We start from the raw sequence: 57671 nt of genomic DNA on the forward strand, positions 1-57671 counted from the left end.
CGCGAGTTCCGGCTTCAATCACGCGAAAGCCTTCCGCCGGGTGGGCGGTGTGGGCTTACCATCGAGGTATGGACGGCGCCGACGGCGTCCTCGCGAACCTGATCCTCTTTGCCGTGGTCTGCCTCGCACCCACGGTCCTGTTCTGGTGCGCGCTGCGCGTGCCCAAGCTGCTCGGCCGGCTCCGGGAGAGACGCGCGAAGCCGCAACCGCAAGGTCCGCCGATCGAACGCGTCGCCGCGGACCTGCGCCGGGTGCACCGGCTGCTCGCCGGCTACCCCTCCGGGACGCCGGCCGCGCGCCGGTTCGGCACCCGGCAGGCCTACGACGAGCTCCTCGTCCAGGCCTGCCGGCAGATCGGCGTGCCGCACCGGCTCGGGGAACTGCCCGAAGGGATGGACCGGGAGATCGAACGCCTGCGCGTCGAGCAGTCGCTGCGGGATCGCGGACTGGCCGTGCCCTGAGCCGGCCGGCCGTGCGTCACAGCACGAGCTCGGCGAGGCGGGCGATGTCGTCCAGATCGTCGGTGCCGGGGTTGAAGATCAGTTCGTCCGCCCCGAGGTCGCCGAACGCCTGCACGGCTTCGCGTACCGCATCGGGGGTGGTGCGCACGCCGGACGAGATGAAGCCGGCCGAGTCGTCGCCCAAGTAGCTGTAGTAGTCGTGGACGTTCCCCCGGCCGGTGTCGGGCTCGCCGAGCGCGAAGTACGTGATCGCGACGAGCCGCGGCTCGCCTTCGCGGCCGGCTTCCCGCCAGGCGGCACGGGCCTGGTCGAACGCCCCGGCGACCATCTCCGGCGGCACCGAACCGCCGACGTAGCCCTCGCCCCACTTCGCCATCCGAGCCAGTGCCTTCGGCGCGAACCCACCGAACAGCAGGGGAACCTGGCGGGTGCCGGGCGGCACGGCGGGGTTGGTGCCGCCGCCGACGGGCTTGCCGCCCCAGACGTCGCGGTAGACCTCGAGGTCGGCGTCGATCCGCTTGCCGAGCCCCTTCGGGCCGAGCCCGTCGGCGACGAAGTCGTCCTCGCGCCCGCCGATCCCGATACCGAGGGTGAGCCGGCCGCCGGAGACGCCGTCGATCCCGGCGATCTCCTTCGCCAGCAGCACGGGCGGCCACACGGTGCCGAGCAGGACGTTGCTGATCAGCCCGATCCGGCTGGTGGCGCCGGCCGCGGCGGCGAGCGCGACGGTGTCCGTCACGCCGGGATAAGCGATCCGGCCGACCGTGCCGAGCGTCGAGAACCCGGCCTCCTCGGCCTTCGCCGCCCAGGTCGGGATGACGTCCGGACGCATGCCGCGGACCTGGTTCGGCAGGCCGATACCGATCTTCATGAGGACCCTTTCGGAAGTGGTTGAGCTCTCCACCAAAGATCCCCGAAAAGGGAAAACCCCGCCACCACGGTGACGGGGTTTTCCCTTTCGTACCAAGAAATCAGTCCAGGTAGTCCCGCAGGACCTGTGACCGGGACGGGTGGCGCAGCTTCGACATCGTCTTCGACTCGATCTGCCGGATGCGTTCGCGGGTCACCCCGTACACCTGGCCGATCTCGTCGAGCGTGCGCGGCTGGCCGTCCGTGAGACCGAAGCGCAGCCGGACCACGCCCGCCTCGCGCTCGGACAGCGTCTGCAGCACCGACTGGAGCTGGTCCTGCAGCAGCGTGAACGACACCGCGTCGACCGCGACGACCGCCTCGGAGTCCTCGATGAAGTCACCGAGCTGCGAGTCGCCCTCGTCGCCGATCGTCTGGTCCAGCGAGATCGGCTCGCGCGCGTACTGCTGGATCTCCAGGACCTTCTCCGGGGAGATGTCCATCTCCTTGGCGAGCTCTTCCGGGGTCGGCTCGCGGCCGAGGTCCTGGAGCAGCTCACGCTGGATGCGGCCCAGCTTGTTGATGACCTCGACCATGTGCACCGGGATGCGGATGGTGCGCGCCTGGTCGGCCATCGCGCGGGTGATCGCCTGACGGATCCACCACGTGGCGTACGTCGAGAACTTGTAGCCCTTGGTGTAGTCGAACTTCTCCACCGCGCGGATCAGGCCGAGGTTGCCCTCCTGGATCAGGTCCAGGAACGCCATGCCGCGGCCGGTGTAGCGCTTGGCCAGCGACACCACGAGCCGGAGGTTCGCCTCCAGCAGGTGGTTCTTGGCGCGCTCGCCGTCACGCACGATCCACTTGAGATCGCGGCGCATCTGGGTGACGAGCTTCTCGCCCTCCTCCTCGGCGGTGCGCACGCGCTCGGCGGCGTAGAGCCCGGCCTCGATCCGCTTGGCCAGCTCCACCTCCTCCTCCGCGTTCAGCAGCGCGACCTTGCCGATCTGCTTGAGGTAGGCACGCACGGAGTCGGCGGACGCGGTGAGCTCGGCGTCCTTGCGCGCCTGACGCAGCGCCTCGGACTCCTCTTCGTCCCAGACGAAGTCCGGGTTGTCGCTCTTGGCCGCGGCCTTGTCGGCGGCCACGCCGCGACGGCGCTGCGCCGGGGTCTCCTCGTCGGATTCCTCGTCGTCATCGTCGTCGTCGGCCGAGTCGGCGTCCGGCTCGTCGGCGACCGTTTCGACGTCGACCTCGACCTCTTCGAGCTCCGACAGGTCGGGCGTGTCGAGTTCGGCCTCGTCGAGTTCGACGGGACCGTCCGGCTCGCCGTCCTCGCCCTTCGGCCCCTTGGTCGCGGCCTTCTTCGCCGGCGCGGGCTTCTTGGCCGGCGCCTTCTTGGCGGTGGTGGTCTTGCGCGCCGCTGGCTTCGCCGTCCCGGTGGCTGCCTCTTCGGCCGGCTCGCCGGCTGCGGTCGCTGTCTTCGTCCCGCCTCGGGTTGCGGTTCTTGCGGCTGCCACTTACGCCCTTTCGCAGCGGTCGATCATGACGAGCAACGGCCTCGCGGCCACTGCTGCCTCACATTCGGGGGATCACGCCTCGGCCTGCGGTTTTGCCCTCCGCAGCCGTGGGCCGTGTTCCATTGTAACGACGGTACGCGCATGCGGTGCGAAGCGATCACCCTCCGGCCGCTTCACACGCCCGATCCGCGTCGCGATCGTGGCCGGATCAGTACTGGTCAGTACCGGTCAGTACCCTCTCCGGCGCCGGATCAGTGCTGGATGCCCTCGGCCGCGGCGGCCGCGGCACCCACGATGCCGGCGTTGTTCTGCAGGCTCGCCACCAGCACCGGAGTGCGGATGTCCAGCAGCGGCACCCATTTCTCGGCCTTCTTGCTGACGCCGCCGCCGACGATGAACAGGTCGGGCCAGATGAGGTTCTCCAGCACGGTCAGGTAACGGTGCACGCGCTTGGCCCATTCGGGGTAGGAGAGCCCCTCGTTGTCCTTCACCGAAGCGGCCGCGCGCTTCTCGGCGTCGTGGCCGTCGATCTCCAGGTGGCCGAATTCGGTGTTGGGGACGAGCTTGCCGTCCTGGAACACCGCGCTCCCGATCCCGGTGCCGAAGGTGAGCAGCGCGGTGACGCCCGTGCGCGCGACCGGGTCGCCGAAGCGGATCTCCGCCATGCCTGCCGCGTCGGCGTCGTTGAGCATCGCGACCTGGTCGACGCTGCGGCCGAGCCGCTTGGCGAACAGCGCGTCGGCGTCGGTGCCGATCCACTGCTTGTCGATGTTGGCCGCGGTGTGCGCGACGCCCTTCTTGACGACCGCCGGGAGCGTCACGCCGACCGGGCCGTCCCAGCCCGCCTGCGTGACGACGTCGTGCACGACGTCCGCCACCGCCGACGGGGTGGACGGCTTCGGCGTCTCGATCCGGATCCGGTCGCCGATGAGCTGTCCCTTGTCCAGGTCGACCAAGGCCCCCTTGATCCCGCTGCCGCCGATGTCGATGCCGAAACCTCGGCGGGTCGCCTCCACCACGGACGTGGTCCCTTCTCGCACGATTCAGAAGCCTGCCTCGGAGACTTTAACCGGGTGTGGTGACATGTCGGACGTGGGAGTTGACGAGTCGTTGCTGAAAAGCGTCGCGGTGCAGGTCGCGACGGACGCCGCCGAGCTGGTCCGCGAGGCCTGGGAGGGGATGGCCGGTGGCCGCTCGGTGGCCGTGGGCACCAAGTCCGGGGACACCGACGTGGTGACCGCCGTCGACCACGAGTCGGAACGCCTGGTGCGCGCGCGGCTGGCTTCGCTGCGGCCGGGCGAGCCGGTGCTGGGCGAGGAAGGCGGGGGTGCCGCGGGTGACGGCGTCACGTGGGTGGTCGACCCGATCGACGGGACGGTCAACTTCCTCTACGGGCTGCCGTGGTTCGCGGTGTCGGTGGCCGCGCAGGTCGGCGGGGTGTCGGTGGCCGGGGCGGTGGTGGAGCCGGCGAGCGGCCGCGTGTGGTCGGCCGCCCGAGGCCACGGCGCGTTCCTGAACGGCCGCCGGCTGGCGGTGTCGGCGCCGTCGCGGCTGGAGCTGACGCTGGTCGGAACCGGTTTCGCGTATTCGCCGGAGCGGCGGACGCGGCAGTCGCGCTTCGCGGCGGAGCTGCTGGGGCGGGTGCGGGACATCCGCCGCAACGGGGCGGCGTCGCTGGACCTGTGCGCGGTGGCGGCGGGCTGGCTGGACGCCTACGTGGAGCACGGCCTCCACCGCTGGGACTGGGCGGCGGGGGCGCTGGTCGCCGCCGAGGCGGGCGCGGAGGTGTCCCTCCCGGGCACGGCGCCGGACCTGGGCGCGGACGCGACGTACGCGGCGGCTCCGTCGATCGCCGGCCCGCTGCGGAAGGCACTGGCGCACTGCGGCGCGGCCGACGTCTGAGCGACTCCCGCCGATCGGTTCGGTCCTGGGGCGGTCGGCACGACTTGCTCGCGCCGTGTCGTCCCGCCGGGTACGCCTGAGAGGGTGGTCAGCACTCCACGTTGCGGGCCGAGGCCAGGAGGGTCTGGTCGACGACCGGGGCCTTCGCGCCCGCGGACTGCTCGTTGCCGCCGCCGCCCTGGTGGCTCTTGGACCAGTCGGCGAGCTGGGTGATGATCTGACGGGCTTCGGCGCGGGGCCGGAGGTCGCCGAACAGCGTGCCCGTCACCACGTCGACGCTCGCGTCCTTGCGGTTGTCCTGGACCAGCTCGGCGCAGGGGACCACGAGGCTGAGCGTCCGGGCCGCGGTGACGCCGTTCTCCCCGAACCGGAGCTGGCCGCGGCACTTGGCATCGCGGCCTTCGTAGGCCGGGTCGTTGGCCGGGTCGGCGGCACTGGTGAACCCGAGTTCGCGCAGCGCGGTCGTGGTGATGCCGCCCTGGCCGCGGGAGCCCGAGGCGTTGAGGACCCGGTAGGCGACCTTGTCCGGCGGGACGGGGCTGCGGTCGTCGAGCGCGTTGTGCGGCAGCGTGCTGAACGTGACGCCCGGTGGCGGGCTCGCGGGCGGGTCGCACTTGACGGCCTCGTCGACGTCGCCCTTGCCGACGGCCGCGTTCACCCAGACGATGATCGCGCCGAGAGCGAGCACGCCGATGACGATCAGCGCCGGCAGCGGCTTGTGCTTGCGATACGGCCGCGCCCCACGGTCCCCGATGCCGTTCCCCGACGCCACCTGCCCGTCCCTTCCCGAACACCGAAACCGACCGTGCGTACCGGGCACCGTCGTGGCGGATCAGCCTAGGCGCCGTGCCCGGCGTGCCTCGTTCCGGGGCACCCCGCCGGAACGTCCGATCCCCGTGCAGCGATCGCACCACGGCGGGGACGACCGGGGCAAGCGGACACGGGCCGCGCGTGAAGTTCTCCACCCGGGGGCAACCCGAACGGACGACAACGCGTCTTACCTGCGGGTTCCCCCTGTCGGGTGACGATTTCCCGGCAATGTCTGACTCGTTGCAGAACCCGGACAGCGGTGAGCTACCCTTCCCGGGCTCCGGCCGCAGGAAGAGGCGCAGAAAGAAGAGACCTCGGTCACTTCGGCCGTCGGGCACAAACGAGGGCCCTGGAACGTTGACCAGCGGCACGGCGGACTCACGGGCGTAACCGCGGGTCCGGGTAAACGACTACACAAGCTGATCGCAGGGGTGAGGGACACATGGCTACCGACTACGACGCTCCGCGCCGCAGCGAAGCCGACGAGCTGGCCGAAGACTCGTTGGAGGAGCTCAAGGCCCGGCGGAACGAGAACCAGTCCGGCGTCGTCGACGTCGACGAGGACGCAACCGCCGAGAACTTCGAGCTGCCGGGCGCCGACCTTTCCGGGCTTTCCGGTGAGGACATGACCGTGAAGGTGGTGCCGAAGCAGGCGGACGAGTTCACCTGCTCCGTCTGCTTCCTGGTGCACCACCGCAGCAGGCTGGCCGAGGACAACGGTGGACGCCTGATCTGCCGCGACTGCGCCTGACAGCGCGAAGGGGTTCTCGGACACAGGGACGAACAGACGCGACGGAGAGCCTCGAGGGAACGGGGGAGGCTCGAAGCGCGCTGGGGACAAGGGGGCCGGCCGGCAGGCCGGCCCCCTTCCACATCCGGGTCCGGGCGCCGGGGTTCAGCCGGCTTTGAGCAGCTCGGCGACCCGCTCGGGGTGCCGGGTGCTGAACAGCCAGTACGGCGTCGGATCGCCGGCGTCGGTGAGGTGGACCTTCACGACCGGCCCCACCCAGCCGCGGTGCAGCACGTAGGCGGCGGGATCGCCGTCGCGCCCGAGCGCCTTGCGCTTGGCGTCCTTGTCGAAGATTTCGACCACGCCCGCGTAGCGCAGCGGCAGGTGTGCGTCGCCCACCCACAGTTCCGGCTCGTCACCGCCGGTGATCCGGACCTTCGACCGGCCCAGCGACAGCAGCAGCGCCACGACGACCGGCAGCGCGATCACGTACGGCAGCCACGCCCGGATCCCCGGGTACCCGAGGTCGATCTCGGCCGCCAGCAGGATCGCGCCCAGCACCGGCAGCGGCCAGCCCCACCACGGGACGTAGAGCCGCTCGGAATGCCGGACCGCGGTGTTCGCGGCCGTCTTCGCTGATTCACCCACGAGTAGAGAGTAATCTCGCCGCCCGTGTCCAGCGTTCAGGTACTCCTCTCCCGGCTCGATCCGGATGTCCCGCTGCCCGCCTACGCCCGACCGGGCGACGCGGGCGCCGATCTCGTCACCACCTCGGATATCGTGCTGAAACCCGGGGAACGCGGCGTCGTCGGCACCGGCGTCGCGATCGCGCTCCCCACCGGGTACGCGGGGTTCGTCCACCCGCGGTCCGGCCTGGCCGCCCGGGTCGGTCTTTCGGTGGTGAACACCCCGGGCACGATCGACGCGGGCTACCGCGGGGAGATCAAGATCTGCCTGATCAACCACGACCCGGTGCACCCGGTGAAGCTGACGCGCGGCGACCGCATCGCCCAGCTGGTCGTGCAGCGGGTCGAGCACGCGGAGTTCGTCGAGGTCGCCGAGCTCGACGCGACCGAGCGGGGCGACGGAGGCTACGGCTCCACGGGTGGACACGCCACACTGGGAGCACCGGCGCTCGCCGCGAGCGCCGCCACGGGGGAAGGAACGGAGAAGTAGTGGGGATTTTCGGACGCAAGCGGCGGACCGAGGGCGGGTCCGCCGGACGGCACGCCGCGCCCGAGGCCGACGACACTTTCGAGGACGAGACGTACGACGACGAGGACGGGGAGCTTTCGGACGTTTCCGACGGCCCGTTCGACGTGGCCGACTTCGACGACGACGGCATCCCGCGGATCGACCTCGGTTCGGTGAAGGTGCCGGTGCCGGACGGTTCCCAGGTCCAGGTCGAAATGGACCCGGAGGCCGGGGGCGTGCGCGCCGTGCACGTCGTCACCGAGCAGGGCCAGATCACGGTCAGCGCGTACGCCGCGCCGCGCTCGGGCGGGCTGTGGCGGGAGGTCAGCACCGAGCTGGCCGACCAGCTCCGGGCCGACGGCGCCAAGGTCACCATCGGCCGCGGCGTGTGGGGCCTGGAGATCTCGGCCATCATCGGCGACGTCGCCCTGCGCTTCGTCGGCGTCGACCGGCCCCGCTGGATGCTGCGCGGCGTCATCGCCGGCCCCCAGTCGGAGGCCGCCGGAGCCGTCGAGGTGCTGCGCGAGATCGTGCGCCGCACCATCGTCGACCGCGGCGACGCTCCCATGCCGGTCCGGACCCCGCTGACCATCACGCTGCCGGAGGCGGTCGCGGAGCACATCGCGGCCCAGCAGCAGCAGGGCTGAAGCCACCTCGGAAGTCCGTGAAGGCCACCGCGAGGAACTCGTCCTTCCTCACGGTGGCCTTCACGGCTTTTTCAGGGCCTTCAGGAACGCCAGGACGGTTGCCCGGCCGAGGGACTCGCGGTCCGCGCCGAGCGCTGTGAGCGTCGTCTCGCCGACGGCGGCGCGGGGGAGTGCGCTCGCCCACTCCGACGCGACTTTCGTCGGGTGCACCGGGTCGTCCGTGCACGTCCCGATCCCGGCCGGGACGGCCAGCGCCGCCAGCTCCCCGAGCGTCGGCGCCGGCCGGGCCGCCGCGACGCGCAGGCCCGCCGCCAGGCCGTCGCCGTGCCGCCGCCACGCCCGGTCCAGTTCCGCCCGCAGCCAGTCCGGGCTGCCGTCGGTCTGCGCCAGTGCCGCGTCGACCCCGGAACGGGCCACCAGATCCGCTGTCAGCGTCGCGGCCAGCGATGCGGGCGCCGGGCCCGGGACGCCGTTCCAGGCCGGGAGCGCGGCCAGCAGGCCCCCGCAACGGCCCGGATTGCGGACCGCCCACTCCGCGGCGAGGTGGGCGCCGAACGAAATGCCGCCCACGAGCAGTTCGCCGTGTTCGTCCGCCAGCGCGTCCAGCGTCGCCAGGGAGCCCTCGGCGAGCGCCGCGCCCGCAGGCGGGGGCGGGGTGAGGAGCGGGACACCGAGGGCACGCAGCGGCCGTTCGAAGACCGCCCGGACGAACACCTCGTCCGAGCCGGTGCCGGGCAGCAGCACCGCGACGGGAACTCTGATCGTGGACGTCACGTTGCGATCTTTGCGCAAAGGCGTTTCCCTGACGGGGACCGCAGTACGCTGGATTCGCACGGGCCGTTCACACCAAGCAGGGGGCCCCGGAGCACAGGAGCACCTATGTCCGCCAAAGACGGCGGCTACTTCAGCCGGTTGGTTCGCAAGCTGACCAGCGACGTCGAGGAACTCGACGCCGACGAGATGTCGATGAGGTCGGGCGCCGAGGGAGCGCAGCGGGCGTGTGACTGCCGCTCGGGCGAAGAGGCCACCGTCATGGGGCGGCTCCGCAGCGTGGAGCTCTGTCCGACCAGCGAGGCCGCCACGCTGGAAGCCGAGCTGTTCGACGGGACACAGGGCGTGACGCTAATCTGGCTCGGCCGCCGCCGGATCCCGGGCATCGAGCCTGGCCGGACGATCAAGGTGCGCGGCCGGATGGCCGAGCGTGACGGCCAGAAGGTGCTGTACAACCCCTATTACGAGCTCCAGAGCCCAGTGAGTTGATCACCGATCGTGACTGAACCTGCCCCGAGCGAGAAGAAGACCGACGAGGAAGAGCCGCAGCCGACCCTGCTCGAGCAGATGGGCGGCGTGTCCGGCCTGATCTACTCCTCGCTGCCGGTGATCGTCTTCGTGCTGGCGAACTCGTTCTTCGGCCTGACCGCGGCCATCTGGACGTCCGTGGGCAGCGCGGTGGCCATCACCGTGCTGCGGCTGGTCCGCAAGGAGCCGCTGCAGCCGGCGATCTCCGGCTTCTTCGGCGTCGCGATCGCGGCGTTCATCGCCTACCGCACCGGGTCCGCGAAGGGGTTCTTCCTCTTCGGGATCTACGCGAGCCTGGTCTACTGCGGCATCTTCGTGGTGTCGGTGGTGGTGCGCTGGCCGATCGCGGGCGTCGTCTGGAACCTGCTCAACGGCACCGGCCAGGCCTGGCGCAAGGACAAGCCGTCCCGCTACGGCTACGACGTCGCCACGCTGGCCATGGCGGCGATCTTCGCCGCCCGGTTCATCGTGCAGCGGTGGCTCTACCAGGAGGACTACACCGGCTGGCTGGCCTTCGCGAAGATCGCCATGGGCTACCCGCTCTACGCGCTGGGCCTGCTGGTGGTCGTGTGGGCGGTCCGGCGGTCGGACAAGCGCCTCAAGGCCCTCGCCGAGGACGAGCCGGCGCCGGAGACCGACGCCCAGGTCGAAGCCCGGCTGCGCGAAAAGTACGCAACTCCCGAAGCCTGATCCGCTTTCGGTCCTGCCGGACCACGCAGAGTCCCGAAGCCGCCACTCGCGCGTGGGGGCGCCCCCCGATTTCCACGCTACCGCCGGGCACCGACAGTTCCGGGCCGCCCGGCACGGGAAAGGCCCCCGACGCTCGGTCGGGGGCCTTTCTCGCGGACTCAGTACCCGAGCGCCGTCCGGATCTCCGGCTCGACGTCCGCGGTGGCGACGAACAGCAGCTCGTCGCCCGGTTCCAGCGGGTCCTCCGGCTGCGGCACGATCACGCGGTCGCCGCGCAGGATGGTCACCAAGGCCGCGTCGCGCGGGAGCGTCAGCTCGCTCACCGGCTTGCCGGCCAGCGGCGTCTCCGCCGGCAGGGTGAGCTCGACGAGGTTCGCGTTGCTCTGCCGGAACGTCATCAGCCGGACCAGGTCACCGACGCTGACCGCCTCCTCGACCATCGCCGCGAGCATCCGGGGGGTCGACACCGCGACGTCGACGCCCCAGGCGTCGGTGAACAGCCACTCGTTGGCCGGGTTGTTCACCCGCGCCACCACGCGCCGCACCGCGAACTCCGTCTTGGCCAGCAACGACACCACCAGGTTCGCCTTGTCGTCGCCGGTCGCCGCGATGACGACGTCGCACTGCTCGATCCCGGACTCCTCCAGGATCGAGACCTCGCAGGCGTCGCCGAGCACCCAGTCGGCCTGCTCCACGGCGTGCGGCTCGAACTGGTCGGCCTCCCGCTCGATGAGCATCACCTGGTGCCTGCCGTCGATCAGCTCGGCGGCGATGGAGCGGCCGACCGCCCCCGCGCCCGCAATCGCGACCCTCATGCCTCGTCCTCCGGTTCGCGCTGCGCCACGCTCGTGACGTCGGTGACCGTGCCCGAACGCGCGGCCACCCACACGACGTCGTCGGCCTGCAGCACGGTCTTGGTGTCGGGCAGCAGCCCGGTGCCGAAGCGCATGATGAACGCCACCCGCGCACCGGTCGCCTCCTGCAGCGCCTTCACGGAATGCCCGACCCAGCCCTCGTGCAACGGCAGCTGCAGCAGCGCGACGTTGCCCGATGGGTCCCGCCACGCCGACGCGACGCCGTCCGGCAGGAGGCTGCGCAGGAACCGGTCGGTCGTCCACGGCACGGTCGCGACCGTCGGGATGCCCAGCCGCTCGTACACGGCCGCGCGCTTGTGGTCGTAGATCCGCGCCACGACGTGTTCGATGCCGAAGTTCTCGCGGGCGACCCTGGCCGAAATGATGTTCGAGTTGTCGCCGCTGGACACCGCGGCGAACGCGCCGGCCCGCTCGATACCGGCCTCGATCAGCACCCGGCGGTCGAACCCGACGCCGACGACCTGCTGGCCGTGGAAGTCGCTGCCGAGCCGCCGGAACGCCTGCTGGCTCTTGTCGATGACGGCCACCTCGTGGCCGAGCCGCTCCAGCGCAGCGGCCAGGGACGCGCCGACCCGGCCGCATCCCATGATCACCACGTGCACGCCCTGCCTCCTCGTTCGGCGGTTGCCCGTCCGTTGCTACCCCGACATGCCAGCGCCGAACCTACCGTGCCGGGGGAACGTCAGCTCGACCGTCCTCCCCGCCACCGCCCTCAACGGAGTCGCTGCGCTCCGCTGTACCTCCACCGTCCTCCCCACCACCGCCCTCAACGGAGTCGCTGCGCTCCGCTGTACATTCCGGAGGTGTCGAAGTTCCCGACCGTGCTGAAACGCCTGGTCCTCGGACGTCCGTTCCGCAGTGACAGGCTCGCTCACACGCTCCTGCCCAAGCGCATCGCGCTGCCGATCTTTGCGTCGGACGCGCTCTCGAGCGTGGCCTACGCCCCGGAAGAGATCTTCCTGACGCTGAGCGTCGCCGGTCTGTCCGCCTACGCGCTGGCGCCGTGGATCGGCATCATGGTCGCGCTCGTCATGCTCGTCGTCGTCGCCTCCTACCGCCAGAACGTGCACGCCTACCCGAGCGGCGGCGGTGACTACGAGGTCGCCAACACGAACCTGGGCGGCAAGTTCGGGCTGATGGTGGCCAGCGCGCTGCTCGTCGACTACGTGCTCACCGTCGCGGTGTCCACTTCGTCCGGTGTGGCCAACATCGGGTCGGCCGTCCCGTGGGTCGCGCAGCACAAGGTGCTGGCCTCGATCGTCATCGTCGTCGTGTTGACGTCGCTGAACCTCCGGGGCATCCGCGAGTCGGGAAAGGCCTTCGCGATCCCGACATACGGGTTCATCCTGGGCATCCTCGTCATGGTCGCGTGGGGACTGTTCGAGGCGGCCACCGGCACCGAGATGAAGGCCGAGAGCGCCGGCTTCACGCTGAGCTCCGAGGGCACGTTCGCGGGAGTCGCGTACGCGTTCCTGGTGCTGCGGGCGTTCTCCTCCGGCGCGGCGGCGCTGACCGGGGTCGAGGCGATCAGCAACGGCGTCCCGGCGTTCCAGAAGCCCAAGTCGAAGAACGCCGCCACCACGCTGCTGATGATGGGCGTGCTCGCGGTCACGATGCTGGTCGGCATCATCACGCTGGCCACGATCACCGACGTGAAGTTCGCCGAAGACCCGGCGCGGCAGCTCGCCGGGGCGCCCGCCGGCTACGAGCAGAAGACGATCGTCGCGCAGATCGCCCACGCGGTGTTCGCCGACTTCCCGCCCGCGTTCTACTACATCTCGTTCTCCACCGGCATCATCCTGCTGCTGGCCGCGAACACCGCGTTCAACGGCTTCCCGGTGCTGGGCTCGATCCTGGCCCAGGACCGTTACCTCCCGCGGCAGCTGCACACCCGCGGCGACCGGCTGGCGTTCTCCAACGGGATCCTGTTCCTGGCGGCCTTCGCGCTGGTGCTGATCATCGCCTTCGACGCCGAGGTGACGCGGCTCATCCAGCTCTACATCGTAGGTGTGTTCGTGTCGTTCACCGTGAGCCAGGCCGGCATGATCCGGCACTGGAACCGGTTGCTGGCCAAGCAAACCGACCCGGGCGTCCGGCGGCGGATGCGGCGCTCCCAGACCGTCAACGCGGTCGGTCTCACCTGCACCGCCACCGTGCTGGTGATCGTGCTCATCACGAAGTTCCTGCTCGGCGCGTGGATCGCGATCGCCGCGATGGTGGCGATCTTCGTGCTGATGACCGCGATCCGGAAGCACTACGACCGGGTCGCCGAAGAGCTGAAGGACCTCGGCGACACCCCGACCGTGCTGCCCTCGCGCAACCACGCCATCGTCCTGGTGTCCAAACTGCACCGGCCGACGCTGCGGGCGCTGGCCTACGCCAAGGCGATGCGCCCGGACGTCCTCGAAGCCGTGACGGTCAACGTGGACGACACGGACACCCGCCGGTTGACCGCCGAGTGGGACGCGCACAACTTCAAGGTGCCGCTGAAGGTGGTCGAGTCGCCGTACCGCGAAATCACGAAACCCGTTCTCGACTACGTGAAGCGCGTGCGCGGCGACAACCCGCGCAACGTCGTCACGGTGTTCATCCCGGAGTACGTGGTCGGGCACTGGTGGGAACAGGTGCTGCACAACCAGAGCGCGCTGCGGCTCAAGGGCCGTCTGCTGTTCCAGTCCGGCGTGATCGTGGCGAGCGTGCCGTGGCAGCTGGAGTCGTCGGCGAAGGCGGCCGCCCGGGTCCGGAACGAGTGGCCCGCGGCCGGTGACGTCCGCCGCGGGTTCTCGCCCGACGCGAAGCCCGCCGGCACCCCCGCACCGAAACCCAAGGAGCCTGCCGAATGACGACCAGCTGGCTGGGCCGGGTGCTCGAGGTGGAGGTCGGTGCGGTGGCGCACGGCGGCCACTGCGTGGCGCGCGCGGAAGGGCGGGTCGTGTTCGTCCGGCACGCGCTGCCGGGCGAACAGGTCCGCGTCGAGATCACCGAGGACAACGGCGGCTCGTTCTGCCGCGGCGACGCCGTCGAGGTGCTCACCCCGTCGCCGCACCGGGTTCCGCCGCCGTGCCCGCTGGCCGTTCCCGGCGGCTGTGGCGGCTGCGACTGGCAGCACGCTTCGCCGGACCACCAGCGCGAGCTGAAGGCCGCGGTCGTGGCCGAGCAGCTGCAGCGGCTGGCCGGGATCGAGCGGGACGTCGTCGTGGAGGCCCTCGACGGCGGGCCGCTCGACTGGCGCAGCCGCGTCCGGCTGGTCGCCGGGCACGACGGGCGCGCCGGGCTGCGCGCCCACCACAGCCACCGGGTGGTGGCCCTCGAGGACTGCCCGATCGCCGTCCCGGGCGAGCTCGACGACGTCCTGGCGCGGCGCTGGCGGCCGGGCAGCGAGCTGGAGGTCACCCAGGACGCCGACGGCGGGGTCCACGTGCGGGAGCTGTCGACGGTGCGCGGGAAGGTGCGGGCGCGGCAGCTGTCGGGCGGGATCGCGGTCCAGCACGCGGCGGGCCGCGACTGGCGCCTCGACGCGCACGGCTTCTGGCAGGTCCACCCGGCGGCGGCGTCGACGCTGGCCGCGGTCGTGGCGGAGTGGGCGGAGGCGCCGGTGGGTGGCTCGGCCTGGGACCTCTACGCCGGGGTCGGGCTGTTCGCGTCGGTGCTGGCTTCCCAGGTCGGCACTTCGGGCCGCGTGCTGGCGGTCGAGTCCGGCCGGCGCGCCGTCGCCGACGGGGAAAGCAACCTCGCCGACCTGCCGCAGGTTTCGTGGCAGGCCGGGCGCGTGGAGCACGTGCTGGCGTCGGCGGCCACCCCGGTCGACGTGGTGGTGCTGGACCCGCCCCGCAAGGGCGCGGGCAAGGCGGTCGTGGAGTCGATCGTGGCGGGCGCCCCCGACCGGATCGTGTACGTGGCCTGCGACCCGGCGGCGCTCGCTCGCGATGTGGCGACCTTCGCGTCCCACGGGTATTCGCTGACGGACCTGCGCGCGTTCGACGCCTTCCCGATGACCCACCACGTGGAGTGCGTGGCGCTGCTGTCCTGAATTGTCGGTGGTGGTGGTCACACTGGCGGGCATGACTGCTCTCGACGACTTCGACCGAGCCGCTTCGACCGTGACCGCCCTGGTCACGGCGATCGGTGCCGACCAGTGGCCGCTGCCGACGGCATGCGCGGACTGGGACGTGCGCGCGGTGGTCAACCACCTGGCGCACGGAAACGCGAAGGTGCCGTTCTGGGCGGGCACACGGGCCCACCGGCCCCGGACGGCGACCACCTGGGCGGCGCACCGGCGGAGGCGTTCGCCGCCTCGGTGGCGGCGGCCCGGGAGGTGCTGGCCGCGCCGGGCCTGTTCGCCCGGACGGTGACGACCCCGCTGGGCGAGGTGCCGGGCGTGTTCCTGGTGCACATGCGCGTGAACGAGTACCTGGCCCACGGCTGGGACATCGCGGACGCGACCGGGCAGCCGACGGATCTGCTGCCGGACCTGGCCACGGAGGCCTTGGTGCAGTGGCGCTCCCGGTTCGGGTCGACGCCGCGGCAACCGGGCGGCCCGTTCGGCCCGGAGGTGGAGCCGCCCCCGTCAGCAACGGCGGCGGACCGGCTCGTGGCCTTCCTGGGGCGGAAGGCGGTGAACGGCTGAGGGGTGGCGGGCTGGATCGGCCTGGTCGGTGGCTCGGGCTTGCGGCTGCTTTGGCCGGTGTGCCGGTGCTTGGATCGGTCGGTGGTGGATGCTCTGGCGTTGCCCGGATTCGGGCGGGCCGCCGCGCCGCAACGCGCCGCCGCCGCGGCCCAGCGGGCCCGGCCCGCAAAGCGCCGCTGCGGCTCAGCTGGCTCCGCCGGTGATCACCAGGCCCGGCAGGCAGGCCATCGCCAGGGGCTCGTCGCGCTTGCGGGCCAGCGTCAGGTACGCCAGCGTGCCGGCCACCAGCACCGCCGCGGCGCGCGGCCACGATCACCGCGCGCGGGCCCCGTCGCCGGTTCCACGGTCGCTGCTGCTCCACTCCGGCCTCCCTGCGTCGCGGCTGGGCGCAGCATAGGCGCGAACTCGGGCGGACTCAGCCCGCGAACCAGTGCTGCGGTGCCGGCCGCAGGTTCTGGTAGATGTGCTTGACCTCGGTGTACTCGGCCAGCCCGGTCGGGCCCAGTTCGCGGCCGAAGCCGGACTGCTTGTAGCCGCCCCACTCGGCCTGCGGCAGGTACGGGTGGAAGTCGTTGATCCACACCGTGCCGTGGCGCAGCCGGCCGGCCACGCGCTGCGCCCGCGAAGCGTCGTTCGTGAACACCGCCCCGGCCAGGCCGTAGTGCGTGTCGTTGGCGATGCGGACGGCGTCGTCCTCGTCGGTGAACGTCTCGACCGTCAGCACCGGGCCGAACGACTCGTCGACCACCGCCGAAGACCCCTGTTTCACCTGGTCGAGGATGGTCGGCAGGTAGTAGAAACCGTCCTTCAGCGCCGGGTCGTCCGGGCGGCGGCCACCGGTCCGCAGCACCGCGCCCTCGGCCAGCGCGGCGGCCACGTAACGCTCGATCTTCTCGCGGTGCGCCGCCGAGATCAGCGGGCCCGTCTCGGCACGGTCGTCGAACGGGCCGCCCAGCCGGATCCGCTCTGCTCGGCGCACCAGCTCGTCGACGAACTCGTCGTGCCACTCCCGCTGCACGATGAGCCGCGCGCCCGCCGAACACACCTGGCCGGAGTGCAGGAACACCGCTGTCAGCGCGTAGTCGACCGCGGTCTCGAAGTCGGCGTCGGCGAATACCACGTTCGGGTTCTTTCCGCCCAGCTCCAACGCGACCTTCTTGACCGTGCCCGCGGCCGCCGCGGCGATCACCTTTCCGGTCGCCAGGCCGCCGGTGAACGACACCAGGTCGACGTCCGGGTGCGAAGCCAGCGGCGCGCCGGCCTCGGCACCCGCGCCGAGCACCAGGTTGCCCGCGCCCGGCGGCAGGCCGGCCTCGGTGAGCAGCTTCAGGAACAGGATCGAGGTGTGCGGGGTCAGCTCGCTCGGCTTGAGCACGAACGTGTTGCCCGCGGCCAGTGCCGGTGCGATCTTCCACACGGTCTGCAGCAGCGGGTAGTTCCACGGCGTGATCAGCCCGCAGACGCCGACCGGCTCGTGCACGATCCGGCTGAACGCGTCCGGGTTGCCGGTGTCGACGACGCGGCCCGCGTCCTGCGCCGCGAGCTTGCCGAAGTAACGCAGGCAGGCGGCGATGTCGGCCATGTCGTACCGGCTCTCCACCAGGCGCTTGCCGGTGTCGAGCGACTCGGCGCGGGCGAACGCCTCCGCGTCGCGGTCCAGCAGGTCCGCGGTGCGCAGCAGCAGGTCGCCGCGCAGGTGGGCGGGGGTGCCGGGCCACGGGCCGGTGTCGAACGCCCGGCGCGCCGCCGCGATGGCGGCCTCGGTGTCCTTGGCGTTGCCTTCGGCGACCGTCGCCACCAGGGAGCCGTCGGCCGGGCAGCGGATTTCCCGCCGCGCTCCGTCCACTGCGTCCACCCAGTCGCCGCCGATGAAGAAGTCCGCCATGCGGACCATTCTCGTGGCCACGCCGCGTGACCGCCACAGCGACGCGGAGAGACGAGGTTCACCCCCCGTGCTGACCGGCGGTCGCGCTCCGGTTGTGACCCCGGACGCGGCGGGCGGAACCGTACTGGCGGGTCTCCGTAGACTGGCCGGACAGTGTCTTCCGGGGCCCAGCCCCGGACCCGGCCGGGGGCAGGCCCCTGGACCCCCGAAGGCCGGAAGCGAGCAGGCGAGGTGGAGACGAGTGACGATGCTGGAGTCCGTGAGCGGACCGGCTGACCTGAAACGCATGAGTGTCGAGGACCTCGGCGAACTGGCTGCCGAGATCCGGGACTTCCTCGTCGACAAGGTCCGCCGGGCGGGCGGGCACCTGGGGCCGAACCTCGGCGTCGTCGAGCTCACCCTGGCCCTGCACCGCGTGTTCGATTCGCCCCGCGACGCGATCGTGTGGGACGTCGGTCACCAGGCGTACGTGCACAAGCTCGTCACCGGCCGCGCGGCCGGGTTCGACCTGCTGCGCCAGACCGGCGGCGTCACCGGCTACCCGTCGCGCTCGGAGAGCGAGCACGACTGGGTGGAGAGCAGCCACGCCTCGTCCGCTCTGTCCTATGTGGACGGTCTGGCGAAGGCGTTCGCCCTGGACGGTGGCGAGCGGCACGCGGTCGCCGTCGTCGGGGACGGCGCGCTCACCGGCGGCATGTGCTGGGAGGCGCTCAACAACATCGCCGCGCACCGCGACCGTCCGGTCGTGATCGTGATCAACGACAACGGCCGCTCCTACTCGCCGACCATCGGCGGCCTCGCCGACCACCTCGCCGCGCTGCGCCTGCAGCCGGGCTACGAGCGGCTCCTCGACGGTGGCCGCGAGATCCTCAAGCACACCCCGGTCGTCGGGAAGCCGCTCTACGCCGCGCTGCACGCCGCGAAGGCCGGCCTGAAGGACGCCCTCAGCCCGCAGGCGATGTTCTCCGACCTCGGCCTGAAGTACCTCGGCCCGGTCGACGGCCACGACCTCGCCGCGCTGGAGAAGGCGTTCCACAGCGCGCGCAGCTTCGGCGGCGCGGTGATCGTGCACGTGGTGACCGAAAAGGGCCACGGTTACGCGCCCGCGGTGAACAACGAGCACGACCAGATGCACCAGACCGACCCGATCGACCCGGAGACCGGCCTGCCGCCGGTGAAGGGTCCGAGCTGGACCGGCGTGTTCGGCGACGAGCTGGCGAAGATCGGTGCCGAGCGCGAAGACGTCGTCGCGATCACCGCCGCGATGCTGCGCTCGACCGGGCTGGACAAGTTCGCCGAGGCGTTCCCGGACCGCTGGTACGACGTCGGCATCGCCGAGCAGCACGCGGTCACCTCGGCCGCGGGCCTGGCCATGGGCGGGCTGCACCCGGTGGTGGCGATCTACTCGACGTTCCTCAACCGCGCGTTCGACCAGGTGCTGATGGACGTCGCGCTGCACCGCCTGCCGGTGACGCTGGTGCTCGACCGGGCCGGGATCACCGGGCCGGACGGCCCGAGCCACCACGGCATGTGGGACCTCTCGCTGCTCGGCATGGTGCCGGGGATGCGCGTGGCCGCCCCCCGCGACCCGGCGACGCTGCGCGAGGAGCTGCGCGAGGCCGTGGCGGTGTCCGACGGCCCGACGGCGCTGCGCTTTTCGAAGGGCAAGGTCGGCACGGACGTCACCGCCGTCGAGCGGATCGGCACGGTCGACGTGCTGCGCCGCCCGGCCGAGGGCGCCGACGTGCTGCTGGTGACGGTCGGCGCGTTCGCCACCCTCGGGCTGGCGGCCGCGGACCGGCTGGCCGACCAGGGCATCGGCGTCACGGTGGTGGACCCGCGCTGGGTGCTGCCGGTGCCTGCCGAACTGGTCGCGCTGGCGGCGCAGCACAAGCTGGTGGTGACGGTGGAGGACAGCGGCCGCCACGGCGGCTTCGGTTCGGCACTGGCGGCGCTGTTCCGCGACGCCGAGTGCGACGTCCCGCTGCGCGACCTGGCGGTGCCGCAGTCGTTCCACGACCACGGCAGCCGGGACGAGGTGCTGGCCCGGATCGGCCTGACGGCCCAGGACGTGGCCCGCCGGGTGACGGAGTGGGCCTCCGGGCGGCTGGGGACCCAGGAACCGGCGAAGAAGAACGCCGACCGCAGCTGATCAGTAGACGCCGAAGGTCAAGCCGGCTCCGGCGGACGCGCAGGGCGAGAGGTTGAGGTCGTCGGCCACCTGGTTGCCCCGCGCGTTCGCTTCGGCCGCTCGCTGGAGGTCGTCCAGCACCTGGGCGGCGTTTCCGCCGGCGTAGTCGGTCGCGGCGTGCTCGTACTCGCCGGCGGCCTGGTCCCAGGCGCCGGTCATCAGCTGGATCCGTTGCCGGGCTTCGACGGGTGCGCTGACATTGCGCAGATCCATGTCCATGGCCCGGTAAATGGCGGCGATTTTTCCGACGACGCCGGGCCACGGCCGACGTTGGTCGACTTCGGATTGCAGCGAGTTCAGCATCGAGTCGGCCTGCGTGCACACCGAAGTCGCGCCGGTGATCCAGTGATCGTCGACGGCATTGGCCGCAACGGGGGCGGGCGAGGGAGTGGGCGTGGAATTCGAGCCGATGACTCCCGTCTGCGCCAGAATGGTGATCAGCGCGGTCGACGCCGTGATGACGCCGGCCACGGCGATGAGCACAGCCCGGGTCGAGTGAAAGAAACCTCCCGAATCCTCGCGGTGAGAATCATAATCCGGAGGTGTCGTCCCGTGTACCATTTCCATCACTCTCGCCGGTCGTGCGGACAGGTGATTCACCGTGTCCCACCGCGAAGAACGGCGATAGGGGCTTTGGTCCCACGGGACTGATTTCTCACTCTTTCGGCGCAATAAAAGCTGTCGAAAAGAATTGTCGAAAATCGTCGGCACCTCGCCAGGACGGCCGCTCCGGCCGGAGCGCCGCTCGCACCGGGCTCAGGCGAACCTCGTCATCACTGCTTGACGCGGGTGTACTCGGCGAGGCGTGCGCCGAGAGGTCCTTGCCGTGGCCGGAGCGGCCGAACCCGCCGTGGGGCGGCAGCCGGGCGATGAGGCCCTGGACTCGGGACAACTGCATCGCGGATCACCGACGTGTGACCCGGTGCGTACTCCCCGGCGGCGGTGCCCTCCAGGTGCCGCGCCGCTCCGGCGAAGAACCGCAGGGCGCTCACGCACTCCGGGATCTTCTCGTCGAGCACCACGGACCGGATCTTGCCGGTCTCGCGCACCTCGAGGTAGGCGAACTCGCCCGCGCTTCTGGCGCGTCGGCGATCTTCAGCAGCGCCGGCTGTCGCTGGGCCGGAGTGCTGCGCCGCGACACCGCAAACGCTTGCGCGGCCGATTCGAGCGCCTTGTCCACAGCGGACTCGGTGGCGACTGTGCTGGTGCCGACGACTGCGCCGGGTCGGTCAGGTCGAGCGTGCGGGTCATGCCTGCTCCAGGTGGGTCGGCGCGAACAGCTTCAGCACGGCGGGGAGGACCACGACGGACGGGCCCGGTGTCCGCAGCGCATCGGCCAGGTCCGTGCCCACCTTGTCCAAAGAAGACAGTCGAGCGGGAACGCCGAAGGAAGCAGCCAACGCCACGAAGTCGGGCCGGGCCAGCTCCGTGGCCGTCGTCCGGCCGAAGGCGCCGGTGAGGTACTCGCGCAGGACGCCGTAGCCGCCGTCGTCGATGATCAGCCACGTGACGTCGAGGTTGTGCTGCACCGCCGTCGCCAGCTCGGCGACGCCGTACATCGCGCCGCCGTCGCCGGACACGGCGAGCGTGGGACCGCCGGTGACGGCGCCGCCGAGCGCGCCCGGCAGTCCGTGGCCCAGGCCGCCGGCGCCTTGCGCGGTGTGGATCGGCGCACCTTCGGGGTTCCACGCCGACCAGGCCCAGTACGCCGCGATCGTCATGTCCCAGAACGTCTGCGTGCCCTCGGGGAGGGCGGCCCGGATGTCGTCGATCAGCTTCCGTTCGGCGGCCAGGTCCTGACCGTCCAACCGCGACTCGACCCGCGCGAGCAACCCCGAAACCGCCTGCTCGGCCCGGCCGTCGGAGGCCCGCATCGGCACCCACTCCAGCAACGCCTGCAGCGTGAGCCGGACGTCGGCGTGGATGCCGAGACCGGGGTAGTTGGACTCCAGCTTGCCCAGGTCGGCCTCGACCTGGATCACCCGGCCGCGCGGGGCGAACTCGCGGTAGTTGCTGGACAGCTCGCCGAGGCCGGAGCCGAGCACGAGCAGGACGTCGGCGTCCGCCAGGAACTCCGTGGTGTGCCAGTCCTCCAGCCACGACCGCCCGGACAGTTCGTGCTCCCACGGGAAGACCCCCTTGCCGCCGAAGGTCGAGATCACCGGCGCGCGCAGAGCTTCGGCCAAGGCCAGGAGTTCGGCGTGGGCGCCCGACCGCAACGTCCCGCCGCCGGCGAGGATCACCGGGTTCGACGCGGCGGCCAGCAAGCCGGCCGCCGAGGTGACCAGCTCCGGCAGGGGCGCCAAAACCGGGGGAGCGGCCGTCACCGACGTGATCGGCGGGATCCCGGCCGGGCCGAGCAGCACGTCCTGGGGGATCTCGACCCACACCGGGCCGTAGGGCGCGGTCGCCGCCGACGTCCAGGCCTCCCGCAGGGCCGAAGGGAGCTGGCTCGCCCGCCGGACGACGTGCACCGACTTGACGACGTCCCGGAAGCTCGCCTGCTGGTCGGGCAGTTCGTGCAGGTAGCCGTGCCGCCCGCCGCCGAGCCCGGCGACCGGGACCTGGCTGGAGATCCCGAGCACCGGCACCGAAGCGGCCCGGGATTCCTGCAGTGAAGCCAACGTGAGCAGGGCACCCGGGCCGGTGGAGACGATCAGGGGCGTCACCGGCACCGGGCCGTCGGGGTCCGCCGCGAGCCGCGCGCGGGCGTGCCCGTCGGCGGCGAAGGCGAGGTTGTTTTCCACGCGCCCGCTGATCACCCGGATGTCGCCGGCGCGCCGCAGGGCTTCGAACAGGCCCAGTGCGTGCTGCCCGGGCAGGCCGAACACGGTGTCGGCCCCCAGCGCCCGCAGGGTCTCGACGACGACGTCACCGCCGATGCGGGTCATGCGCCCTTCCCCAGTGCCAGCAGGCTCACCAGGTCGTAGGCGACGTGGGAGGCCGCGATGGCGGTGATCTCGGCGTGGTCGTACGCCGGGGCGAGCTCGACGACGTCCGCGCCGACCAGGTTCAGGTCGCGCAGCCCGCGCAGGATCTCCAGGAGCTCGCGGCTGGTCAGGCCGCCCGCCTCGGGCGTGCCGGTGCCGGGTGCGTGGGCCGGGTCGAGCACGTCGATGTCGACCGAGACGTACAGCGGGCGGTCGCCGATGCGCTGCCGCAGCGCGTCGACGGTCTCGGTGACGCCGCGGCGCAGGACGTCGCCCGAGGTGACGATGCCGAAGCCGAGCCGCCGGTCTTCTTCGAGGTCCCGCTTGCCGTAGAGCGGTCCGCGCGTGCCGACGTGCGACAACGCGCTCGTGTCGAGGATCCCTTCTTCCGACGCCCGCCGGAACGGGGTGCCGTGGGTGTACGGCTCGCCGAAGTAGGTGTCCCAGGTGTCGAGGTGGGCGTCGAAGTGCAGCAGCGCGACGGGTCCGTGCTGCTTCGCCACGGCCCGCAGCAGCGGCAGCGCGATGGTGTGGTCGCCGCCGACGGTCACCAGCCGCGTCCCGTCCGCCTGCAGCGCCTCGGCTTCCTGCTGCAGCGTCTCGATCGCTTCGCCGATGTTGAACGGGTTGACCGCGATGTCCCCGGCGTCGACGACCTGCTTCTCGGCGAACGGCGAGACGTCCAGCTCCGGGTGGTACGGCCGCAGCAGCCGGCTCGCCTCGCGGACCGCGGCCGGGCCGAACCGCGCGCCGGGCCGGTAGGACACCCCGGAGTCGAAGGGCACCCCGACGACGGCGACGTCGGCGCGCTCGACCTGGTCGATCCGCGGTAGCCGCGCGAAGGTCGCGAAGCCGGCGAACCGGGGGATGCGCGACGAGTCGAGGGGTCCGATGTTAGGCACTGGCAGGCTCCTGTTCCCGGTTCGAGATGGGCGTTTCCTCGCCGCTCAGGCGGCGGCTCCAGACGGACAGGATCGAGGCGTCCGTGCGGGGCGTGGCGAAGCTGACGGCCAGGTAGACGACCAGGCTCGCGCCGAGACCCCAGTAGATCGGGGTGTTGGCGGCGACGCCGTCGATGATCATGAAGGCGATGACCGAGAGCGTGCCGGCCACCATCGACGCGTACGCGCCCTGCCGCGTGCCGCGCTTCCAGGACAGCGCGCCGACGATCGCGACGAGCAGGCCGCCCACCAGGATGTCGTAGGCGATGGTGAGCGCGTCGACCACGTCGTCGACGATCATCGCGATGCCGATGGCCAGGAGGCCGAGCACGAACGTGGCGATCCGGTTGCGGCCGACTTCACCGCCCTTCTTCAGGCCCAGCTTGGTCAGCAGGTCCGACGTCGTGGTGGTGGAACACGCGATCAGCGCGCCACTCGCCGTCGACATCATCGCCGAAAGCGCCGCGGCCAGCACCAGGCCGCGGACGCCGGTCGGCAGCAGCCGCTCGACGATCGTCGCGAAGGCGTCCTGCGCGCTGGCGAGGTCGGGGTACAGGGCGCGCGCCGCGGTGCCGATCAGGGCGCCCGCCAGGCCGTAGACCAGGCAGTAGACCCCGGAGGTGAGGCCGCCGGACGTCGCGATCACGGGTGTGCGGGCGGTGAACACGCGCTGCCAGATGTCCTGGCCGATCAGCAGCCCGAAGGTGTAGATCACGAAGTACGTGATGATCGTGTCGCCGCCGATCGAGGTGAAGCTGAAGAAACTCGCGTCCAGCTTCTCGCTCATGCCGTCGAAACCGCCGGCCGAGCTGATCGCGACCGGCAGCAGGATCGCCAGGATGCCGATGGTCTTGATGACGAACTGGGCGATGTCGGTGAGCGTGATCGACCACATGCCGCCGAGTACCGAGTAGAGCACCACGATCGAGCCGCCGATCGCGATCCCGGCCCAGTTCGGCAGGGCGAACAGCACCTTGAAGATGGTCGCGAACGCCAGCGTCGAGGTCACCGTGAGCATCAGCGTGTAGCCCCACATGACGACGCCGGACACCGCGCTGGTGCGGCCGCCGTAGCGCAGGTCGAGCATCTCGCCGACGGTGTAGACCTTCAGCCGCACGAGCCGCCGCGCGAAGAGCGCGTGCAGCACCAGGATGCCGACGCCGATGCTGACGACCAGCCACATGCCGGAGAGGCCGTAGGTGTAGCCGAGCTTCACGCCGCCGACGGTGGACGCGCCGCCGAGCACGACGGCCGACATCGTGCCGGAGTACATGAACCAGCCCAGCCGCCGCCCGGCGACGAGGTAGTCGGACTTCGTCTTCGCGAGCCGGAGGCCGTACCAGCCGACCCCGAGCATGCCCGCGATGTACAGCGCGATCACCGCGTAGTCGCCGGTCACGGTGTCCTCCTCGTCGGTTTCGGGCCACCGTAAATTCGCCCGCCACCCTCTCGGCATGGGACGATTCATCCCCAAGTCGACATCGTTGAGGACGCAATGACCCAGATCACGGATTCGCTGTCCACCGAGGTGAATGTTCCGTTACGGGACGTGGTCGGCAACCCGGAGCTCGCGCTCGACGTCGTTCCCGAGACGCTGCGGCCGGGCGCCCTGGACGCCCCGGTGCGCTGGGCGCACGTCAGCGAGCTGCAGGACCCCGCGCCCTACCTGCTGGGCGGCGAGCTGATCCTCACCGCGGGGGTCAACCTGCCGGAGCGGATCGACCAGTACGTGCGCGGGCTGCGCGAGGCCGGCGTGACGGCGCTCGGGTTCGGCCTCACCCCGACGGTGCACGAGACCCTGCCGGAGCCCCTGCGCCGGGCTTGCGCGCGGAGCGGGCTGCCGCTGCTGGTGGTGCCGTCGAGCACGCCGTTCCTGGCGGTCAACCAGGCGGTCTCGGTCGCGCTGACCGAGGCCGGGCAGCGGGAGCAGCGGCGGATCACGGCGGCGCGCGAGACGTTGACGCGCGCCGCGGGTGGCGGCCTCGGCGAGCTGACGTCGTCGCTGGCGGTGGTGCTGCGGTCCTGGGTCGCCCTGGTCGGCGGCGGGGACGTGCTGGCCTCGGCGCACGATTCGCCTTCGCCGCTGCCGCCGGAGGTGCGGGAGCTGATGGCGACCGTGCGGGCGGGCAGCGGGATCCGGAGCGCGACCACCGAACTCGACGGCGGGTTCGTCGTCGTCCAGCCGGTGTATCCCCAGGCCACGGCGTCGCACCTGGTGGTCGTCGGCCGGTCCCGGCGGCTCGACGGCGCCGAGCGGGCGATCCTCGCCGTCGGCGCCGCCCTGCTCGGCCTGGTCGGCCGCGCGGGCTCGGACGCGGCCGAGCTGGGCGCGGCGGCCACCGGCCTGCTGCTCGGCCGGACGACTCCCGGGGAAGTGGCCCGGTCACTGCTGGGGTCGGACGTGGTCCGGCTGGTCGCCGGGGCGGCGTACCGGCGTGGCCCGGACGAGGTGGCCCAGCGCCCGGACTGGCTGCGGGCCCGGCTGGACACGCCGTTGGTCTCGGTGCGGCCCGGGCCGTCCTTCGTGGCCGTCGCCGGGGCGGTCTCGCTGCCGGTGCTCGAGGGCCTGCGCGAACACGGCTGGCTGGCTGCGGTGGGCTCGCCGGTGCCCGCTTCCCAGGCGGCCTCGGCTCGGGCCGAGGTGGAGCTGCTGCTTTCGCGGGCGCTCGCCCTCGGCCGTCCGATCGTGGCCGGGACCGAGCCGCTGGACTTCGACGCGCTGCTGGACCCGGACGCTTCCCGGGGGTTCGCTGCGAAGGCACTTCAGCCGGTGGTGGCGCTGGATCGCGCGGGGGACCGGTCACTGGTGCCGACGCTGCGGACGTGGCTCGCCCACCACGGCGCCTGGGAACCGACGGCCGCGGAACTGGGCGTCCACCGCAACAGCGTCCGGCACCGGATCGCGCAGGTGGAGAAGGCATTGGGGGTGGAATTGGCGGACCCGGAGGTCCGGATGCGGCTGTGGTTCGCGCTGCGCTGGCTCTCACCGGTCACACACAGTCCTTAAAGGGCACTCTCAGGAAAATATGGGATTGTGTGCTGGTGCGAGTTTTGGTAGTCGAGGACGAAGAACCCCTGGCCGACGCGATCGCCCGTGGCCTGCGCCGCGAGGGGATGGCGGTGGACGTCGCGCTCACCGGGGACGACGGGCACGAGAAGGCCGCCGTCACCCGGTACGACGTCGTGCTGCTGGACCGCGACCTGCCCGGGATGTCCGGGGACGAGCTGTGCCGGGAGATCGTCGCGTCCGGGGAGCTGACCCGGGTGCTGATGCTCACCGCGAGCAGCTCGGTGTCGGACCGCGTGGAGGGGCTGTCGCTGGGCGCCGACGACTACCTGGCCAAGCCGTTCGCCTTCCCCGAGCTGGTCGCGCGGGTGCGGGCGCTCGGCCGCCGCGCCACGCCGGCCGCGCCGCCGCTGCTCACCGCCGGGGACGTCGAGCTCGACCCGGCGAAGCGGACCGTCCGCCGCGCGAGCGGGCCGATCGAGCTGACGCGCAAGGAGTTCGGCGTCCTCGAGGTCCTGCTGCAGGCCGCCGGATCGGTCGTCAGCAGCGAGGAACTGCTCGAACGCGTCTGGGACGAAAACGCCGACCCGTTCACCACGACCGTCCGGGTCACCGTGATGACGCTGCGCAAGAAGCTCGGCGAGCCGGGGATCATCGAGACCGTCGTCGGCTCCGGGTACCGGGTGCCGGAGCCCGGCGCGCCACGCGCGTGAACCTGCCGGGCACCCGCAGCCTCCGTGTCCGGATCACCCTGCTGGCGACCGTGCTGGTCGCCGCGGTCAGCCTGCTGCTGCTCTGGCTCGGCTGGACGCTGGTGCGCGACTCGCTCGACGCCGTGCCCCAGATGCCGCCGGGCAGCACGGTCGTCGTCGACGGCGTGGAGGTCGACGCGTCGACGCTCGCCGAGCACCTGCGGGTGCACGCCCGCGACCGGATGCTGCTGTTCGGTTCGCTGGCGTTCCTGCTGGTGGTGGCGGCCGCGGCGATCCTCGCCTGGACGTTCACGTCACGGGTGCTGCTGCCGCTGCGCGAGATCACCGGGACCGCCCGGCGGCTGTCGGTCGAGTCACTGGGGGAGCGGATCGGCGAGATCCGCTCCCGCGACGAGCTGGCCGAGCTGGCGGGCACGTTCGACGACATGCTCGACCGGCTCCAGGCCGCGTTCGACGCCCAACGCCACTTCGTCGCCAACGCCAGCCACGAGCTGAGGACGCCGTTGTCGGTGATCCGCACGGAACTGGACGTCACCCTGGCCGACGACGACGCCGACGCAGCCGAGCTGCGCCGGATGGGCGGCGTGGTCCGCGACGCGACCGAGCGCGCCGGGCAGCTGGTGAACTCCCTGCTGCTGCTGGCCCGCACCGACGGCGCGGGGCTCGGCGTGCACGAGCCGGTGGACCTCGCCGTGGTCGTCGACCGGGCGTGGCGCGCGGTCCGGCGCGAAGCCAACCAGCGCGGTATCCGGGCTTCGTTCACGACGCCGCCGGCGCCCGCGTTCGGCGATCCGGCGCTGCTGGAGCGGATCGCGGGCAACCTGCTGGAGAACGCGGTCCGCCACAACGTCGAGGACGGCTGGCTGGAGGTCGTGACGCAGCCGGGGCCGCGGTGGTCGACGCTGCGGGTCCGCTCCTCGGGCGGGCTGGTGGACCCGGCGACGGTACCGGAGCTGTTCGAGCCGTTCCGCCGGGCGGGCGTGGCCCGCACGGCCCGCTCGGGCGCGGGCCTCGGCCTTTCGATCGTCCGCGCGGCGGTGGCGGCCCACGGCGGGAGCGTGACGGCGGAACCGATCGTGGGCGGCGGCCTCGGCGTGACGGTCCACCTGCCGGTGCGCTGACCGAGCGCCACCAGTCATCACCCGTGATCGGAACCGGATCTCGCGTGCTTGGAGCCGGATCTCGCGTGATCAGAGACGGATCTCGCGAGATCCGCCCACAATCACGCGAGATCCGTGTTCGATCACGTGAGATCCGTGCTCAATCACGTGGTCGGGACAGGGCGAGGCCGGCGCGGAGGACTCCGGCGGCGTGGAGCATGGCCGCGCGGGCGTCCGGGTCGATGCCGACCCGGTTGGCGAAGCCGTGCAGCTGGCCTTCGTGACGTCGGTGGACCAGGGGGACTCCGGCGGACGCGAGCCGGCGCGTAGGCCTCGCCTTCGTCGCGGAGGAGGTCGAAGCCGCACGTGGCCACGAATGTCGGGGGCAGGCCGTCGAGGGCGTCGTCGTAGAGGACCGATGTGGTCCATTCAGCACAAGTCCACAAAAACCGGGTTCGCGTACATCCACAAGTCTTCGAACGGGTTCGCCTGCCCGATGACGTCCGGAGTGGGCTCGGCGTCGCCGTTCGAGCCCCGGACGCGCACGTAGAACGGCGAACGCACATTCCGGAAGGTGTGCCGGAACACGACCTGCCGCCCCGGCGCCCACTGCGGCTCGAACGACTCCACGACCCGCGTGCCCGGCGCGGTCATCGTGTCGCGGTCGGCGGCCGGGCCGGTCACCGGCCCCGCGACGACGTCGAGCCGCGCCAGCCGCGGCACCGAGCCGCCGCCGTTCGGCCGCGACGCGAGCCGCGCGCGCACCACGACCGTGACGTCCGATCCGCGCCGCACCCGCAGGCGCCCGCCCAGCGTCGCCGAGGAACCACCGCCGGACACGCCGACCTCGAGCTCCTGGACCAGGCCGCCGTGGGACAGCCAGATCCGCCCGGCCCGCAGGCCCTCCAGGACGCCTTCGAGGCTGCGCCGCGTGACGCCGACGTACGTGCGGCTGAACTCACCCGGGTAGAAGTCGGCGTACGGAGCGGCCAGCTGCGGGACGCCGGAGTCGAGCGGGTCGGGGAACTTGCCGGTCGTGTCGTACCAGTCGCCCGGCACGTCCGGGCGGACCAGCGTGTCGCCGCGGTTGTAGTGCGAGTCGGAGTTCGTGGTGACCCACCACGGCTTGCCTTCGGCGAGCAGGGAGTCCCACAGCCCGCCGACCTTCGCCGTCGCCCAGTCCCAGCCGCCGTGCGTCCGGTACGCCTCGGCCGGGTAGCCTGGCCACGAGTTCGGGCCGGGGTTGTTGACGTAGCCGCCGCGCGCGCCGCCGTTGCCGAGCGGCTTGGGGAAGCCGTCCGCCTGGGCGCCGGGCGCGCCTTCCATGCCGATGACGATGCCCGGCGCGGCGTCGCGGTAGGCCCGCAGCTCGTGCGGGGCGACGCGGCCGTTGCGCAGCGGGTGGTTGATCAGCACGACCGGCGCGTGAATCCGCCTCGCCTGTTCCTCCGAGGCCAGCCAGCGCAACGCCCGGAGCGCGAGCGCCTCGTTCGCCGGGCTCGACGCCTCCGAGTTCGTCAGCCGCCAGTCGAAGGCCCGCTCGAACTCGCGCAGCTTGGCTGCCTGCTCCGAACCGGCCTGGAAGAACACGGTCGCGTGCTCGGCGCCGGGGACGTTCCACTCCATGCCGTGCCACAGCAGCAGGTCCGGGTACTTCCGCCGGGCGGCGAGGAAGTCGGCTTCGGTGGGCTCGACCGACACGTTCTCGTGCTCGGCGTGGCCGTGGTCGGTGAAGACGATCCAGTCCGCGCCGTGCGCCCGCCCGCCGCGCGCGATGTCGTCGATCCGGTACATCGCGTCGTACGAGTACTGGCTGTGCGTGTGGTGGTCGCCCACGAGCCACTGGTAACGACCGCACAGGCCGCTGAAGTCGAGGTCGGGGGCCTGGAGGGGCACGCTCGCGGCGGCGGCGAGGCCGGCGCCCTTGAGGAAGCGGCGTCTGTCGGTGGTCACGGCGGGACGCTAAGCCGCCGGGGTGAACGGGTGGTGTCCCCGCGGACAACGTGTGCTGTGATCTTCGGTGTGGCGGAGAAACCCCTGACCCGGGTGCTGCTGCCGGTGATCGCGCTGGCACTGGCGGCAGGCATCGGGCTCGCGTTCTTCATCGCCGCGCTCGTCCGGCCACCCGGTCTGCCGGTGGACACGAACCCCGCACCCCTGGCCGGGCACACGCTGTGCGCGGCGGTCGTCGTGACCTTTTCGTCCGAAGAGGACATGCGGGCCGCGGTGCCGTCCTTCCGCGCCGACCCGAAGGCCCGGCGGGTGTTCGTGGAGCCGCCGTCGGTGTCCCTGCTCGCCGTCCCCGGCACCGACCTGAAGGCCTGGGCGCAGGAGCTGCACGCCCGCTACCGGACGGCCGAACGCGTGACGGTCATCGACTCCGACACGACGGCGGCGCAGCTGAAACTCACCGCGCCGCCGCCGAAGTGCCCGAGAGAGGGCGAATACTAGCGAGCCGGGACCGAAGCCACGCCCGGAGCGAGGAACGGCTTGCCGTTCACGCGCTCGGACACGCCGGAGCGGTCCAGGTACGGCGTGATGCCGCCGTTCCAGAACGGCCAACCGGCCCCGAGGAGCAGGCACAGGTCGATGTCCTGCGCCTCGGCGACCACGCCCTCGTCGAGCATGATCCGGATCTCCTCGGCGATGGCGGACAGGGCCCGCTCGCGCACCTGCTCCGAAGTGGACGGCCGGTCGCCCTGCGTCCAGAGCTCGACGACCTCCGGGTCGGGCGACTGGTTGCCCTTGTCGTCCCAGACCCAGACGGCCTTCTTGCCCGCCTTGACGAACTTGGCGAGGTTGTCCGACACCGTGAACCGGTCCGGGAACGCCTCGTGCAGCGTCTCGCCGACGTGCAGCGCGATGGCCGGGCCGACGAGCTGCATCAGCGTCAGCGGCGTCATCGGCAGGCCGAGCGGTTCGAGGGCCCGGTCGGCGACCTCGAACGGCGTGCCCTCGTCGACGGTGACGAGCACCTCGCCGAGGAAGCGCAGCAGCAGCCGGTTGACGACGAACGCCGAAGCGTCCTTCACCAGCACGCTCGACTTCTTCAGCTGCTTGCCGACCGAGAACGCCGTCGCCAGCGCCGCGTCGTCGGTCCGCTCGCCGCGGACGATCTCCAGCAACGGCAGCACGGCCACCGGGTTGAAGAAGTGGAAGCCCACGACCCGCTCGGGGTGCTGCAGCTTCGACGCCATCGCGGTGATCGACAGCGACGAGGTGTTCGTCGCCAGGATCGCCTCCGGCTTGACGTGCTGCTCCAGCTCGGCGAACACCTGCTGCTTGACGCCCAGCTCCTCGAACACGGCTTCGATGACGAAGTCGGCGTCGGCGAACGCGGCCTTGTCGAGCGAGCCGGTGACCAGCGCCTTGAGCCGGTTCGCGCTGTCCGGGGAGAGGCGCTTCTTGCCCAGCAGCTTGTCGATCTCGGCGTGGACGTACCCGACGCCCTTGTCGACGCGCTCCTGATCGACGTCGGTCAGGACGACCGGCACCTTCAGGCGGCGGACGAACAGCAGCGCGAGCTGGCTGGCCATCAGGCCGGCGCCGACGATGCCGACCTTGTTCACCTTGCGGGCCAGAGACTTGTCCGGCGCGCCGGCCGGGCGCTTGGCGCGCTTGTTGACCAGGTTGAACGAGTACAGCCCGGCGCGCAGGACGTCGGACATGAGCAGCTCGGCGAGGCCGTCGGTCTCGGCCGCGTAGCCGCGGTCCAGATCGTTTTCGCGAGCCAGCTCCAGCAGTTCGACGGCCTTCGTCGCGCCCGGCGAGGCGCCGTGCGTGCGACCATCCACAATGGACTTGGCGCGCGCGATGGCCGCGTCCCAGCCGGACCCGCGGTCGATCTCGGGGCGGGCCGGGGTGATTTCGCCGTTCACCACGCGAGCCAGCCACAGCAGCGACTGCTCGAGGTAGTCGGCGGACCCGAACACCTCGTCGACGATGCCGAGCTGGGCCGCCTGCTTGACGTTCAGCATCTTGTTCTGCGCCAGGGCGTTCTCGATGATCACCGTGACGGCGGCGTCCGCGCCGATCAGGTTCGGCAGCAGCTGCGTGCCGCCCCAGCCCGGGAACAGGCCGAGGAAGACCTCGGGGAACGCGATCGCGGCGGTGTTCTCCGACAGCGTCCGGTAGTGGCAGGACAGCGCCAGCTCCAGGCCGCCGCCCATGACCGCACCGTTCACGAACCCGAACGTCGGGATCGAAGACTCGGTGAGGCGGCGGAACACGTCGTGCCCGGTTTGGGCGATCTCGCGCGCCAGCTCGGGGTCGCTCACCGATTCGACGCCGGACAGGTCGGCGCCGACGGCGAAGATGAACGGCTTGCCGGTGACGGCGATCGCGGCCGGCTCGGCCTCGAACGCCTTGTCCAGCGCGGAGTTCAAGGACACGAGTCCCTGCGGGCCGAAGGTGTTCGGCCGGGTGTGGTCGTGGCCGTTGTCGAGCGTGATCAGCGCGACCTGCTTCGTGAGGCCGGGCACCTTGATCAGGCGGGTCTTCGCGACCGTGACGACCTCGTCCGGGAACGCGGCCTTCGCTGCTTCAGCGGTGAAAGTCATTACTTGGCCCCCTCGAACGCCGGGTTCTCCCAGATCACGGTGCCGCCCATGCCGATGCCGATGCACATCGTCGTCATGCCGTAGCGCACGTCGGGCCGCTCGGCGAACTGGCGGGCCAGCTGCGTCATGAGCCGGACGCCGGACGAGGCCAGCGGGTGGCCGCACGCGATGGCGCCGCCCCACTGGTTCACGCGCGGGTCTTCGTCGTCGATGCCGAAGTGGTCGAGGAAGGCCAGCACCTGGACGGCGAAGGCCTCGTTGATCTCGAACAGGCCGATGTCGTCGATCGACAGGCCGGTGCGCTTGAACAGCTTCTCGGTGGCCGGCACCGGGCCGATGCCCATGACCTCCGGCTCGACACCGGCGAAGGAGTAGCCGACCAGCCGCATGGCGACCGGCAGGCCCAGCTCGCGGGCGGTTTCCTCGTCGGCGAGCAGCGACGCGGTCGCGCCGTCGTTGAGGCCGGCCGCGTTGCCCGCGGTGATCCGGCCGAAGGGCCGGAACGGCGTCTTCAGGTTCGCGAGGGTTTCGAGCGTGGTGCCCGGGCGGGGCGGCTCGTCCTCGGTGGCCAGGCCCCAGCCCAGCTCCTTCGAGCGGGTGGCGACCGGGACCAGTTCGGGGCCGATCTTGCCGGTCTTGACGGCCTCGGCGTAGCGCTCCTGGCTGCGCGCGGCGTAGGCGTCGGTGCGCTGCTTGGTGATCGCGGGGAACCGGTCGTGCAGGTTCTCGGCGGTCTGGCCCATGACGAGTGCGGTCGGGTCGACGAGCTTGTCGGCGATGATCCGCGGGTTCGGGTCGACCCCTTCACCCATCGGGTGGCGGCCCATGTGCTCGACGCCGCCGGCGATGGCGATGTCGTAGGCGCCGAAGCCGATGCCGGACGCGGCGGTCGTGACGGCGGTCATCGCGCCGGCGCACATGCGGTCGATGGCGAAGCCGGGCACCGACTTGGGCAGCCCGGCCAGCAGCGCGGCGGTGCGGCCGATGGTCAGGCCCTGGTCGCCGGTCTGGGTGGTGGCGGCGATGGCCACCTCGTCGACGCGCTCGGGCGGCAGTTCGGGGTGCCGCCGCAGCAGCTCACGGATGGCGTTGACGACCAGGTCGTCGGCGCGGGTCCCGGCGTAGATGCCCTTGTCGCCGGCCTTGCCGAAGGGGGTGCGGACCCCCTCGACGAAGGCGACGTTTCGCACGCCCCGCGCGGTCGGCGCGAGCGGCGTTGCTGGTGCGGCCACGAATGCTCCATCAAGTAGACGTTGTTGACCGCACGATAGCCCTTGTTACCGGTCGGTAACCAGTGGTGTGGCCCGGTCGAGTGGGCTACCGCACACTCCTGGGTTCCAGAGTCTGTCCTTTCACGAGCCAGGCGACGCCGAACGCCTCCACCGCGACGGCCTCCAGCCACAACGCGGGCAGCAGCGACGGCAGCAGGCCGAGCGCCTTGGTCACCGCGATCAGCACCAGGCAGGCGAGGATCACCACCCCGCAGGCGCGGTAGACGACGCCGGTGCCGGGCGGCTGCTCGCCGTCGTGGGGGAACAGGCGGAGGCAGAAGTACGCGAGGGAGAGGAAGAACACGGCCGCGAAGACCCAGTGCAGCACGCCGGAGGTCCGGTCCCAGCCCGTCACGTCGTGGTCCGGGGTGGTGGGCAGCAGGGCGAGGCCGATCGCGCCGAGCCCGGCGATGCTGCTGGCGAGGTTGTCGATCCGGTCGTGGCCGTAGTAGGCGAGGAGGAACACCCCGACCGCGCACATGGCGCCGACCAGGACGTCCCGCAGGTCGGTGTAGTAGTAGCCGCTCAGCGACCCGATGAGGTCACCGCCGTCCACGAGCTGCTTGCCGAGGACGAGGACGACCGGGAGGGCCAGGCCGATGAGCCCGATCGCGCGCCGGAGGAACAGGTACGAGTGGACGAGCGTGGTCTGCGGGGATGTGGTCGCCGTGGTCATGGCCGCCTCCGGGGGTTCACTCAGGAGAATCGGCGTCCAGGTGCCCACGGGTGAGGCTTGTTACCGCGGAGTTGTCCAAGATCTCAGCTGATCGTTACGCAGTTCGGCGAAGACGCCGTCGGCGTGGGCGATGGGGTGGAACCCCGGGGCGAAACCGACGCGGGCGCCTTCGGCTGGGTCCCAGACCTCCAACCCCGCCTCGGCGGCGACGTACAGCAGGCCGTCGTGGCCCCACATCCGCCCGGCAGGCCCGGCGAAGGACCCGGTCCAACGCCCGGTCGCGGCTTCGCGCAGCTCGATGCCGTCGAGGAGCGGCGAGTCGCTGCCCATGCCCTGCAGGGCCACGGTGTTCTCGTCCAGCCAGGCCATCGGGGTGTCCCAGGCATTGCCGCGGTCGGCGAGGTGGCGTCCGTGTTCGGGAGCGTGCCGGTCGCCCGCGAGCCACGCCGCGCAGTCGATGACCAGCGGAATGCCCACCGGGTGCCAGGCCCAGCCGTCGGTGAGCAGCGAACGGCCGGACGGGCTGGGCAGCAGGGCGCCGAAGAAGTAGTCGAGGTAGTCCCCGGGGTTGTCCTCGCGGGTGGTGGGGCGCTCGGTCAGCAGCCGGCCGGTGGCCGCGTCGAAGACGTCGAGCCGGTTCCAGTCCGTGGCCGCCACGAACCGGCCCTCGCCGAGGAAGGCGAACGGGAAGCGGGTCCACTCGTTGTCGTTCCAGTCACGATCGAGGTCGAGCACGGTGACCCACTCCGCCAGGTCGACGACGGTGCCGTACTGCCCGTAGTCCGAGACGATCGCCGCGAACCGCCCGTCGGGCGAAGTGTGCAGCGCAGGCGCCCGGGGCCGGTCCGGGCGCTCGTACCGTTCGACGTCACGCTCCTCGGGCAGCACGACCGGCCCGAGGAGCCACTGGTCCTCGTCGTCGATCCGGACGAAACCCGCTTCGGCGAGCGCGAGCCAGCCGCCTGGCGCCGGCGCCAGGCACCGGTCGTTCAGCGGGCGCACCGGGCAGGGCCGCGTCGCCCAGGTGCCGTCGAGTTCGCGGTCCCGCAGCAGGACCTCGGGCGAGCCGCGCCAGCCGAGGTGCGCCAGTTCCTCGGCGCGGTCGAAGCAGCCGACGCACGCGTCGAGCAGCTCCGGGGCCGGAAGATCGGCGCAGGGGCCGCACAGCAGGGCGAAGTCGGTTTTGCTCCCGGTGAGCACGCGGAAGCATCCGGGCCCGTTGTCGGTGGTGAGGTGGGCGCAGACCCGCGCCCCGGCGGCCGGAGCGAGATGGCCGCACGAACGGACTTTCACCACTTCAGTGTCGACCGGCCGCGCAACCCATTTACCGGACGCCGAGGTGCGCCAGCCAGCCACCCTTCGCCGAGATGTCCTCCGCTCCCTCCGTCGCCGCCGGCTCGCAGAGGAAGCCGGACACCGACCTGCCGTCGGCCAGTTCCAGCTTCCCGATGGCCAGGGGGGCCGGGATTCCGGCCACGAACTCGCCGAAGCCCTTCGCGGGCAGCTCCCACACCTCCGCCGCCACCGGCACCCCGCCGGACGCGACCCGCACCAGCCCGGGCTTCGGCGGCACCGTGTCCAGCGCGTACAACCGGTACGAAGCCGCCGTCGACACCGTGGACACGAACCGGCCGCCCCGGGACGTGAGTTCGTGGTTCAGCGGCTGACCCCGCAGGTGCGCGCCCACCACCACGATCGGGATGCGGGACGTGCGCAATCCCGCCAGCGCCGCCAGTTTCAGGTCGTCGTGCGGGGCACCGAGGAACATCACGCCGAACGGACGTCCGTGCACCGAGCCCGCCGGGACGGAGAGGGCCGACAGTCCGAACAGGTTGGTCGCGTTGGTGAACCGGCCCAGGCGCGCGTTGACCGCCACCGGGTCCGCCGCGACCTCCGCCAGGGTCGGGTGCTCGGTCGTCGTCGGGACCAGGAGCGCGTCGACGCCCGCCAGCACGGCCAGTGCTGCCGCCCGCAGCCCCGCCAGGGTCTCCTGATCGGCGAACAGCCGGTGCGCCGGGATGTCCCGCGCCGGGCCGATGATCGAGCGCACGACCGGGTCGACGGCGTCCGGGTGGGCGTCGATGAACTCGCCGACCGCGGTGTACCGCTCGGCGACGAACGCGCCGCCGTACAACAGCTGTGCGGCTTCCAGGAACGCCGAAATGTCCACAGTGGTCACTTCGGCGCCCGCGGCCGAGTACTCCGCGATGGCCGCCTCGAACGCCTCGGCCCAGCCAGGAGCCAGGGGGCCCAGCTGGTCCGGGGACGGGACACCGAGCCGGAACCGTCCGGTGTGGACCTGCGCGGGCTCGGCCAGGCAGGTCAGCGCGAACGACGCTTCTTCGACCGTCCGCGCGAACAGCGAAACGCAGTCGATGCTCGCGCAGGCCGGGACGACTCCTTCGGTGGACAGCAGGCCCGGGGTCGGCTTCAGTCCGACAATCCCGTTGAAGGCCGCCGGTACCCGCCCGGATCCCGCGGTGTCGGTGCCCAGCGCCAGGTCCACGATGCCCAGCGCGACGGCCACCGCCGAGCCGGAACTCGACCCGCCGGAAACGTAGGCGGGATCCACGGCGTTCCGCACTGCACCATAGGGACTCCGCGTCCCGACCAGGCCGGTCGCGAACTGGTCCAGGTTCGTCGTGCCGAGCACCAAAGCGCCCGCCGCCCGCAGCCGCGCCACCACCGGGGCGTCGGCCTCCGGCTTGTACGCGTAGTCTGGGCAGCCCGCCGTCGTTGGCAGGCCCGCGACGTCGATGTTGCCCTTGACCGCGACGATCTTGCCGTACAGCGGCAAGCCGCGCTCTTCCAAAGCCGCGGCCTCGGCCAGGACGTCGGCTTCCGGCCGGAGGTCGATCCAGATCTCCGGCCGGTCGACCCGCTCGATGCGCCGATAGGCCGCCCGTACCCGCTCCACCGCGCTCATCCCAGCACCACCAGCGGCGTGCCGGGGGCCACCTGGTCACCGGGGGACACGAGCACTTCGACCACCTCACCGCTCGCCGGCGCGGGGATCCGCGCCTCCGTCTTCATCGCTTCGAGCGTCACCAGCGACTGCGCGTTCTCGACGCGCTCGCCCGCGGCGACGTCGACCCGCCACACCGTCGCCGCGAAGGGCGCCTCCACGACGTGCCCGCCCGGCGGTGCCTCGACCCGGGCCGGCGGCCGGGTGACCGGCTCCGGCTTCGGGTCGAACTCGCCCGCCGCGGCCCACGCCTGCCGCTCCGCCTCGAACGCGGCCGACTGCGTCGCCCGGAAGTCCGCGATGCTGCCGGCGTTGTCCGCCAGGAACTTCTGGTAGTCCGCCAGCGCGAACGAGCCCTCGGTGGTGTCGAGTTCCTGCTGCCCGGACGCGCTGCGCGCCCGCAGGTCCAGCAGCTCCTCGGCCGACACCGGGTACCAGGAGATCCGGTCGAAGAACCGCAGGTTCCACGGCTGGTCGCCGCCGCGCCAGCTGTTCCACACTTGGACGGTCCGCCCGACGAACTGGTAGCCGCCCGGGCCTTCCATGCCGTAGATGCAGAGGTAGGCGCCGCCGATGCCGACGGAGTTCTCCGCCGTCCACGTCCGGGCCGGGTTGTACTTGGTCGTGACCAGGCGGTGACGCGGGTCCAGCGGCGTCGCCACCGGCGCGCCGAGGTAGACGTCGCCGAGGCCGAGCACGAGGTACTCGGCGTCGAACACCGTGCGGTACACGTCGTCCACACTGGACAGTCCGTTGACGCGCCGGATGAACTCGATGTTCCACGGGCACCACGGCGCGTCGTCGCGCACGCCGGTCATGTACCGCTCGATCGCCTCGCGCGTCGCCGGGTCGTCCCACGACAGCGGCAGCCGGACGCTGCGGCTCGGCACCACGAGGTCGTGCGTCGGCGGCAGGTCCCGTTCCAGTTCCCGCACCAGCCCGAGCGCCTTGCCGACCGGCAGCGCGTCCGGGTCGACGTGCACCTGCAGCGACCGGATGCCCGGCGTCAGGTCCACGATCCCCGGCACGCCTTCGGCCGCGAGCCGCTCGGCCAGCGCGTGCACCCGCATCCGCAGGGCGAGGTCGAGCTTCATCTCGCCGTATTCGACGAGCAGGTTGTCGTCGCCGCTGCGGCGGTAGGTGACCGACGGCTCGCCCGAAGATTCCACACTGTCCGAAGAGGACAGTCGCGCGAGGACGCCGCCGTCGTCGCGCGCGGGCCGGCTCGGCTCGACCGCCGACGCGGGCCGCCTCCGCAGCGCCGCCGCGTGATCGGGGCCGATCGGCACGAACCGCACGGTGTCGCCCGGCCGCAGCTGCCCGAGCTTCCACCGCTCGCCGGTGGCGACCGTGGCCGGGCAGACGAACCCGCCCAGGCTGGGCCCGTCCGGGCCGAGCAGGATCGGCAGGTCGCCGGTGTAGTCGACGGCGCCGATTGCGTACGGCGTGTCGTGGATGTTCGACGGGTGCAGGCCCGCCTCACCACCGTCCGCGCGGGCCCACTTCGGCCGCGGCCCGACGAGCCGGACGCCGGTGCGCGCCGAGTTGAAGTGCACCTGCCAGTCCGTGGCGTAGAACGTGTCGACGTCTTCGGGGGTGAAGAACTCCGGTGCCGCGTGCGGCCCTTCGAGCGCGCCGATCGTCCAGTGGGTGGCGATCGCGGGCCGGTCGGCCTCCGCGACCGGCCCGAGGACCGGGTCCGCGGGCGCCGGACCGGGCCGCAGGACGTCCCCGGCGGCCAGCGCGCGGCCGCCGTGGCCGCCGAACTTCCCCAGCGTGAACGTCGCCGCGCTGCCGAGGAACTCCGGCACGTCGACCCCGCCGCGGACCAGCACGTAGCTGCGCAGCCCGGCGGTGCACGCCCGGACGTCGAGCGCCGCGCCCGCGGGGACCTCGACGGGCGTCCACAAGGGCACCTCGGCGCCGTCGACGAGGACCGTCGCCGGCGCGCCGGTGACGCACACCTCGGTGGCGTGCGAGAACCGCAGCGCCACGCCGTCCACAGTGCACTCCAGGCCGGGCGCGCCCTCGGGGTTGCCGAGTGCGAGGTTGCCCAGCCGCAGCGAACGGTCGTCCATCGGCCCGCTCGGTGGCACCCCGACGGACCAGAACCCGGAGCGGCCCGGCCAGTCCTGCACGGTCGTCATCGTCCCACCGCGGACCACGTCGATCCGCGGCTCCGCGTCCTCGACGTCGTCCAAAGTGGACGTGTCGTGGACGGCGGCGGCGAACGCCCCGGCGGCGGCCGCCGCCCGCAGCTGTCCCAGGTTGGTCTGCACCCCGTCGAACCGGGTGGCCGCGAGTGCGTCCCGCAGGTTCGCCAGTGCCTCGGCGCGGTCGGTCCCGGCGCAGATCACCTTGGCCAGCAACGGGTCGTAGTGCGTGGTCACGGTCGTGCCCGCTTCGACCCAGGTGTCCACCCGCGTTTCCGGGGGCAGCGTGACCCGCGTGACGAGTCCCGCGCTCGGCCGGTGCCCGGCGCTCGGGTCTTCGGCGTAGACCCGCGCTTCGACGGCGTGGCCGCGGGCGACGGGCACCGCGCGGAACATCGCGCGGTCGCCCTGGGCGAGCCGCAGCATCCAGGCGACCAGGTCGACGCCGTAGACCGCTTCGGTGACCGGGTGCTCGACCTGCAGCCGGGTGTTGACCTCGAGGAACGCCGCCTCGCCGCGCTCGGCGTCGTAGACGTATTCGACCGTGCCCGCCGAGCGGTACCGCACCGACGAGCACAACGCGACGGCCGCGTCGACCAGCTGCCGCCGGACGGCCTCGGGCAGCTCCGGCGCCGGGCACTCCTCGACGACCTTCTGGTTGCGCCGCTGCAGCGAGCAGTCGCGCGTGCCCAGAGCCAGCACCTCGCCGAAGCCGTCGCCGAACACCTGGACCTCGACGTGCCGCGCGCGGGTCACCAGGCGTTCGAGGAAGACCCCGGAGCTGGCGAAGCTCTTGGCCGCGACGCTGCGCACGGTGTCCCAGGCGGCGCGCAGCTCGTCCGGTGACGCGCAGGCGCGCATCCCGATCCCGCCCCCGCCGCCGGTCGCCTTGAGCATCACCGGGTAGCCGATGTCCTCCGCGCGCGCCAGTGCTTCGTCCACATCGGACAGCAGCCCGGTGCCGGCCAGCAGCGGGACGCCCGCCGCGATCGCCGCCTCGCGCGCGGTGTGCTTGCTGCCGAACACCTCCAGGTGCTCCGGGGACGGCCCGGCGAACGCGATCCCGGCGTCTTCGCAGGCCCGCGCGAACGCCGCGTCCTCCGAGAGGAAGCCGTAGCCGGGGTGGATCGCGTCGCAGCTGGTCTCCAGCGCCGCGGCGATGATCGCGCCGGCCCGCAGGTAGCTCTCCGCCGCGGGCGCCGGGCCGAGCCGCACGGCCCGGTCGGCGAGCCGCACGTGCGGGGCGAGGCGGTCGGCGTCGGAGTACACCGCGACCGTTTCGACCCCCAGGTCCTTCGCGCTGCGCAGGATCCGGACCGCGATCTCGCCGCGGTTGGCGACGAGCAGCCTCACTCGCCGCCTCCGGGGGAGATGACGATCATCCGCACCGGCGTCGGGTCGAACCCGTTGCAGGGGTTGTTGATCTGCGGGCAGTTCGAGACGAGCACCAGCACGTCGGTCTCCGCGCGCAGCCGGACTTCCAGGCCCGGCGCGGAGATGCCGTCGACGATGCCGAGGGTGCCGTCCGCCTCGACCGGCACGTTCATGTACCAGTTGACGTTGCTCACCAGGTCGCGCTTGCCCAGGCCCCACTTGGCGCCCTCGATGAGGAAGTTTTCGACGCAGGCGTGCTGGTAGCGGGTGTGCTGACCGTAGCGGAGGCTGTTGGACTCCTTGCTGCACGCGCCGCCGATCGTGTCGTGGCGGCCGCAGGTGTCGGCGACCACGGTCAGCAGCGGGGCACCCTCCTGGGTGCGCAGCACGCTGCCGGTGGTCAGGAAGATGTTGCCCTGCGCGGCGATCGTCGCGGCCGCGCTGTAGCGCTGCGCCGTGTCGTCCGCGTCGTAGCAGAGGAAGTCGACGGCCTGGTTGCCGCCCAGGTCCATGATGGCCAGCTCCTGGCCCTGCTTCAGCACCGTCGAGAACGGCGCCCGCGCGGGAACGTCGAAGCTGACTTCCAGCTGCGATTCGTACGTCGTGCTCATGCGATCCCCCGGGCGGTGAGGTAGTCGGCGGTGTTCTCGAAGGCGCGCTGCGCTTCCGGCGTGTGCGTCCACTCCGGACTGTCCGGAGTGGACGGCCGGTCGCGCCAGGCGAGGACTTCGAGCTTGGACACGGCGTAGTCCGGGCGGGGGTCGAGCGGGTGGGCGACGTTGGCGAGCAGCACGATCGACGGGATCTCGATCCGCAGCTCGACGGACTGTCCCGCGCCGGCGGAGCCGGTGAACTCCAGGCCGCCATCGGGCTGGACCCGCACGCCCTGGAAGAACGACAGGCTCGGCGGCAGATCACGCGGCCCCAGGCCGTTCTTGGCCGCCGCCAGGGTGAGCAGCGGCAGTCCGGCGGGGGAGGGGCCCTGCGGGGAGCCGTCACCGTAGTGCGCGGTGTTGCCGTCCACAGTGGACGTCCCGCACAGGGCGTCGTGCTTCCCGCTCGAGTCCGCGACGATCGTGGCGAGCACCCGCGCCTGGTCCGACAGCAGCGCCACCGACTCGCCGAGGTAGGCGTTCCACTGCACCTTGACCGTGTCGGCGACGTTGAGCCGTTCCCATGGCCCGTCGGCGTTGAACAGCAGCAGGTGTGCGCACGCGTTGCCGTCGACGTCGGTCAGCCGCAGCCGCGTGCCCCGGGCCAGCACCTTGTGCGTGTACCCGCCGCCGGCCACGGTTTCGGCCCAGGTCAACGCCTCGGGGGCGACGTCGGGCACCGCGGATGGCCAGGTGCTCGCCGGGATCGACGGCATCGTGTCGACCACGGTGCCGGCCTGGGCGCGGGCGTGGTCGCGCGCTCCGTAGGTCGTCGCGGTGGTGCTCATGGTCGTCCTCTCTCAGATCGCGGGTTCGAGGGCGGGAGCGGGGCGCAGCCGCAGCCAGCAGAGCCAGCCGATCACCAGTGCGCCGCCGACGAACTCTATCGGGAACAGGAGCATCCAGGGGGAGCCCGAACCGGCGAGATCGTAGATCTCCGCGCGGGGCCACGCGATGTTCACGATCATGCCGATTCCGTAGACGACGGCTGCCCCGTTCAGCGCAACGCCCCAGCGGCCTAGGGAGAACCGGCCCGCCTCCGCCGGGAATTGCCCGCGCAGCCGTTTCACCAGCAGCGGCCCGGTGACCAGCAGGTAGGCCAGGTAGACGACGACCACCGACGTCCCGGTGATCGTGCTGAACAGCGTCGGGTTGCCGACGTTGAGCAGCAGCAGCCCGATGGCCAGCGCCCCGGACAGCAGCGCGGGCGCGACCGGCGCCCCGGTGCGCGGGCTGACCGCGGCGAGCCGGGCGGAGGCCGGGAGCGCGCCGTCGCGGGCCATCGCGTAGATCAGCCGGACGGTGCCGGTCTGGATGGTGAGGGTGCAGACCACGACGGCGATCGCGACGTCGGCGAGGAAGATCCGGCCCAGGGTGTCGCCGAAGACGGCCGTGATCACGTAGGGCAGGCCGTGGCCGGCGAGCTGCCCGTCGGTGAGGCTCGGCGCGGCCATCAGTGCGGTGAGGACCACCGCCAGGCCGCCGATCCCGGAGACGAGCACGGCCCGCAGCACCGCACGGGGAGCCGTCTTGCGCGCGTTCTTCGTCTCCTCCGCGACCGAGGCGGCGGTGTCGAAGCCGTAGAGCACGTACGCCGCCATGAGGGCTGAAGCGAGCACGCCGCCCATCCCGGCGCTGGTGCCCGGCGCGTCGTGCAGCACGACCTGCGGGCCCCGCACGGCGAACAGCCCGAGCCCGATGACCAGGACGACGACGCCGAGCAGTTCGGCCGCGACGCCGACGTCGTTGATCCGCGCCATCAGCCGGACGCCGCCGGTGTTGACCGCGGTGGTGAAGACGAGCAGCAGCGTGCCGAGCAGCACGGCGTTGGCCGCGCCGGTCGGCGACGTCACCGACGGGTCGCCGCCGACGAACTGGAAGCCGTCCCACACCGACGGCAGCACGACCTGCAGCGCGATCGCGGCCGCCGCGAGGGCGACGATGCAGCCGAGCAGCATCATCCAGCCGGCGAGCCAGCCCAGGAAGCCTTTGCTGAGCTGTTTCGCCCACTGGTACACGGATCCGGCGAGGGGATAGCGCGCCGCTAGTTCGGCGAAGACCAGCGCGACGAGCACCTGGCCGGCCAGGACGACCGGCCACGTCCAGAAGAAGAGCGGCCCGCCGAAGGTGTAGCCGAAGCCGAAGAGCTGGAAGACGGTGGTGAGGATGGAGACGAAGGAGAAGCCGGCGGCGAAGGCGGAGAACCCGCCCAGCGACCGGCGGAGTTCTTGGCGGTAGCCGAAGGCGGCGAGTTCGTCGGGTGGGGTCATGCGCGCTCCTGACCTGGTTTCTATCGCTTGACAGAAATTAAGGCGTGGCCACGACGCCGTGATCTCCGGCGCGTTAGGGACGGGTTAACGCTCGTACCGACGGACCGTCAACGGCGACATCCGGGCGTAACAGCACCTCGGTGGGAGTGCTCCGGTCCCGGACCTGGCAAGATCACGCTGTGGGCAACGGGTCGGGGGTCGGCAGGCCGAGGGCGAGCGGAGCGGCGGCGAGCCGGCCGGACGCGCGCCAGGCGGTGCTCGACGCGGCGGGGGAGTTGTTCACCGGAGCCGGTTACGCGGCCACGACGACGCGGGCGATCGCCGAACGCGCGGGCCTGCGCCAGGCGTCGCTCTACTACCACTTCCCGGCGAAGGAAGACATCCTCGCCGAACTGCTGGCCGAGACGGTCCGCCCGTCGCTGGCCGTGGCGGCCCGGCTCGTCGCCGGCGCGGCCCCGGCGGCGGTCCGGTTGTGGGCGCTGGCGTACGCGGACATCGGCCTCCTCGGCGGCGCCCGGCACAACCTGGGGGCGTTGTACCTGCTGCCCGAGGTCGGCTCGCCCAACCTGGCCCGCTTCCGCACCGAGCGCGCGGAACTGAAGGAGGCGTACGGCCGGTTGGTGGCGGCGTCGGGCGTGCCACCGGAAGCGGCCGGGGTCCGGACGGACCTGGTGTTCGGCCTCGTGGAGAGCATCGCGGTGATCCGCAGGGACGACCCGGCCCTGGACGTCGAGGCCCACGTCCGCGAGGGCGCCGACGGCGTGGTCCGGTTGGCGGGGTTGCCGGAGCCGTCGGACGAGCTGCGCGCGCAGGCGCACCGGCTGCTGGCGACGCTCGCCGACTGACCAGGACCCGAGCGCCCCAATGTGGCCTTCGGTGCGTTGAACGCACCCAAGGCCACATTGGGGCGCTCGGGGGCCTGTCAGCTGCGGCCGAAACAGACGAACGGCATCAGCGGCTCCGCCTGCGCCGCATCCGCCAAGGCGCGCGCCGGGGGTGTGCCCCCCGCCAGTGCCTGGTGGAACGCCAGCATCACGCCCCCGGCGGTGCGGTCGTCGACCCGCGCCACGCTCGAGACCACCGTGCGGCTGCCGCCGTAGAGCAGCGCCGCCGTGAAGCCGAGGACCTCGTCGCCCGCACGGACCACCGCCTGGCCGACGTCGCACGAGGACAGCACCACCTGCTCCGGTGCCGTCGCGAGCTGCTGGACGTCGTAGGCCATCAGCGGCCCGTCGGCCAGGGTGAGCCGGGAGAAGAGCACGTTCTCCCGCTCGTGGTGGCCGTGCGCGGCGAAGTGGGCCAGGCGGCAGCCGTCGAACGCCTTGAGCGTGGCCGCGACCGTCGCGTCCGGGCCGGTCAGCACCTCGGCGTCCGGGTACAACGGCGCCAGCCGGGCGACTTCCGCCTCCGCGTGGATCAGGTCGGAGCCGGCGACGAGCAGCGGCGCTCCGGTCGCCCGGCCGGACCGGTGGCCCGCGTCGAGCCAGGCCGACGACGACGGGGTGACCGTCACCGGGCGGCCGTGCACCGTCGGCAACAGCCCCCACGGGATCGCCGAAAGCGCACCGGTCGGCACGATGACGACGTCGAGGTCGCCGAGCCGGGGGGCCAGCGGCGCCAGCAGGATCGCGTCCAGCGCGGTGACCTGCGTCCGCACCGAACGGCGGATGACCTGGTCCAGCCGCGGTGGCAGCTGGCGCCCGCACAACGCGTCGAGGTCGCTGTGCAGCCGCGCGACCGGCTCCGCGACCGCCGACGCCGGGCCGAGCTCGATCAGCGCCACCCGGTGGTTCGCGATCACCTGCGCGCACAACGCACCCCGATCGGCGAGGAAGCACACCATCGCGCTGCCGGCCGCCGCGAGCTCGTCGCCGATCTCGCGCAGCTTCGCCTCCGGGTGGTCGACGTCGACGCCTTCGGCCTGCCAGCCCTTCGCGCGGATCTCCCGTTCCAGCGCGGCACACCGCTTCACGGCCTGGGTGTCCGGCTTCCCGGCTAGCTCGCCCGCGCGGATCTGCATCGAGAGGAACCGCAGCTCGGCGACGGCGTCGACGATCTCCGGGTGCGCCGGCGGGCGCACCGGCCGGAACCGGAACGCCTGGGCGCGCGAGCGGTCGAGCCAGCGGAACACCACGCCCGGCGAGCGCTGGGCGAGTGCGGCGGCGAGACCGGCGTCGGCGAGTTCCTTGCCCAGTGACGTCGTCCCGGTCTGCAGGTCGAGGCTGCCGAACCGGCTGCGGTGCCGCTGCAGCTGCGCTAGCCCGGCCCGCGCGTTCGCGAACGTCACGCGCCGGTGGCCGGTGGCCGCCCCGAGCTCGGCCAGCGCGAGCCGCCGCACCAGCCGGTTCTCCAGCGGCGCGGTCCGGCGGTCGCGCGGGGCGATCCCGGCGCGGGCGCCGTCGAGGTCGCCCAGCGCGATCCGGGCCCGGGCCGCCAGCAGCGCCGCGATCTCCGCGTCGTTGCGCAGGCCCAGCCCGGTGAGCCGCTCCGCCAGCGCGGTCGCTTCCACGGAGACGCGGGCGATCCGCCGCCCGGCCGCGAAGTCCGCGCGCAGCACGGTCAGCTGCGCCACCGCCGCCCAGGTTTCGTTGCCACGACGGCGAAACCGGCGTTCGGCGCGCCCGGCCCAGCTCCGCGCGGCCGCCGGAGCACCGCTCGCCAGCGCCGCCAGCGCCCTGGTCAGCTCGGCCTCGGCGTGTTCCTGGTTCATCCGCAGCCGCGGGAACAGCTCCAGCGCCGCGTCCAGTTCGGCGGCCGCTTCGTGGGGCAGCCCGGCGGCCAGCAACGCCCGCGCCTTGTCCACGGCCAGCACCGGCAGCATCCCGACGCTCTGCTCGGCGTAGAAGCCGCTCGCCGCGTCGAAGTCGCGCAGGGCGCCCGGGATGTCGCCGGTCAGCACCCGTGCCTGGCCGCGGCCGTGCGCGGCTTTGGCGAAGATCCTGGCCAGGCCCTCTTCTTCGAGCTGGCCGGCCCCGACCTGCTCGCACTGGTCGAGGTCGGCGAGCGCGAGCCGGACGCGGCCGGCGTACTGGTGCAGCATCGCGCGGTTGAGCAGCGTCCTGGCGAGCACGACGAATTCGCCGGCCTGCCGCAGCAGCGGGACGGCTTCGTCGAAGCACGTCAGCGCCTCGTCCATCCGGCCGATCAGGATGAGCACGAGACCGCGTTGCTGGCGCAGGATCCCGCGCCCGGCGTCCGACACGAGGGCGTCGGCCTCGTCGAGCAGTGCCAGCCCGCGGGCGCTGTGGCCCAGCGCCGTTTCGACGGCCGCGTAGGTGCCGAGCACGCGCGTCGCGAGGTCAGGCCAGGCCGGCCACTCCGGCGGTGGTTTCGCGGCGGGCAGGCCGAGGAGGCGCGCGGCGGAGCGGATCAGGCGGCCGCCGACCACCGGTTGGCCGTTGTTCGTCGCCGCGACCGCACGCCGGTGCAGGTCGCGGACCCGGTCTTCGACCCTCGGCGACGCGACCACGGGCTGCCCTTTCGGCCGGGGAAGAACGCCCCGGATCGTACCTCCGAGTCAGAGGTACCAGGCAGCTCTCGGACGCGGGTCAGTACGGTGACCGGATGTCCTTTCCCGGGTCGACGGTCATCGGAGCACTGCCGCGCCGGTACCGCGGGATCGTCGTGGAGCTGCTCGGCGACCGCGCCCCGGACCTGCTGGCCGCGCTGCGGACGCAGGCGAAACCGACCCTCGCCCAGCATGAAGCCGTGCTCGAGGTGCTGGCCGGCGCCTTCGTCGACCACCTCGGCCCCTGGGAGGAACCCACTCCGAGGGGCGCGCTCATCGACGACGCTCTCGGAGCGTTCCTCGAACGGTGGCCCGCCGAGGACCTCACCGAGCGGTGATCCGCCCCGCGTCAGAGTTCGATCGCCGGCGTGCTCACCGTCCTCGACCGGCCCTCCGTGCGGACGAGGACCTGCACCATGCCGTGCGGCACCCCGCTGACCGCGAACCGGCCCTCGGGGTCCGACGTCGTCGTCAGCGTCCCGTCCTTGGTGCGGACCTCGATCGGGTGCGCGGCGGGCGGGGTGAGCCAGCCGTCCAGGCGCATCGCGCCACCGGGTTCCGGGCTCACGTTCACCATGATGGTGAGGCTTTCGCTGTCGAACGTGATGAGCCGTCCCTGTTCGGCGGCACTGCGCGCGACCGCGAGGCCCTCCTGTTCCCGGATGCGCATCACTTCCAGGTCGACGTGCTCCAGCTGGATGGCGAACCGGATCTGGTCCAGCAGCGTGGCGGGCATCGGGTCGGCGTCTTCCCACAGTTCGCGCACGCCGGCCAGCAGCCGGAAGTCGAGCTCGTCCAAGGGCTCGTCAGCACCTGGTGGTTCGACGGTCGTCACAGCCAATCTCCTTCGCCGTTGGCGAGTAGCTGCTCGCGCAGGCGCGCGAGGCAGCGTCCCCTGGTCGGGCCGATACTCCCCCTCGGCATCCCCAGCCGGGCGCCCACTTCGGCGTAGTCCGGCCGGTGCACGAACGCCACGATCCGCAGCAGGCTGCGGCAGCGTTCGGGCAGGTTGTCCACCGCGCGCCACAACCGCACGCGCTGGTCCTCGCTCAGCACCCCCTCCTCGGGTGCCGGCGATGCCTCCGACAGCCGCTCCGGGAGCTCCGGCAGCGGCCGTTCGACCCGGCGCTTTTCCCCGGTGCGCCAGGCTTCCCGCTTGGTGACGGTGATCAGCCAGCCGGTCAGGGCGACCGGCGAGCGGATCTCCGTGAACGAGCCGAGCAGCCGCAGCCACGTCGTCTGCACGACGTCGGCGGCCTGGTCGGCGTCGAGCCCCTGGTCACGCGCCACCTGCCAGAGCAGCGGCGTGAGCAGGGAGACGAGGTCGTCCAGCGCCGCGCGGTCGCCCTCCCGCGCGGCGTCGAACAGGGCCGCCACGCGGCCGTGGTCGGTCTTGGCCACGTTCACAGCGAGCCCAGCGCGGTCCAAGCGCGCTTGACGACGGTTTCGCGGTCGACCGTGTCGAGGCCCCCGGCCTGGAGCAGGGCCCTGCCGAGTTCGGCGGCGGCGAGCGGCGCGGCGAACGACGTGCCGTCCCAGACCGCGAAGCCGGCGCTGTAGTCGTCGGGGTCGAAGGAGCTGCGGCCGTAGCCGGGCACCTCGTGGTCGGCGGCCGCGGTGCCCCGGACGTCGGTCGGGAAAGTGCTGACGACACCGGCGCCGGTCGCCCAGGCACGCACCCACGGGCCTTCGTTGGAGAACAGCGCCTTGCTGGCGGTGACGTCGGGGTTGAGCGCGCCGACGCTGATCACCTGCGGGCCGCAGCCGCCGGAGAGCGGCTGGTCGGCGAAGGCCGCCGGGTAGAACCGGCGGGTGGTGGCGTCGTTGCCCGCGGCGGCGGCGACGAGCACGCCGAGGCCCAGCAGCTCCGCGATGGCCGCACCGAACTGCCCCGTGTAGGCGATGTCCGCCGCGTTCTCCTCGTAGTAGCCCAGTGACAGCGAGACGATGTCGACCACGTCTTCCGGCCGGTTGTCCGCCTGCGCGGTCCGGACGCGGTCGGCCAGCAGGTGCAGCGCGAGCAGGACGTCGGCTTCGTAGGCGACGCCGTCGCTGTGCACGACGCGGATCGCGAGGGTGTCGGCTTCGGGGCAGGCCTGCCGGATGATGCCGGCGATGAACAGGCCGTGCCCGGTGTCGGTGTCGACGTCACCGATCAGCGGCTGGCCGGACGTCGGCGCGTCCCAGTAGCCGGAGAGCAGCTGTGTGGTGCCGGCATCGAGCTCGGCCTGCAGGATCGCCGCCTGGATACCCGGCGCGACGGCGAGCCCGGCGCCGGCGGGCGGCGGCCCGCTGCGGTCGGCCAGCCCGAACCACGGGTGCGGGCCGATGCCGGTGTCCAGCACGGCGATCACCGGCCGCCGGTGCGCGGGCTTCTCGGTGCGGTAGGGCGGGGCCGCGGCCAGCGTCACCGGGATCCGGTTGGCGCCGCGCGTGCGTCCGTAGGAACTGCCCGCGCCGAACCCGCTGGTCTCCCAGGGCGTGCCGCCGAGGCCGCTGGTCTCCCACGGCACCCCGCCGAACACCGGTGTGGTGAACAGCAGGTGCTCCGGCGAGATGGCGGCGACCATCTCGGGATCGAGCTCCGGCCGCTCGCCCGCCGCGGCGGACCGCAGCAGCTGAAGCGCCTTCCAGCAGTCGACGACGACCGGGTCGGCGTCTTCGCGGACGTGCAGCAGGGCCCGGACGGGCAGGTCCTCGAGCTGCTGGTGGCGGGCGGTTTCCTTCGTGCCGCCGCTCCGGGCGGCGGGAGCGGCGTAGAGGCCGATGCGGGCCAGGACGCCGTTGATCGCGGCCAGCGCCTGCTGGTCGCGGAGGTACCGCTGGGGGATGAGGAACACGCCCGGCCGGTACACGGTCGTGCGCGGGGCCGGCTGCCCGGCCGCGACGACGGCCGTCGCCGGATCGAGCACGCGGGCGCCGTGCCGGTCGAGCAACTGCCGGGGCGGGGCCGGGAGCTCGTTGAGCGTGCTCGCGTCCTCCGCCGCCGCTTCCGCGGTCTCGTCCCGCACGAATCTGACGACCATCGGGTCCACCCTCCTGCTGCCTCTGCCCCCGCCACTGATCACCAACGGCACCCGGAAAAGACCGGTGGGCCGCCCTTGGGATACGACATCGACATCACGAACGCATAACGACGGCGGCAAACGGGTGACGGCGTATCTGGCGCCCCCGGCTCACCCACTTGGCCCTCCGGAAGTGACGATCCGACCAGCGCAGTACGGATCCAGGCGGGGAGATCACCATGGTTGTGCTCCGGTCGAGCACGCAGGAAGCGTTCACGCCGGACCCGGCGACCGGCGGCGGCTGCTTCACGATCCCGCTCGACCTGCCACCCGGCCCCGGTGGCATCGCCCCGGAACTCGTCCTGCGCTACGCGACCGGCGCCCCGAACGGCCCGTTCGGCGGCGGGTTCACGCTGCCGCTGCCCCACGTCGGGCCGTCGGACGGCCAGACCCCGCCCGGCCCGGCGGACCGGCTCGTCCGCCGGGGCGCCGGCTTCCTCCTCACCACCCCAGCGGGGCTCCGGCACTTCCTCGCCCCCGGCGAGGACTCCGCCTGGTACCTCGACCGCACCGAGGACCCCTTCGGCACCACCGCGGCGTTCGGCTGGGCGCACCACAGCGGCCAGGCCTACCTCACGCGCGTCTCCTACGGTCCGTACGAGGTGGAGTTCACGTACGAGCCGCGGCCGGACGTGCTGCGCCGGGGCCGCGGCGGCACCCTGGTCACGACGGCGCTGCGGTGCGCGCGGATCGACCTGCGGGTGCCCGCCTCGGAGCGGCCGCTCGTGCGGCGGTGGACGCTCGGCTACGCCGCCGACGACGTCACCGGCGCATCCCTGCTGACGTCGGTGGCGCTCACCGGTTTCGGCACCCGTGGCGCCGAAACCGCCGCTCCGGTGCTGCGCCTGGCCTACGCGTCCGTGGCGTCCCCGGCACCCCGGCGGGTCCGGCTGGCCGCGCACGGGCGGTCCGGCGGCGGGGCGGTGTCGCTGCTCGACGCCGTGCCGTACCACTCTTTCGAAGACCTGCCCCGCACCGGGCGGCTGTGCGAAATCGACAACGGGATGGGGCTGCGCACCTCGATCGAGTACGCGACCGTCGCATCGGTACCGGTGGTCCGGCGCGTCTCCCTGCGGGAATCGGTCACCGGCCACGTGGGCGTGACGCAGTTCGAGTACCACGACAGCCGGTTCCCGGTCTTCGGCCGGGTCGTCCAGGACGAGCTCGGCGACGAGTGCGCGCCGACACTGCGGACCGTGCGCTGGTTCGGCACGGAAGGGGCCCTGGACAAGGAGGAGACCTACGGCCTCGACGGTTCACCGGCCGAGGACCGGCCGTACTGCCGCGTCGAACACACTCGCAGTCCACAATGGACACGCGAGGTGACGACGGTGTTCGAGCGCCGGAAGTCGCCGGTTTCGGTCACCACGAAGGAAACGGCCTTCGACGCGGACGAGAACCCGGTCCGGGAGCTGGAGACGACCGAACGGCCCGGCCGCGCCCCGGTCGTGCGCGAGACCCGGACGACGTACGCGGCCGACCCCGAACGCCGGTTCACCGCGCTGCCCGCGCGGATCCGCGAACTGGACGGCACCGGAAAGGTGCTGTCCGACAAGATCTTCCGGTACGACGAAGAACCCGACGGCTTCGCCGGTGCGCACGGCTTCCGCACCGCGCAGGAGGAACTGGTGCTCACCGACGCACTCGTCGCCGACGTCTACGGCCCGGTCCCACCCGACCTCCGGCACCACGGCTACCACCGCCGCCCCGGGGAGGACGGCTGGTGGATCACGACGTTCCACGGGCGGCTCGACACCGTCACCGGGCTGCGCACCACGACGACCGATCCGCTCGGCCACCCCCGGGAGGTCCGGTATTCGGCCGACCGCTGCTTCCCCGAGGTGGCCACGGACCCACTCGGGAACGTGACGATCACGCGCCACGACGTCCGCACGGCGCGGGTGTGCGAAGTGACCGATCCGGCGGGCGCGGTGACCACGGTGACCCACGACCCGCTGGGGCGTCCCGAAACGGTGGTGCGGCCGGGCGACTCGGCGGACCTGCCGACCGTCCGGTACCGCTACGACGGCAACCTGGTGACGACCGAGCAGCGCGCGGTGTCCGGCGAGGCGGAGGTGCTGGTGACCGCCGAGCTGCGCGACGGCGCCGGGCGGCTGCTGGAGCGGCGGCACGCGGAACTCCTCGGCGACGTCGTCGACGAGCACCACCAGTACTGCGCGCGGGGCCTGGTGAGCCACACGAGCCGGGCGTTCCGGGACGGCGAGCCGCTGCCCCCGCCGACGGAGCTCCGCTACGACGCGCTGGGCCGCCCGCTGCCCGCCGGACTTCGGGCCGGCCACCTCGAGGAAGGTGAACTTCCGCAAGGTGGCCCGCACGACCTGCTGGGCCGGGCGCTGCGAGGTGCCGATGGCGTCGTGCACGTCCGGGACGCGGCCGGGCACACCGTGGAGTCGCGGACCGCGGGCGGGCACGCGGTGTTCCACGTCCACGACGCCGCGGGCCGGGTGGCCGCGGTGCTGGTCGACGACCCGTACGGCACGCCGGTCACCACGTTCACCCACCACGACGGCGGGCTCCCGGCGCCGCTCGGCGCGGGTCCGCACAGCTGCGGCCGCCTGGTGCGCGTCGCCGACGAATGCGGCGCGACCCAGTTCGGTTACGACGCGCTCGGTCATCCGGCCGAGAAGCGCTGGCGCCCCGCACACGTCGCCGTCGAGTACCGGCTCGACGTGGCCCGCCGGGCCGACGGGCGGACGGCGGAAGTCCGCTACCCCGACGCCGGCGACGGGCGGCTGACCGTGCACCACCAGTACGACGAGGTGGGCAGGCTGGTGAGCGTCCCCGATTTCGTCGACGCCGTCGACTACGACCTGAGCGGCCGCCGCACCGCGGTCCACTACGCGAACGGCGTCAGCGAACACTTCGCCGACGGACGGCACGTGCTCACCGGCCGCGGCGGGATCCTGCGTGAAATCGGGGCCGGGCCGTCCCCGGCGGCGGCGCCGGGACCGGGGAGCGAAATCCGCGACGCGTTCGGCCGGTTGCGCGGGCTGCACGGCGACGACGGCGTCAACGCGCTGTACAGCTACGACCACACCGGCCGCCGGGTCCGCACCCTGGTCACCGACGGCACGCGCATCCACGAAGTCCTGACCCCGGACGACCTGTACGCCGTCGAAGACGGCGAGCTGGTGGCCGTGGTGGCGGGGTCGGTGCGGCAGTACGCGGACGGCACGCGCCGGTACCTGCACTTCGACGGCACCGGGGAGATCGCCCTGATGACGGACGAGACCGGAGCCATCGTGGACGAGCATGACAGTCTCTGGGCCCCGTGACCGATGTCGAGAACGTGGCGCCGGCTCCGTCCCAGGGGCACGAGCGGCCGCGAAGGGCCGCGTGACACGGGAGGCAGCATGACGATCCGCCGGATGGATCACGTCGGTGTCGTGGTCGAGGATCTCGCGGCCGCCGTCGCGTTCTTCGTCGCACTGGGCATGGAACCGGAGGGCGGGACGACCGTCGAGGGTGCGTGGGTGGATCAGCTCGTCGGGCTGGACGGCGTCCGGGCGGACCTCGCCTTCCTGCGGACCCCGGACGGCCACGGCCGGGTCGAGCTGTCGACGTTCCAGCGGCCGGTGGCCGCCGCCGGTGCGCCGAAGGCGCCGGTGAACGTCCCCGGCATCCCCCGCCTCACGTTCGTCGTCGACGCCGTCGACGACGTCCTGGGCCGGCTGCGCGCCCACGGTGCCGAACTCGTCGGCGAGGTGGCGCGGTACGAGGACTACTGCCGGTACGCCTACGTCCGCGGCCCGGCGGGCGTCATCATCGGGCTGGTCGAAGAGCTCGGCTGAACCGGCCGGCACGGAAGGCCGATCGCAGGCCTTCCCCCGCGGGACGGCGCCGCTCAGCCGAGCACCGCCAGGTCCAGCCGGTCGAGCCGCTCGGGGTCGGCGAGGATGTCGATCTCGACGATCCGGCCGCCCGTGACCGTGAAGCCCAGCACCGAGAACGGCCGGCCCGCGCGCGTCGCCACCACGCCCGCCGCGCCGTTGACCAGTGCCCGGTGCACCTGGCCGCCGCCGGCGGCGAGGCGCGAGAACGTCAGCGCCTGGTTCGCCACGGCCGCCGCGCCGCGGACCTCGGTCGAGCCGCCCTGGGCCGGGCCGTGGTCGGCGCGCAGGACGACGTCGGGGTCGAGGACCGAGACCAGCGCGTCGAAGTCGCCTTCACGGGCGGCTGCCAGGAAGGCGTCCACGACCCGGCGCTGGCGGGCGAGGTCCGGGTCCGGCGCGACCGGCGCGCCCTGGACCCGCCGCCGGGCGCGGCTCGCCAGCTGCCGGGTCGCCGCCTCGGACCGGCCGACGATCGACGCGATCTCCTCGAACGGCAGCGCGAACATGTCCCGCAGCACGAACGCCAGCCGCTCGGCCGGGGTGAGCGTGTCGAGCACGACCAGCAGGGCGAGGCCGACTGAATCCGCCAGCACCGCTTCGTGCTCCGGGCCGGCGTCCTCCCGGGTGACGATCGGGTCGGGCACCAGGGTTTCCCACGGCTCTTCGCGCCGGGCCTTGCGGGAGCGCAGCATGTCGAGGCAGACCCGCCCGACGACCGTCGTCAGCCAGCCGGCCAGGTTCTCCACCGCGCCGGCGTCGCTCCGGCTCAGCCGCAGCCAGGACTCCTGCACCGCGTCTTCGGCCTCGCTCAGCGAGCCCAGCATCCGGTAGGCGACCGACCGCAGGTGTTCGCGGTGGGTCTCGAAGCTGGCAGCCAGGAGCTTCTGGTTCACGGGCCTGTCCTTTCGCGGGTCGATCACTCCCTTGACGAGTGCGCCCGCGCGTTCGTGACAGATCGGACGACTGTGTGCCGATGAGCGGCATCCGCCCTTGACGTACGATATACGACCGTCCAATCATCGGATCTCTCCGGACGAGGAGGTCCCTTGAGAATCCGACTACTTGCCTGCCTCGCCGCAGTCATCGCGCTGGCGGCGAGCCTGGTCAGTCCCGCGAACGCCGAGCTGTACCACCCGCGCCAGGACTGGCTGCGGGCGTCGACGGCCGGGCTGTTCCTGCACTGGGGCATGTTCACCGCGCCGCGGCACACCGACTGCGCCGCCTGGGAACGCGACGTCACCGACGGTGGCTGGACGCCGGGCTACTGGATCGACGAGGCGACGAAGCTGGGCGCGTCCTACGTCGTCCTCACCACCTTCCACAGCCGGCTGGGTTACGCGCGGCCGTGGCCGTCGAAGATCCCCGGCAGCTGCTCGACGCAGCGCGACTTCCTCGGCGAGCTGATCGCCGCGGGCCGGGCGAAGGGCGTGCGCGTCATGCTCTACATGACCGACGACCCGCAGTGGCACAACGAAACCGGCCACGAGTCGCTCGATTCGGCCGCCTACTCGGCGTACAAGGGCAAGCCGGTCGACCTGACCACCCGGCCCGGCTTCGGCGAGTACAGCTACGACCTGTTCGACGAGGTCATGGACCGCTACTCCGACCTCGCCGGGTTCTGGATCGACAACGACAACGAGTACTGGGAGCAGCACGGGCTCTACGAGCACATCCGCGACAAGCGGCCGTCCTGGTTGCTGAGCAACAACAACGAGGACACGCCGATCATGGACACGGTCAGCAACGAGCAGAAGACCGGCATGACGCCGTCGTACGACTACCCGCAGGCGATCTACACGCCGATGCCGCGGCTCACCGAAGCGGACTACAAACTGCCGACCAACGGCGACTGGTGGTACAGCGGCGGCGACCAGGCCGTCGACTTCCGGCTCTCCACCGGCCGGTACATCACGAACGCGGGCTCGTCGATCAAGTCGCTGATGGCCGAAACCGCCATGCTGAACGGGAAGTTCCCGCCGCAGCAGGAGGCGTTCAACAACTTCATGGCGTCCTGGACCCGGCCGATCAAGGAGTCACTGCAGGGCACCGAAGGCGGTGGGTACATGTACGGCGGCCTGCAGCCCGGCTTCTGGAACGACGGCGCGCACGGCGTGATCACCGTGCAGCCCGGGGCGAAGACGCAGTACGTGCACGTCGTCACGCGGCCGTCGACGAACCTGGTCCGCCTGCGGGACAACGGCTACCGCGTCACCGGCGTGGCCGACCTGCGCACCGGCAAGCCGATGCGGTTCGCGCAGTCCGGCGGCTATCTGTCCGTCTTGGACATCACGGACTGGGACGCCTACGACACCGTGTTCAAGGTGACCACGGCCGGCCAGCAGTACTTCTACGACAAGAACACGATCAAGGCGACCGCGTCGGCTTCCGCGGACGGGCACCCGGCGGCGAACCTCGTCGACGGCAGCTACCTGAACTACTGGGACGCGGGCGGTCAGCTGCCGGTGTCCGTGACGCTGGACCTGGGCCGGAAGCGGTCGACGGCCTACCTGGCGGTGCACGAGCGGGAGTCGTCGCCGACGTACGCCCGGGAGTCCTTCGGCCGCGCCGAGGATTCCGCGCGGATCAAGGACTACCGGGTCCACGCCAGTGACGACGGGACGAACTGGCGCACGGTGCGCACCGGCGCCCTGCCGAGCAACCGCGGCGTCCAGTTCATCGACGTCGGCGAGGTGCACGCGCGGTACCTGAAGCTGGAGGTGCTGAACACGTGGTCCGGGCCGCAGGCCAAGCCGTTCTACCGGCAGCTCGCGCTCGACGAGATCGACGTCGCCTACGGCTACCCGGATCCGCGCGGCGAGGTGCCGCTGGAAGCGGAGTCGTGGCGCAACGGCTTCGAAGGCCAGGCGACGCCGGTGTGGTGCGAGGCGTGCTCGGGCACGAACGCGGTGACCGGCCTCGACCGCGGTGCGGTCGTCTTCCGCGACGTCCAGG

Annotated in this window: 51 protein-coding genes (1 of these 51 running past the window's edge); 21 read left to right on the forward strand and 30 right to left on the reverse strand. The window is 72.2% G+C overall.

Features of this window, described 5'->3' with window-relative positions; genetic code table 11:
• Positions 1-68: 68 nt before the first annotated feature.
• Positions 69-461, forward strand: a complete 393-nt coding sequence (locus AB0F15_RS09755) for a hypothetical protein (RefSeq protein WP_360267917.1) — start codon at positions 69-71, stop codon at positions 459-461.
• 16 nt (positions 462-477) lie between these two features.
• Here the strand turns inward: AB0F15_RS09755 and AB0F15_RS09760 are convergent, their stop codons facing one another.
• From AB0F15_RS09760 to ppgK, 3 genes are all read right to left on the reverse strand, one after another.
• Positions 478-1332: an LLM class flavin-dependent oxidoreductase gene (locus AB0F15_RS09760; RefSeq protein ID WP_360267919.1), complete on the reverse strand. Its 855-nt coding sequence runs from the start codon at positions 1330-1332 to the stop codon at positions 478-480.
• Between the two features lie 100 nt (positions 1333-1432).
• Complete coding sequence (locus tag AB0F15_RS09765; protein ID WP_360267922.1) at positions 1433-2830, reverse strand: RNA polymerase sigma factor; 1398 nt, start codon at positions 2828-2830, stop codon at positions 1433-1435.
• Between the two features lie 251 nt (positions 2831-3081).
• The gene (gene ppgK, locus AB0F15_RS09770) at positions 3082-3846 is read right to left on the reverse strand and encodes a polyphosphate--glucose phosphotransferase (RefSeq protein ID WP_360268591.1); all 765 of its coding nucleotides are present in this window, start codon (positions 3844-3846) and stop codon (positions 3082-3084) included.
• 67 nt (positions 3847-3913) lie between these two features.
• Here ppgK and AB0F15_RS09775 point away from each other — a divergent pair, with 67 nt between their 5' ends.
• Positions 3914-4732, forward strand: coding sequence for an inositol monophosphatase family protein (locus tag AB0F15_RS09775; RefSeq protein ID WP_360267925.1), 819 nt, complete (start codon positions 3914-3916; stop codon positions 4730-4732).
• 88 nt (positions 4733-4820) lie between these two features.
• Here the strand turns inward: AB0F15_RS09775 and cei are convergent, their stop codons facing one another.
• Positions 4821-5504: an envelope integrity protein Cei gene (gene cei / locus AB0F15_RS09780; RefSeq protein WP_360267928.1), complete on the reverse strand. Its 684-nt coding sequence runs from the start codon at positions 5502-5504 to the stop codon at positions 4821-4823.
• Positions 5505-5984: 480 nt separating this feature from the next.
• Here cei and AB0F15_RS09785 point away from each other — a divergent pair, with 480 nt between their 5' ends.
• The gene (locus AB0F15_RS09785) at positions 5985-6293 is read left to right on the forward strand and encodes a DUF4193 domain-containing protein (RefSeq protein ID WP_013224476.1); all 309 of its coding nucleotides are present in this window, start codon (positions 5985-5987) and stop codon (positions 6291-6293) included.
• Positions 6294-6437: 144 nt separating this feature from the next.
• On the opposite strand, the gene AB0F15_RS09790 is transcribed toward AB0F15_RS09785, so the two are convergent.
• Complete coding sequence (locus tag AB0F15_RS09790) at positions 6438-6920, reverse strand: DUF3093 domain-containing protein (protein ID WP_360267931.1); 483 nt, start codon at positions 6918-6920, stop codon at positions 6438-6440.
• A 24-nt stretch (positions 6921-6944) separates the two neighbouring features.
• Here AB0F15_RS09790 and dut point away from each other — a divergent pair, with 24 nt between their 5' ends.
• Positions 6945-7448: a dUTP diphosphatase gene (gene dut / locus AB0F15_RS09795; RefSeq protein ID WP_360267934.1), complete on the forward strand. Its 504-nt coding sequence runs from the start codon at positions 6945-6947 to the stop codon at positions 7446-7448.
• The gene (locus tag AB0F15_RS09800) at positions 7448-8113 is read left to right on the forward strand and encodes a DUF3710 domain-containing protein (RefSeq protein WP_360267937.1); all 666 of its coding nucleotides are present in this window, start codon (positions 7448-7450) and stop codon (positions 8111-8113) included. Before dut ends, AB0F15_RS09800 begins: the two co-directional genes overlap by 1 nt.
• Positions 8114-8173: 60 nt before the next feature.
• On the opposite strand, the gene AB0F15_RS09805 is transcribed toward AB0F15_RS09800, so the two are convergent.
• Positions 8174-8857, reverse strand: coding sequence for an alpha/beta hydrolase (locus AB0F15_RS09805; protein ID WP_360268595.1), 684 nt, complete (start codon positions 8855-8857; stop codon positions 8174-8176).
• A 135-nt stretch (positions 8858-8992) separates the two neighbouring features.
• On the opposite strand from AB0F15_RS09805, the gene AB0F15_RS09810 reads away from it, so the two are divergent.
• The gene (locus AB0F15_RS09810; RefSeq protein ID WP_360267940.1) at positions 8993-9373 is read left to right on the forward strand and encodes an OB-fold nucleic acid binding domain-containing protein; all 381 of its coding nucleotides are present in this window, start codon (positions 8993-8995) and stop codon (positions 9371-9373) included.
• Between the two features lie 9 nt (positions 9374-9382).
• A complete protein-coding gene (locus tag AB0F15_RS09815; RefSeq protein ID WP_360267943.1) occupies positions 9383-10102 on the forward strand; it encodes a DUF3159 domain-containing protein in 720 nt (239 codons plus the stop codon).
• A gap of 158 nt (positions 10103-10260) precedes the next feature.
• Here AB0F15_RS09815 and AB0F15_RS09820 read toward each other — a convergent pair whose 3' ends face one another.
• Both AB0F15_RS09820 and AB0F15_RS09825 read right to left on the reverse strand, forming a co-directional pair.
• Entirely contained in the window at positions 10261-10917 is a 657-nt protein-coding gene (locus AB0F15_RS09820) for a TrkA family potassium uptake protein (protein WP_003067924.1), read from the reverse strand.
• Positions 10914-11579, reverse strand: a complete 666-nt coding sequence (locus AB0F15_RS09825; RefSeq protein WP_360267946.1) for a TrkA family potassium uptake protein — start codon at positions 11577-11579, stop codon at positions 10914-10916. Before AB0F15_RS09825 ends, AB0F15_RS09820 begins: the two co-directional genes overlap by 4 nt.
• Positions 11580-11780: 201 nt before the next feature.
• Between AB0F15_RS09825 and AB0F15_RS09830 the strand changes: the two genes are divergently transcribed.
• Genes AB0F15_RS09830 through AB0F15_RS09845 form a run of 4 tightly spaced genes read left to right on the forward strand, consistent with a single transcriptional unit; the run spans position 11781 to position 15604 of the window.
• Complete coding sequence (locus tag AB0F15_RS09830) at positions 11781-13820, forward strand: APC family permease (protein WP_360267949.1); 2040 nt, start codon at positions 11781-11783, stop codon at positions 13818-13820.
• Positions 13817-15007: a class I SAM-dependent RNA methyltransferase gene (locus AB0F15_RS09835; protein WP_360267952.1), complete on the forward strand. Its 1191-nt coding sequence runs from the start codon at positions 13817-13819 to the stop codon at positions 15005-15007. Before AB0F15_RS09830 ends, AB0F15_RS09835 begins: the two co-directional genes overlap by 4 nt.
• Before the next feature lie 31 nt (positions 15008-15038).
• The gene (locus tag AB0F15_RS09840; protein ID WP_360267955.1) at positions 15039-15329 is read left to right on the forward strand and encodes a maleylpyruvate isomerase N-terminal domain-containing protein; all 291 of its coding nucleotides are present in this window, start codon (positions 15039-15041) and stop codon (positions 15327-15329) included.
• Positions 15275-15604 carry a TIGR03086 family metal-binding protein gene (locus tag AB0F15_RS09845; RefSeq protein WP_360267958.1) on the forward strand — a complete coding sequence of 110 codons (330 nt, stop codon included), beginning with the start codon at positions 15275-15277 and terminating at the stop codon, positions 15602-15604. The genes AB0F15_RS09840 and AB0F15_RS09845 overlap by 55 nt, the downstream gene beginning before the upstream one ends.
• Positions 15605-16019: 415 nt before the next feature.
• On the opposite strand, the gene AB0F15_RS09850 is transcribed toward AB0F15_RS09845, so the two are convergent.
• Positions 16020-17489, reverse strand: coding sequence for an aldehyde dehydrogenase family protein (locus tag AB0F15_RS09850; RefSeq protein WP_360267961.1), 1470 nt, complete (start codon positions 17487-17489; stop codon positions 16020-16022).
• A 241-nt stretch (positions 17490-17730) separates the two neighbouring features.
• Here AB0F15_RS09850 and dxs point away from each other — a divergent pair, with 241 nt between their 5' ends.
• On the forward strand, positions 17731-19641 hold the full coding sequence (gene dxs, locus AB0F15_RS09855; RefSeq protein WP_360267964.1) for a 1-deoxy-D-xylulose-5-phosphate synthase: 1911 nt from the start codon (positions 17731-17733) through the stop codon (positions 19639-19641).
• Here the strand turns inward: dxs and AB0F15_RS09860 are convergent, their stop codons facing one another.
• The 5 genes from AB0F15_RS09860 to AB0F15_RS09880 all read right to left on the reverse strand — a co-directional run bounded on the left by AB0F15_RS09860 (position 19642) and on the right by AB0F15_RS09880 (position 24950).
• Positions 19642-20151 carry a hypothetical protein gene (locus tag AB0F15_RS09860; protein WP_360267967.1) on the reverse strand — a complete coding sequence of 170 codons (510 nt, stop codon included), beginning with the start codon at positions 20149-20151 and terminating at the stop codon, positions 19642-19644. It lies immediately after the preceding gene.
• Between the two features lie 517 nt (positions 20152-20668).
• Positions 20669-20860: a hypothetical protein gene (locus tag AB0F15_RS09865; RefSeq protein ID WP_360267970.1), complete on the reverse strand. Its 192-nt coding sequence runs from the start codon at positions 20858-20860 to the stop codon at positions 20669-20671.
• A 67-nt stretch (positions 20861-20927) separates the two neighbouring features.
• Complete coding sequence (locus tag AB0F15_RS09870; RefSeq protein ID WP_360267972.1) at positions 20928-22571, reverse strand: thiamine pyrophosphate-binding protein; 1644 nt, start codon at positions 22569-22571, stop codon at positions 20928-20930.
• Positions 22568-23512, reverse strand: coding sequence for an agmatinase (speB, locus tag AB0F15_RS09875; protein WP_360267975.1), 945 nt, complete (start codon positions 23510-23512; stop codon positions 22568-22570). The genes AB0F15_RS09870 and speB overlap by 4 nt, the downstream gene beginning before the upstream one ends.
• Positions 23505-24950 (reverse strand): sodium:solute symporter, encoded by a 1446-nt coding sequence (locus tag AB0F15_RS09880; protein WP_360267978.1) that lies wholly within the window; start codon positions 24948-24950, stop codon positions 23505-23507. The genes speB and AB0F15_RS09880 overlap by 8 nt, the downstream gene beginning before the upstream one ends.
• A gap of 96 nt (positions 24951-25046) precedes the next feature.
• On the opposite strand from AB0F15_RS09880, the gene AB0F15_RS09885 reads away from it, so the two are divergent.
• The 3 genes from AB0F15_RS09885 to AB0F15_RS09895 are packed head-to-tail and all read left to right on the forward strand — an operon-like array spanning position 25047 to position 28392.
• Positions 25047-26558: a PucR family transcriptional regulator gene (locus AB0F15_RS09885; protein ID WP_360267981.1), complete on the forward strand. Its 1512-nt coding sequence runs from the start codon at positions 25047-25049 to the stop codon at positions 26556-26558.
• 35 nt (positions 26559-26593) lie between these two features.
• The gene (locus AB0F15_RS09890; RefSeq protein WP_360267984.1) at positions 26594-27271 is read left to right on the forward strand and encodes a response regulator transcription factor; all 678 of its coding nucleotides are present in this window, start codon (positions 26594-26596) and stop codon (positions 27269-27271) included.
• On the forward strand, positions 27268-28392 hold the full coding sequence (locus AB0F15_RS09895) for a HAMP domain-containing sensor histidine kinase (protein ID WP_360267987.1): 1125 nt from the start codon (positions 27268-27270) through the stop codon (positions 28390-28392). The genes AB0F15_RS09890 and AB0F15_RS09895 overlap by 4 nt, the downstream gene beginning before the upstream one ends.
• Positions 28393-28535: 143 nt before the next feature.
• On the opposite strand, the gene AB0F15_RS09900 is transcribed toward AB0F15_RS09895, so the two are convergent.
• Both AB0F15_RS09900 and AB0F15_RS09905 read right to left on the reverse strand, forming a co-directional pair.
• Entirely contained in the window at positions 28536-28817 is a 282-nt protein-coding gene (locus AB0F15_RS09900; RefSeq protein WP_360267990.1) for an alpha/beta hydrolase fold domain-containing protein, read from the reverse strand.
• On the reverse strand, positions 28801-30324 hold the full coding sequence (locus AB0F15_RS09905) for a PHP domain-containing protein (protein ID WP_360267993.1): 1524 nt from the start codon (positions 30322-30324) through the stop codon (positions 28801-28803). The genes AB0F15_RS09900 and AB0F15_RS09905 overlap by 17 nt, the downstream gene beginning before the upstream one ends.
• A 69-nt stretch (positions 30325-30393) precedes the next feature.
• Here AB0F15_RS09905 and AB0F15_RS09910 point away from each other — a divergent pair, with 69 nt between their 5' ends.
• Positions 30394-30822, forward strand: a complete 429-nt coding sequence (locus AB0F15_RS09910) for a hypothetical protein (protein ID WP_360267996.1) — start codon at positions 30394-30396, stop codon at positions 30820-30822.
• On the opposite strand, the gene AB0F15_RS09915 is transcribed toward AB0F15_RS09910, so the two are convergent.
• The 9 genes from AB0F15_RS09915 to AB0F15_RS09955 all read right to left on the reverse strand — a co-directional run bounded on the left by AB0F15_RS09915 (position 30819) and on the right by AB0F15_RS09955 (position 44292).
• Positions 30819-32930: a 3-hydroxyacyl-CoA dehydrogenase NAD-binding domain-containing protein gene (locus AB0F15_RS09915; RefSeq protein ID WP_360267998.1), complete on the reverse strand. Its 2112-nt coding sequence runs from the start codon at positions 32928-32930 to the stop codon at positions 30819-30821. The genes AB0F15_RS09910 and AB0F15_RS09915 overlap by 4 nt on opposite strands.
• Positions 32930-34120, reverse strand: a complete 1191-nt coding sequence (locus AB0F15_RS09920; RefSeq protein WP_360268598.1) for a thiolase family protein — start codon at positions 34118-34120, stop codon at positions 32930-32932. The genes AB0F15_RS09915 and AB0F15_RS09920 overlap by 1 nt, the downstream gene beginning before the upstream one ends.
• 127 nt (positions 34121-34247) lie before the next feature.
• Positions 34248-34877 (reverse strand): DUF998 domain-containing protein, encoded by a 630-nt coding sequence (locus AB0F15_RS09925; RefSeq protein WP_360268001.1) that lies wholly within the window; start codon positions 34875-34877, stop codon positions 34248-34250.
• 60 nt (positions 34878-34937) lie between these two features.
• Complete coding sequence (locus tag AB0F15_RS09930; RefSeq protein ID WP_360268003.1) at positions 34938-36170, reverse strand: hypothetical protein; 1233 nt, start codon at positions 36168-36170, stop codon at positions 34938-34940.
• A 31-nt stretch (positions 36171-36201) separates the two neighbouring features.
• Positions 36202-37803, reverse strand: a complete 1602-nt coding sequence (locus tag AB0F15_RS09935) for an allophanate hydrolase (RefSeq protein WP_360268005.1) — start codon at positions 37801-37803, stop codon at positions 36202-36204.
• Complete coding sequence (gene uca, locus AB0F15_RS09940; protein ID WP_360268007.1) at positions 37800-41348, reverse strand: urea carboxylase; 3549 nt, start codon at positions 41346-41348, stop codon at positions 37800-37802. Before uca ends, AB0F15_RS09935 begins: the two co-directional genes overlap by 4 nt.
• Positions 41345-41980, reverse strand: coding sequence for an urea amidolyase associated protein UAAP2 (locus tag AB0F15_RS09945; protein WP_360268010.1), 636 nt, complete (start codon positions 41978-41980; stop codon positions 41345-41347). Before AB0F15_RS09945 ends, uca begins: the two co-directional genes overlap by 4 nt.
• On the reverse strand, positions 41977-42810 hold the full coding sequence (locus tag AB0F15_RS09950; RefSeq protein ID WP_360268013.1) for an urea amidolyase associated protein UAAP1: 834 nt from the start codon (positions 42808-42810) through the stop codon (positions 41977-41979). The genes AB0F15_RS09945 and AB0F15_RS09950 overlap by 4 nt, the downstream gene beginning before the upstream one ends.
• A 12-nt stretch (positions 42811-42822) precedes the next feature.
• On the reverse strand, positions 42823-44292 hold the full coding sequence (locus tag AB0F15_RS09955; protein WP_360268015.1) for an amino acid permease: 1470 nt from the start codon (positions 44290-44292) through the stop codon (positions 42823-42825).
• 179 nt (positions 44293-44471) lie between these two features.
• Between AB0F15_RS09955 and AB0F15_RS09960 the strand changes: the two genes are divergently transcribed.
• Entirely contained in the window at positions 44472-45137 is a 666-nt protein-coding gene (locus AB0F15_RS09960; RefSeq protein ID WP_360268018.1) for a helix-turn-helix domain-containing protein, read from the forward strand.
• A 77-nt stretch (positions 45138-45214) separates the two neighbouring features.
• Here the strand turns inward: AB0F15_RS09960 and AB0F15_RS09965 are convergent, their stop codons facing one another.
• Entirely contained in the window at positions 45215-47761 is a 2547-nt protein-coding gene (locus tag AB0F15_RS09965; RefSeq protein ID WP_360268021.1) for a CHAT domain-containing tetratricopeptide repeat protein, read from the reverse strand.
• A gap of 95 nt (positions 47762-47856) precedes the next feature.
• On the opposite strand from AB0F15_RS09965, the gene AB0F15_RS09970 reads away from it, so the two are divergent.
• Positions 47857-48138 (forward strand): hypothetical protein, encoded by a 282-nt coding sequence (locus AB0F15_RS09970; RefSeq protein ID WP_360268023.1) that lies wholly within the window; start codon positions 47857-47859, stop codon positions 48136-48138.
• Between the two features lie 11 nt (positions 48139-48149).
• On the opposite strand, the gene AB0F15_RS09975 is transcribed toward AB0F15_RS09970, so the two are convergent.
• From AB0F15_RS09975 to AB0F15_RS09985, 3 genes are read right to left on the reverse strand one after another with little or no spacing between them, the layout of a single operon-like run.
• Positions 48150-48635 (reverse strand): hypothetical protein, encoded by a 486-nt coding sequence (locus AB0F15_RS09975; protein WP_360268025.1) that lies wholly within the window; start codon positions 48633-48635, stop codon positions 48150-48152.
• Positions 48632-49207 (reverse strand): sigma-70 family RNA polymerase sigma factor, encoded by a 576-nt coding sequence (locus tag AB0F15_RS09980; RefSeq protein ID WP_360268028.1) that lies wholly within the window; start codon positions 49205-49207, stop codon positions 48632-48634. The genes AB0F15_RS09975 and AB0F15_RS09980 overlap by 4 nt, the downstream gene beginning before the upstream one ends.
• Complete coding sequence (locus AB0F15_RS09985) at positions 49204-50826, reverse strand: S8 family serine peptidase (RefSeq protein ID WP_360268036.1); 1623 nt, start codon at positions 50824-50826, stop codon at positions 49204-49206. The genes AB0F15_RS09980 and AB0F15_RS09985 overlap by 4 nt, the downstream gene beginning before the upstream one ends.
• A gap of 218 nt (positions 50827-51044) precedes the next feature.
• Here AB0F15_RS09985 and AB0F15_RS09990 point away from each other — a divergent pair, with 218 nt between their 5' ends.
• Complete coding sequence (locus AB0F15_RS09990; protein WP_360268039.1) at positions 51045-54161, forward strand: SpvB/TcaC N-terminal domain-containing protein; 3117 nt, start codon at positions 51045-51047, stop codon at positions 54159-54161.
• Between the two features lie 78 nt (positions 54162-54239).
• Complete coding sequence (locus tag AB0F15_RS09995; protein WP_360268042.1) at positions 54240-54677, forward strand: VOC family protein; 438 nt, start codon at positions 54240-54242, stop codon at positions 54675-54677.
• Between the two features lie 53 nt (positions 54678-54730).
• Here the strand turns inward: AB0F15_RS09995 and sigJ are convergent, their stop codons facing one another.
• Complete coding sequence (gene sigJ / locus AB0F15_RS10000; protein ID WP_360268045.1) at positions 54731-55612, reverse strand: RNA polymerase sigma factor SigJ; 882 nt, start codon at positions 55610-55612, stop codon at positions 54731-54733.
• Between the two features lie 153 nt (positions 55613-55765).
• Here sigJ and AB0F15_RS10005 point away from each other — a divergent pair, with 153 nt between their 5' ends.
• Positions 55766-57671 carry the 5' portion of an alpha-L-fucosidase gene (locus tag AB0F15_RS10005; RefSeq protein ID WP_360268048.1) on the forward strand. The gene runs 938 nt beyond the window's last position, so the window shows 1906 of its 2844 coding nt (coding positions 1-1906); it begins with the start codon at positions 55766-55768; its stop codon lies beyond the right edge, outside the window.

The organism is Amycolatopsis sp. NPDC026612, from assembly GCF_040638285.1.
Lineage (GTDB): Bacteria > Actinomycetota > Actinomycetes > Mycobacteriales > Pseudonocardiaceae > Amycolatopsis.

Coding starts and splice junctions, on each gene's coding strand:
- AB0F15_RS09755 (WP_360267917.1), top strand. CDS start 69: ATGGACGGCGCCGACGGCGTCCTCGCGAACCTGATCCTCTTTGCCGTG.
- AB0F15_RS09760 (WP_360267919.1), bottom strand. CDS start 1,332: ATGAAGATCGGTATCGGCCTGCCGAACCAGGTCCGCGGCATGCGTCCG.
- AB0F15_RS09775 (WP_360267925.1), top strand. CDS start 3,914: ATGTCGGACGTGGGAGTTGACGAGTCGTTGCTGAAAAGCGTCGCGGTG.
- AB0F15_RS09785 (WP_013224476.1), top strand. CDS start 5,985: ATGGCTACCGACTACGACGCTCCGCGCCGCAGCGAAGCCGACGAGCTG.
- AB0F15_RS09810 (WP_360267940.1), top strand. CDS start 8,993: ATGTCCGCCAAAGACGGCGGCTACTTCAGCCGGTTGGTTCGCAAGCTG.
- AB0F15_RS09820 (WP_003067924.1), bottom strand. CDS start 10,917: ATGAGGGTCGCGATTGCGGGCGCGGGGGCGGTCGGCCGCTCCATCGCC.
- AB0F15_RS09835 (WP_360267952.1), top strand. CDS start 13,817: ATGACGACCAGCTGGCTGGGCCGGGTGCTCGAGGTGGAGGTCGGTGCG.
- AB0F15_RS09840 (WP_360267955.1), top strand. CDS start 15,039: ATGACTGCTCTCGACGACTTCGACCGAGCCGCTTCGACCGTGACCGCC.
- AB0F15_RS09850 (WP_360267961.1), bottom strand. CDS start 17,489: ATGGCGGACTTCTTCATCGGCGGCGACTGGGTGGACGCAGTGGACGGA.
- AB0F15_RS09870 (WP_360267972.1), bottom strand. CDS start 22,571: ATGACCCGCATCGGCGGTGACGTCGTCGTCGAGACCCTGCGGGCGCTG.
- AB0F15_RS09885 (WP_360267981.1), top strand. CDS start 25,047: ATGACCCAGATCACGGATTCGCTGTCCACCGAGGTGAATGTTCCGTTA.
- AB0F15_RS09915 (WP_360267998.1), bottom strand. CDS start 32,930: ATGACTTTCACCGCTGAAGCAGCGAAGGCCGCGTTCCCGGACGAGGTC.
- AB0F15_RS09925 (WP_360268001.1), bottom strand. CDS start 34,877: ATGACCACGGCGACCACATCCCCGCAGACCACGCTCGTCCACTCGTAC.
- AB0F15_RS09935 (WP_360268005.1), bottom strand. CDS start 37,803: ATGAGCGCGGTGGAGCGGGTACGGGCGGCCTATCGGCGCATCGAGCGG.
- AB0F15_RS09945 (WP_360268010.1), bottom strand. CDS start 41,980: ATGAGCACGACGTACGAATCGCAGCTGGAAGTCAGCTTCGACGTTCCC.
- AB0F15_RS09950 (WP_360268013.1), bottom strand. CDS start 42,810: ATGAGCACCACCGCGACGACCTACGGAGCGCGCGACCACGCCCGCGCC.
- AB0F15_RS09955 (WP_360268015.1), bottom strand. CDS start 44,292: ATGACCCCACCCGACGAACTCGCCGCCTTCGGCTACCGCCAAGAACTC.
- AB0F15_RS09970 (WP_360268023.1), top strand. CDS start 47,857: ATGTCCTTTCCCGGGTCGACGGTCATCGGAGCACTGCCGCGCCGGTAC.
- AB0F15_RS09985 (WP_360268036.1), bottom strand. CDS start 50,826: ATGGTCGTCAGATTCGTGCGGGACGAGACCGCGGAAGCGGCGGCGGAG.
- AB0F15_RS09990 (WP_360268039.1), top strand. CDS start 51,045: ATGGTTGTGCTCCGGTCGAGCACGCAGGAAGCGTTCACGCCGGACCCG.
- AB0F15_RS09995 (WP_360268042.1), top strand. CDS start 54,240: ATGACGATCCGCCGGATGGATCACGTCGGTGTCGTGGTCGAGGATCTC.